General features: G+C 42.7%; 39 protein-coding genes. 18 read left to right on the forward strand and 21 right to left on the reverse strand.

Features of this window, described 5'->3' with window-relative positions; genetic code table 11:
* Positions 1–274: 274 nt before the first annotated feature.
* The 3 genes from hisA to V7K42_RS12485 all read right to left on the reverse strand — a co-directional run bounded on the left by hisA (position 275) and on the right by V7K42_RS12485 (position 1798).
* Entirely contained in the window at positions 275–1048 is a 774-nt protein-coding gene (gene hisA / locus V7K42_RS12475; RefSeq protein ID WP_334888411.1) for a 1-(5-phosphoribosyl)-5-[(5-phosphoribosylamino)methylideneamino]imidazole-4-carboxamide isomerase, read from the reverse strand.
* 121 nt (positions 1049–1169) lie between these two features.
* Positions 1170–1466, reverse strand: a complete 297-nt coding sequence (locus tag V7K42_RS12480) for a DUF3593 domain-containing protein (RefSeq protein WP_334916566.1) — start codon at positions 1464–1466, stop codon at positions 1170–1172.
* A complete protein-coding gene (locus V7K42_RS12485; RefSeq protein ID WP_334916568.1) occupies positions 1463–1798 on the reverse strand; it encodes a DUF2499 domain-containing protein in 336 nt (111 codons plus the stop codon). The genes V7K42_RS12480 and V7K42_RS12485 overlap by 4 nt, the downstream gene beginning before the upstream one ends.
* A 187-nt stretch (positions 1799–1985) precedes the next feature.
* Here V7K42_RS12485 and csaB point away from each other — a divergent pair, with 187 nt between their 5' ends.
* From csaB to V7K42_RS12500, 3 genes are read left to right on the forward strand one after another with little or no spacing between them, the layout of a single operon-like run.
* Positions 1986–3023, forward strand: coding sequence for a polysaccharide pyruvyl transferase CsaB (gene csaB / locus V7K42_RS12490; RefSeq protein ID WP_334916629.1), 1038 nt, complete (start codon positions 1986–1988; stop codon positions 3021–3023).
* Between the two features lie 30 nt (positions 3024–3053).
* Positions 3054–3371, forward strand: coding sequence for a hypothetical protein (locus V7K42_RS12495; RefSeq protein ID WP_334916570.1), 318 nt, complete (start codon positions 3054–3056; stop codon positions 3369–3371).
* The gene (locus V7K42_RS12500) at positions 3368–3763 is read left to right on the forward strand and encodes an aspartyl protease (protein ID WP_334916572.1); all 396 of its coding nucleotides are present in this window, start codon (positions 3368–3370) and stop codon (positions 3761–3763) included. Before V7K42_RS12495 ends, V7K42_RS12500 begins: the two co-directional genes overlap by 4 nt.
* A 208-nt stretch (positions 3764–3971) precedes the next feature.
* Here V7K42_RS12500 and pgeF read toward each other — a convergent pair whose 3' ends face one another.
* Positions 3972–4784 carry a peptidoglycan editing factor PgeF gene (pgeF, locus tag V7K42_RS12505; RefSeq protein ID WP_334916574.1) on the reverse strand — a complete coding sequence of 271 codons (813 nt, stop codon included), beginning with the start codon at positions 4782–4784 and terminating at the stop codon, positions 3972–3974.
* Positions 4785–4861: 77 nt separating this feature from the next.
* On the opposite strand from pgeF, the gene V7K42_RS12510 reads away from it, so the two are divergent.
* The gene (locus tag V7K42_RS12510; protein WP_334916576.1) at positions 4862–5680 is read left to right on the forward strand and encodes a biotin--[acetyl-CoA-carboxylase] ligase; all 819 of its coding nucleotides are present in this window, start codon (positions 4862–4864) and stop codon (positions 5678–5680) included.
* Between the two features lie 90 nt (positions 5681–5770).
* Positions 5771–7330, forward strand: coding sequence for a M23 family metallopeptidase (locus V7K42_RS12515; RefSeq protein WP_334916577.1), 1560 nt, complete (start codon positions 5771–5773; stop codon positions 7328–7330).
* 112 nt (positions 7331–7442) lie between these two features.
* Here the strand turns inward: V7K42_RS12515 and V7K42_RS12520 are convergent, their stop codons facing one another.
* A complete protein-coding gene (locus V7K42_RS12520; RefSeq protein ID WP_334916579.1) occupies positions 7443–8123 on the reverse strand; it encodes a riboflavin synthase in 681 nt (226 codons plus the stop codon).
* Between the two features lie 340 nt (positions 8124–8463).
* On the opposite strand from V7K42_RS12520, the gene V7K42_RS12525 reads away from it, so the two are divergent.
* Both V7K42_RS12525 and V7K42_RS12530 read left to right on the forward strand, forming a co-directional pair.
* Entirely contained in the window at positions 8464–8961 is a 498-nt protein-coding gene (locus V7K42_RS12525; protein WP_012406891.1) for a bifunctional nuclease family protein, read from the forward strand.
* 80 nt (positions 8962–9041) lie between these two features.
* The gene (locus tag V7K42_RS12530) at positions 9042–10172 is read left to right on the forward strand and encodes an aldo/keto reductase (protein ID WP_334916581.1); all 1131 of its coding nucleotides are present in this window, start codon (positions 9042–9044) and stop codon (positions 10170–10172) included.
* Between the two features lie 386 nt (positions 10173–10558).
* Here V7K42_RS12530 and V7K42_RS12535 read toward each other — a convergent pair whose 3' ends face one another.
* Positions 10559–11461, reverse strand: coding sequence for a hypothetical protein (locus V7K42_RS12535; RefSeq protein ID WP_334916583.1), 903 nt, complete (start codon positions 11459–11461; stop codon positions 10559–10561).
* Positions 11462–11925: 464 nt separating this feature from the next.
* On the opposite strand from V7K42_RS12535, the gene V7K42_RS12540 reads away from it, so the two are divergent.
* Positions 11926–13734 carry an ABC transporter ATP-binding protein gene (locus tag V7K42_RS12540; RefSeq protein ID WP_334916631.1) on the forward strand — a complete coding sequence of 603 codons (1809 nt, stop codon included), beginning with the start codon at positions 11926–11928 and terminating at the stop codon, positions 13732–13734.
* A 494-nt stretch (positions 13735–14228) separates the two neighbouring features.
* Here the strand turns inward: V7K42_RS12540 and V7K42_RS12550 are convergent, their stop codons facing one another.
* Positions 14229–14750 (reverse strand): GNAT family N-acetyltransferase, encoded by a 522-nt coding sequence (locus V7K42_RS12550; protein WP_334916587.1) that lies wholly within the window; start codon positions 14748–14750, stop codon positions 14229–14231.
* Entirely contained in the window at positions 14740–15024 is a 285-nt protein-coding gene (locus V7K42_RS12555) for a type II toxin-antitoxin system TacA family antitoxin (protein WP_334916589.1), read from the reverse strand. Before V7K42_RS12555 ends, V7K42_RS12550 begins: the two co-directional genes overlap by 11 nt.
* A gap of 214 nt (positions 15025–15238) precedes the next feature.
* On the opposite strand from V7K42_RS12555, the gene V7K42_RS12560 reads away from it, so the two are divergent.
* Complete coding sequence (locus V7K42_RS12560) at positions 15239–17839, forward strand: U32 family peptidase (RefSeq protein WP_334916591.1); 2601 nt, start codon at positions 15239–15241, stop codon at positions 17837–17839.
* A 12-nt stretch (positions 17840–17851) separates the two neighbouring features.
* Here the strand turns inward: V7K42_RS12560 and V7K42_RS12565 are convergent, their stop codons facing one another.
* On the reverse strand, positions 17852–18739 hold the full coding sequence (locus tag V7K42_RS12565) for a LysR family transcriptional regulator (RefSeq protein WP_334916593.1): 888 nt from the start codon (positions 18737–18739) through the stop codon (positions 17852–17854).
* Positions 18740–18877: 138 nt separating this feature from the next.
* Here V7K42_RS12565 and V7K42_RS12570 point away from each other — a divergent pair, with 138 nt between their 5' ends.
* Together V7K42_RS12570 and V7K42_RS12575 are read left to right on the forward strand one after the other, a co-directional pair.
* Positions 18878–19651 carry a methyltransferase domain-containing protein gene (locus V7K42_RS12570; RefSeq protein WP_334916595.1) on the forward strand — a complete coding sequence of 258 codons (774 nt, stop codon included), beginning with the start codon at positions 18878–18880 and terminating at the stop codon, positions 19649–19651.
* A 46-nt stretch (positions 19652–19697) separates the two neighbouring features.
* On the forward strand, positions 19698–20252 hold the full coding sequence (locus V7K42_RS12575; protein ID WP_334916596.1) for a hypothetical protein: 555 nt from the start codon (positions 19698–19700) through the stop codon (positions 20250–20252).
* A gap of 75 nt (positions 20253–20327) precedes the next feature.
* Here the strand turns inward: V7K42_RS12575 and V7K42_RS12580 are convergent, their stop codons facing one another.
* A complete protein-coding gene (locus V7K42_RS12580; protein ID WP_334916598.1) occupies positions 20328–21482 on the reverse strand; it encodes an extracellular solute-binding protein in 1155 nt (384 codons plus the stop codon).
* Between the two features lie 356 nt (positions 21483–21838).
* Between V7K42_RS12580 and V7K42_RS12585 the strand changes: the two genes are divergently transcribed.
* Together V7K42_RS12585 and V7K42_RS12590 are read left to right on the forward strand one after the other, a co-directional pair.
* The gene (locus V7K42_RS12585; RefSeq protein ID WP_334916600.1) at positions 21839–22207 is read left to right on the forward strand and encodes a hypothetical protein; all 369 of its coding nucleotides are present in this window, start codon (positions 21839–21841) and stop codon (positions 22205–22207) included.
* A gap of 29 nt (positions 22208–22236) precedes the next feature.
* On the forward strand, positions 22237–22431 hold the full coding sequence (locus V7K42_RS12590) for a hypothetical protein (protein ID WP_334916602.1): 195 nt from the start codon (positions 22237–22239) through the stop codon (positions 22429–22431).
* Positions 22432–22659: 228 nt separating this feature from the next.
* Here V7K42_RS12590 and cobT read toward each other — a convergent pair whose 3' ends face one another.
* Genes cobT through V7K42_RS12605 form a run of 3 tightly spaced genes read right to left on the reverse strand, consistent with a single transcriptional unit; the run spans position 22660 to position 25368 of the window.
* Positions 22660–23856, reverse strand: a complete 1197-nt coding sequence (gene cobT, locus V7K42_RS12595) for a nicotinate mononucleotide-dependent phosphoribosyltransferase CobT (protein WP_334916604.1) — start codon at positions 23854–23856, stop codon at positions 22660–22662.
* A 59-nt stretch (positions 23857–23915) separates the two neighbouring features.
* Positions 23916–24653, reverse strand: coding sequence for a DUF2232 domain-containing protein (locus V7K42_RS12600; protein WP_334916606.1), 738 nt, complete (start codon positions 24651–24653; stop codon positions 23916–23918).
* Between the two features lie 13 nt (positions 24654–24666).
* Complete coding sequence (locus tag V7K42_RS12605; RefSeq protein WP_094330155.1) at positions 24667–25368, reverse strand: Crp/Fnr family transcriptional regulator; 702 nt, start codon at positions 25366–25368, stop codon at positions 24667–24669.
* Positions 25369–26068: 700 nt separating this feature from the next.
* Here V7K42_RS12605 and V7K42_RS12610 point away from each other — a divergent pair.
* Both V7K42_RS12610 and V7K42_RS12615 read left to right on the forward strand, forming a co-directional pair.
* Entirely contained in the window at positions 26069–30316 is a 4248-nt protein-coding gene (locus V7K42_RS12610) for a hypothetical protein (RefSeq protein WP_334916608.1), read from the forward strand.
* 312 nt (positions 30317–30628) lie between these two features.
* A complete protein-coding gene (locus tag V7K42_RS12615; protein WP_334888676.1) occupies positions 30629–31282 on the forward strand; it encodes a sugar transferase in 654 nt (217 codons plus the stop codon).
* Between the two features lie 54 nt (positions 31283–31336).
* Here V7K42_RS12615 and V7K42_RS12620 read toward each other — a convergent pair whose 3' ends face one another.
* Positions 31337–32173, reverse strand: a complete 837-nt coding sequence (locus V7K42_RS12620; protein ID WP_334916610.1) for a carbohydrate ABC transporter permease — start codon at positions 32171–32173, stop codon at positions 31337–31339.
* 50 nt (positions 32174–32223) lie between these two features.
* On the opposite strand from V7K42_RS12620, the gene V7K42_RS12625 reads away from it, so the two are divergent.
* The gene (locus V7K42_RS12625) at positions 32224–32532 is read left to right on the forward strand and encodes a hypothetical protein (RefSeq protein ID WP_334916612.1); all 309 of its coding nucleotides are present in this window, start codon (positions 32224–32226) and stop codon (positions 32530–32532) included.
* A gap of 48 nt (positions 32533–32580) precedes the next feature.
* Here the strand turns inward: V7K42_RS12625 and V7K42_RS12630 are convergent, their stop codons facing one another.
* From V7K42_RS12630 to V7K42_RS12660, 7 genes are all read right to left on the reverse strand, one after another.
* The gene (locus tag V7K42_RS12630) at positions 32581–32859 is read right to left on the reverse strand and encodes a hypothetical protein (protein WP_334916614.1); all 279 of its coding nucleotides are present in this window, start codon (positions 32857–32859) and stop codon (positions 32581–32583) included.
* Positions 32860–33021: 162 nt separating this feature from the next.
* Positions 33022–34059: a catalase family protein gene (locus tag V7K42_RS12635; protein ID WP_334916616.1), complete on the reverse strand. Its 1038-nt coding sequence runs from the start codon at positions 34057–34059 to the stop codon at positions 33022–33024.
* 9 nt (positions 34060–34068) lie between these two features.
* Complete coding sequence (locus V7K42_RS12640; RefSeq protein ID WP_334916617.1) at positions 34069–34644, reverse strand: 5-formyltetrahydrofolate cyclo-ligase; 576 nt, start codon at positions 34642–34644, stop codon at positions 34069–34071.
* A gap of 77 nt (positions 34645–34721) precedes the next feature.
* Entirely contained in the window at positions 34722–35666 is a 945-nt protein-coding gene (locus V7K42_RS12645) for a GDP-L-fucose synthase family protein (RefSeq protein ID WP_334916619.1), read from the reverse strand.
* Positions 35667–35689: 23 nt separating this feature from the next.
* Positions 35690–36769, reverse strand: coding sequence for a GDP-mannose 4,6-dehydratase (gene gmd, locus V7K42_RS12650; protein ID WP_334916621.1), 1080 nt, complete (start codon positions 36767–36769; stop codon positions 35690–35692).
* Between the two features lie 364 nt (positions 36770–37133).
* Complete coding sequence (locus V7K42_RS12655) at positions 37134–37892, reverse strand: sugar transferase (RefSeq protein ID WP_094342755.1); 759 nt, start codon at positions 37890–37892, stop codon at positions 37134–37136.
* Positions 37893–37991: 99 nt separating this feature from the next.
* Positions 37992–39146 (reverse strand): glycosyltransferase, encoded by a 1155-nt coding sequence (locus V7K42_RS12660; protein WP_334916623.1) that lies wholly within the window; start codon positions 39144–39146, stop codon positions 37992–37994.
* 257 nt (positions 39147–39403) lie between these two features.
* Here V7K42_RS12660 and V7K42_RS12665 point away from each other — a divergent pair, with 257 nt between their 5' ends.
* Together V7K42_RS12665 and V7K42_RS12670 are read left to right on the forward strand one after the other, a co-directional pair.
* Positions 39404–40342, forward strand: coding sequence for an NAD-dependent epimerase/dehydratase family protein (locus tag V7K42_RS12665; protein ID WP_334916625.1), 939 nt, complete (start codon positions 39404–39406; stop codon positions 40340–40342).
* Positions 40343–40546: 204 nt separating this feature from the next.
* On the forward strand, positions 40547–41443 hold the full coding sequence (locus V7K42_RS12670) for an SMP-30/gluconolactonase/LRE family protein (protein ID WP_334916627.1): 897 nt from the start codon (positions 40547–40549) through the stop codon (positions 41441–41443).
* Positions 41444–41712: the final 269 nt, after the last annotated feature.

A 41712-nucleotide genomic window follows, 5' to 3' on the forward strand; every position in this document is an offset into this window, starting at 1 on the left:
TAGAAAATGTGCCTCGGATGCTACAGCTTAGATGTGCTTATCTCAACGGCCAGCTTGCTGCCTGATGTTTTTGCAAAGGTGAGATGCTCCCGTTTCCCTGAGCGTTAGCGATGCAAGAGCGAGCGTCACTGGCGTTGTGTTAACGTCAGCATAACGCATCAAAAACTTTGGAGTCAGGTGCATTACAGCTTACGCATAACACACCCTACATGTATTTCAAAAATCAAATATGAGTGCTATTTATGAGTAAGCGATCGCTCGGTAGATTTACATGTCAAGCAAAGCTAGAAAAACCTAAATTGGGTGGAATATCCTGAATCCGGCCAGGGCCGATCGCTCGTAATGCTTCTTTAAGTAAAATATCCCCAGTGTACAAGGCACGTCCGACAATCACACCAGTCACGCCTTGAGGTTCTAACGCTAACAAACTCAACAAATCGGTGATAGAACTTACCCCGCCAGAGGCAATTATCGGGATGGAAATTACCGATGCAAGTTCTCGCAAAGCTTCTAAATTGGGGCCGATGAGAGTACCATCACGGTGAATATCTGTATAAATGATGGCGGCTGCACCCAATTCTTGCATTTGTACAGCCAGTTGAGTTGCTAAAACTTCCGAAGTTTCTAACCACCCACGAGTAGCAACTTTGCCGTTACGGGCATCAATGCCAATAATAATCTGTTCGGGAAATTCTTCACACAGTTGTTGTACTAGCTGGGGTTGTTCTACAGCAATGGTTCCGAGAATTGCCCACTGTACGCCTAGATTGAATACTTGTTGCACGCTGGTGCGATCGCGCAATCCTCCACCAATTTCAATGGGTACTGACACCGCATGAGCGATCGCTTCAATTGCTGCCAAGTTTACTACTTTACCCGCTTTAGCACCATCTAAATCAACTATATGCAATCTGTTAGAACCTTGATCTACCCACTGTTTGGCAACATCAACAGGGTTTTCGCTAAAAACTTGCGAGCGATCGTAGTCTCCCTGATACAGTCGCACACAGCGACCCTCTAGTAAATCAATCGCTGGAATTACATCCATTTACTTCTTCCTCATAACTCAATACAATCAAAATTTAGCTGTGACGCATTTAAACTGTATATTGACTTGTTTAAAGATCGTCCTTTGCCTTTAGTCTTTGGTAATTTGTGTTTACAAAAGACTAATGACTTTTGATTTTTAATTGCCTTACAGCTTGTCCAAAACCCAGCACCAGCAAGATGTTAGAAAGGGTCAAAAATAGTTCTGCACCACCGTGCAACCAATCGACATTGGCCAAAGACGCACCGTAATGTAATTGGGCGTAAATTCCGGCTGGGATGGTGATGGCAACAAAGACGAGAGTACCGTAAAATCCATATAGCGCTAAACGCGGCATTTGCGGACTGCGGCTGAGAAACCACAAGAAACCCAAATAGGGAAACAGTGAAAGTGCAAACAGGGTTTCTTTAGAAATCATGGCTCTGATTTAATAGGTTTTGGTTCAACAGTGTCAGGAGATTTGGTAGAACGCCAAATTAAAAACGCTGCTGCCCAAAGGGTAAAATTACCAACTAAGGTCATGGTAGCTTGAAGTGTTACCAGCCATTCCAGAGATTCGGCGTTGTCGAAATAATGCCAGGTACAAGCACACATAGCGCTAACTAAAGCTGGTAACATGGCCAGGGATAATCCCCACCAATTACGATTATTAGTGAGTTCGCCGTAAGTCCAGATTAACCAAATGGCGACAATCCACTCAATAACGCTAGAAATATGAATAATCCAGGTGGGAATCGATAGGGCGTGCATAAGAAAGTTAGGAGTTAGGAGGAGAGACGCGGTTAATCGCGTCTGTACAAGAGTTAGGAGTTCTTTCTATCTTCCTTTGTTACGAAGTTTGAAAATAGAATTAATTTGTGAATGAATCTACTATCTGTAGCAATGACAGATATTCTGTATAAAAAAAGTTGTTAATCTAAAATCTAAAATGGTCAAGATGCGGGCGTTATTGTCTGGATATTACGGTAAAGGTAATGGTGGTGACGAGGCTTTGTTGGCGACGCTTTTGCAAATGTTACCATCTCACGTAACACCTGTGGTACTTTCGGGGAATCCAGAGGAAACGCGCGATCGCTATAATGTAGAAACTTGCGATCGCATGGCTCCCTTACCTGTACTGCAAGCTTTACGTTCTTGCGATGCCTTGATTTGGGGCGGTGGGAGTCTAATTCAAGATGTTACCAGTACTATCAGCCCATTTTATTATGGGGGACTGATGGCATTAGCGCAGAAAATGGGTTTGAAAACTGTTGCTTGGGCGCAGGGGATTGGCCCGTTAGTGCGTCCGCAAACTCGTTGGTTAGCGCGGCAAACCTTTGGTAATTGTACCAAAGTTAGTGTCCGCGATCGCGTCAGTGCTGCTTTATTATCTGATTGGCAAATCCCTTGTATTATAGCTCCTGACCCGGTTTGGGCGTTGGAGTCGAAACCAGTACCGGGACTTTGGGATTTCCCTGCGCCGAGAGTTGCGGTAACATTGCGATCGCATCCTCAACTTACAGAAACCCGTCTGGCAAATTTAACTCGTGCTTTGGTTGACTTTCAAAAAGCTACGCAGGCTTTTATTCTATTACTCCCGTTTCAAAAAAGTGAAGATTTAAGTATTGCCGAAGCTATTCAACCACATCTTAAAGATGTCAGCCAGATTTTGTGTCTGGAAGACCCGCAACTTTTAAAAGGTGTGTTTCGCGGTGTGGAAATGGCAATTGGAATGCGCTTACACAGTTTGATTATGGCTGCGGCTGTTGGTTGTCGCTGCTTTGCTCTCAGTTATGACCCCAAAGTAAATCGTCTCATGGAAGATTTGGAAATGCCTGGGTGGGATTTGTCAAGTTTACCCGGCGATCCCAATTTGATTGGTTTGACTTGGATGGAACATTACGCTAATGGCGATCCGTTATCATCAGAGAAAATTCAATCTTTGGTGGATGGTGCTTTACTGCACTGCGAGTTGTTGAGTGAAGCTTTGAGTTAAGTTTTTGTTTATAGATGAACAGCGAATGAAATGACACAGATATCCCAGCCACGACGCACCCGCATTCTCCCAAAATCAAATTTAGCTCCTGAAGAAGTACGCTACCTTCAGGAACACCGCGATGCTCTTGCTATAAAATGTCGTGCTGTTTTCGAGCGCTTACGTCCAACTTTAATCGAAATGCATTACAACTGGCATATTGCCATCGACCCTGAAACAGAATACTACCTCATTGACCCTACACTCTTAGGGATAATGCAAAAAATTCACGATGCTTATGGCAATACTAACGAAGTCAAACTTACCATATTCCGACTCAACGATACAGGAACCTGCGGCAGTTTATGATTGCAGGTTCGTTTGGAGATAATCGCGAACTATTATTTGAAATTCAGCTTGTTGCTGCGAATAATGACAAATTTTCTGTTGAAGCTTTACTTGATACTGGGTTTACAGATGGATGGTTAGCTATCAATACTCAAGACCTAGAAGTATTAGAATGGTCATTGATGACTGCACAAATTGAAATGCGGACAGCACAAGGGGAAGCGCAATTCGATATCTATGAAGGCAAACTCATCATTGACAGAACTGAATTTGTGATTCCCGTTCATGTTGGAGATGACATCCCTGACACTATCATCGGTTCGTTGTGGCTGGACATGATGCAGTTGGTCGTTAACAAACCACAAGAAATATTAACCCTTGAAAGAGTAGAGAGTAATGAGAATATAGACTAGTTACACTATTTATTTGTGAAACTCCGCCAAATTTTCTTTACTTCTTATTTCTTTCTTTGTGCCCTTTGCGTCCTTTGCGGTTCGTTCCTCATATAGTTTGGCGCACCTTCATACAGAACTAGTAAACTGTTGTGTTTTTAATTTGCACATTGAGACAGCAGGGGAGCAGAGGAGCAGAGGAGAGGGTTTACAGGTTTTACCTAAAAGATTATAAGGCAACTTGTAGGCGCGACGGCTTATTAGTCGTTTTCCCACTAACAATCCCTGACCACTGTACTTTTTTCTCTTTTTCGCGGCGATAAGAAAAGAAATGCTCTGGAGTTTGGAAAGTACAGTAAGGGGCGATCGCAATTTGTTCTGCACTAATCCCCATATTTTCCAGTTGTAAGGTATTCACTCGCCGCACATCTAACCTTACCTTTCCTGGATTAGGATCTGCCAGCAAGGGTGAATTTGGTAATTCATGCAATGCTTGAATGATTTTTTGTTCTTCATTCTGTGGTATGATACTAGCCCCGATTTCGGCAGCCACTTGGATAGAGACTTGGTAGACCTCACCAGCGATCGCAGGGCCCATTGCAATGCGTAAATCATCAAGTTTACTGCCTTGAGATTGTAATCGAGCGATCGCTAAAGGCACAATCTTTTTAGCAGTTCCCCGCCAGCCCGCGTGTAATGCTGCCACCTGTCCAGTTTTCACATCCCCAATTAGCACGGGTGTACAATCTGCGCTAGCTACCCAAACGGCTTGTAGAGGCTGTTCGCTGATTAAACCATCTGCTGATGCGAAATCTTCCTCAGCAGAGCTTAAGAAGCTCTCAACTTCTTGAGGGGTGAGAACAGTATTGCCATGAACCTGCTTTAAGCGATAGACTGATGCCTCTGGTTGCAATACTTCTGTGATAACTTGTGGCGATCGCGGCCAAAACTGCTGGGTAAAGAAGCCGTGATGCCAATGTTCCAGAATACTACAAGTTAAAAAAGGCAGTCCTTCCGAATTGTGCCAGTGCCAAGTGTGCATCTTCAACCAAACCTAAAGAGAAATCACTCATCAGCCAATCAATGCTAACTTGAACAACGGAATTTGGGCTAACTGCTGTGGGATTTAATCTGCAAAACTTGGAAGCGGCCTTGAAAGCAGGCCGAAAGTATACATATCTACCATTTTCCCTCCACTTTTTTGAAAGCGTCTCCTCAACAAACCAAACCCTCTGGAACTTACTCAACCAAGGGGCAATTCCTGGAACAGTAGTAATCGCAACTGTACAATCTGCTGGGCGCGGACAATGGGGACGCGAGTGGATTTCTCCAGTTGGGGGATTATATGTTTCCGTGGCGATTTCTTTTGACCAAAAAATAGAGGCTACTGACAGCTACCAGCTAACTTTCGCTACTGCTTGGGGAATTGCGTCTCAATTGCGCCAGCACGGTATAAATATTGGCATAAAATGGCCCAATGATTTAGTTTTAAGTGGTCGCAAACTAGGCGGCATTTTGACAGAAACCAAAGTAAACAAAGGACAAATCACTCAAGCAGTAATTGGTGTTGGTATTAACTGGACAAATCCAGTACCCGAAACTGGAATCAATCTGGAATCGTGGCAAGCTTTGCAAGATTTCAGACCAATTTCTTGTCTGGAAATGCTCACCTCTACCGTCTTGCTGGGAATAGAATCCGGTATGGAGTGCCTTTTCCAAGAAGGAGTAAGCATACTCTTGTCTCGCTATCTAGATTTGCTTACAAACATGGGTGATCGGGTGTATGTCAATAATCTTTCAGGTACAGTAGTTGGAGTGACTCCTCAAGGAAATTTACGAGTTGATTTAGAAACACATGATACAAAGGAACTAATTACACCGGAAATTTATATTCAACCCGGTACAATCAGTTTGGGGTACCATAAATCTTCCGTTTAAATTTGAGGTTTGTTCAAAATTTCGCTCTTTGGGCAAGACAAACCACTAGCATCATCTCTTTAGGCTAATTACACACAACTGAGAGAACAAATGACGCAGCGCAATAATTCTGCCCCTCATCGTTTGCATTACTTATGGCAGCAAGGTCTGACAAAAAAACGTTTTGCCTCAACGCTACCAGCTCAGAGCCTCTGCTGGCTGAGTAGCGTTAGCCTCCTTAGCGGCGGCTTTGTGTTTGCCCAAACGGAAACACAAGTAGATAATATCGTTCCCACTGTTGAAACTTCCAAGCCTTCAGCAGTTACAAATTCAGTTAAAAAACAGGCTGTTATACCGGAAGCGGTTCAAGCGCAACCGGAATTTTCCCAACGGCGAGCCAGACTCAAACAGAGATTGCGTCAGCCAGAGGTTGCTCAATCAAAAGAACCAGTTAGGCAGTCTACGCCCAAAATCGAAGCTGCTGAACCTGTTGTGATTATTAGACAGGCCAAACCCAAGGTAGAAGCCTCCCAGGTTACACCTGTAAGGGTGAGACAAGAAAAACCTAATACTCCCACCCGCTCTTTACCTGAAAAACTTCCAGAAGTTGCTCAACCATCAAATAACTCTAACAGCCCTGTCAGTGCAACTACAGGGAAAACCAAGGATTATAATAACGCTTATATTGATCCTAATAGTTATGACAGTGGTACCACAGGTACTTATCAAGCACCAAATTCCGTAATTCTCACAGAACGCTCCAGTGGTTGCCGAGCCATTTTACCGTCAGGGCAAAGCGTGTTAGGCGGCGTTTGCGCCAAAGCACCCCAAAGGAGTGTAGCTGATTCTAATGGTAAAGTAGCACCTACTTGGCTGAGAAGAAGTCAAAACGCCCAATTACCACCAGTAGTTCCACCCGTCCAACAAGTTGCAACTACTGGCAACACCAGTCGGTGGCGTGCTGTTCAAAATACTTCCGGTGGTGACACTAAGAGCGCATTTCGCCCGAATCGGTTTATTCTGAGTCCCAGTGAGTTCAGCCCCACAACCGTGAGTGCAACTCCCATCGCACCGAGTGGTGGTACCTTACCCCCACCAATGGCAGATGGTAACATTGCACCCCGTCCCAGCAACATAGCTTATGATTTTTCACTAGCATCAGTATTGCCGCAAATCCCCTATACAGGGAGAGTTGCCTATAGTGGTACGGGAATGATGTATCCATTGTCTATTCCTGCTCCCATTACCTCGTTGTTTGGTTGGCGAATTCATCCAATCACAGGTACTCAACGCTTCCACGCTGGTACAGACTTAGGTGCGCCTACGGGAACACCAGTTTTAGCTGCTGCTGCTGGTCAAGTAGAAACTGCTAACTGGGTTGGTGGTTATGGTTTAACCGTTATCCTGAATCACAAATCTGCTGAACAAACTCTCTACGGTCACATGTCAGAAATCCTTGTTCAACCTGGTCAGTGGGTACAACCTGGAACTGTCATTGGTCTAGTTGGTAGCACCGGAAATTCCACAGGGCCTCACCTGCACTTTGAAGTCCGCCACCTTACACCAAACGGGTGGGTTGCTACTGACCCAGGTGTGGAATTACAAAGTGCCCTCAGCCAGTTAGTGCGAGGCTTGCAAACCGCTCAGGTCAGCAAGGAACCAGGTAGCTGAGGTTAGCGACTGGCGACTGGGGACTGGGAGATGAGAGGCAAAGGACAGGAAAAGAATAACGATGCCCAATTCCCATATTCCCAACCCCATATTCCCAATCCGCAATCCCCAATTACAAATACCCGTGTTCTGCCAAGAATGCGGGTGTAATGCCATCTAAACTATTGTCATCATGGACTTTGATGTGTGGGTTGCCAGAATAAAGGAATTTTTCGACGTATTTGCCGAGAATATCCCCTTCTAGATTCACCAAGCTTCCAGAAACCAAATAACGAAGATTGGTCTCGGCATAAGTGAGGGGAATTACCGCCACCTTGAATTGGGAGAGTTCTGGCTCATAAGTGGCTACTGTGAGGCTGATGCCATTGACGGCTATGCTACCTTTGGGGACAATATACCGGGCGATCGCATCAGATGCAATAAAGGTCATTTCCCAAGAACTAGCCGTTTGTTCTGCCACTAGCAATCGACCAATGCCGTCTACATGACCCATCACAAAATGACCGCCAACCTTGCGGCCTACTTTTAGCGACGTTTCTAAATTGACATATCTTTGTTGGGTTTGTTCGCCTCCCAGCGTCGTTCGGCGTAGCGTTTCTGGTGAAGCCGTGGCGATAAACCCGTCTTTTAAAACTTTTTCTACTGTCAGGCAAACACCATCGACAGCAACACTATCACCATAAGCTAAATCTTGCATAATTACTTCACCCGACTGGCTGACACAAGTAATTTGCCAAGAATCGCCCCCCAAGGGTTCCATCGTTCCTAATGCCTGGATTAATCCTGTAAACACGGCTTTTTTGTCAAACTAACTCTATTTATTGCCTAATTTTGCCGGAAGTCAATTGGTAATTGTCACAGAAATTTAGAACATCCAAGTATATTTTCTGACTTTTTTTCGTATGGGAATATTAACACATTAGCATCCTTCACGAGGCATACTTGGGTAAGAAGGTTATTGTCTAAGAAGACCAATTTGACTTACTCTGGTTTTCACCACAAGTTCGGAGTTTAATAGAAGCAATTATAGAGAACGAATGCTTATGTTTATTACTGTCACCAAGCCGCCGAAAAAGGTGTACTATTTGTTACACAACATCCAAGACTCTCAAAGCATTGTAGAGGCTTAGGCAATGATTGAAATGAAAGTTGCTGGCATCGCATTAGATGCCATAACCCGCAGCCCGATCGTCCTTTTGAAAGATTCTTCAGATCGGCGGGCTTTGCCAATTTACATCGGTCAGGAACAGGCTAGGGCAATTATGGGTGCGCTGGAGAATCAGAAGCCTCCCAGACCCTTAACCCACGACCTGATTGTGAATCTTCTAGAGACTTGGAATATGACTCTAGAAAAGGTGATCATTCATTCCCTACAAAAAGACACATTTTATGCAGCTTTAATTGTCCAGCAAGGCGAAGTCAAAAAAGAAATTGACGCGCGTCCTAGCGATGCGATCGCCATTGCCCTCCGTACAAATACCCCCATTTGGGTAATGGAAGAAGTAATTGCTGATGCTTCTATCCCTGTTGACCGCGATGCAGATGAAGCCGAACAGCAAGCCTTCCGTGAATTTATTTCCAATCTCCGTCCCGAAGATTTGATCAAGCGCTTTGGTAATGGCGACAGCTAAAAGAGTTATGAGTTAGGAGTTATGAATTACTTACTTCAACTCCTAACTCCTAACTTCTAACTCCTAACTCTTTGTTCAAGATGCAATACCGACGCTTTGGAAAAACGGATCTGTACCTCTCGGTTTTTTCCTTGGGAACAATGCGCTACCTGGCTTCTTTTGAAAATGCCCACCAGACCATCCAACAAGCCTTAGCGTTAGGAATTAATCATCTAGAAACCGCTAGAGGTTACGGCAAAAGCGAGGAGTTTCTTGGTAGGATGCTAAAAGCTGGGTTGTCAACACCCCGAACGAAGTTTTATATCACTACCAAAATTCCAGCCACAGCAGATGCTGACACCATGCGTCGGTGCATCAACGAATCCCTAGAACGATTACAACTAGATTATTTAGATTGTTTAGGTATTCATGGCTTGAACACTTGGCAACATTTGGAATGGGTGCAAGCCAAAAATGGCTGTATGCAGGCTGTAGACGAAGCTGTTGCTGATGGACGAGTCCGACATGTTGGTTTTTCCAGCCACGGGTCATTAGAGTTAATTCAAGCAGCAATCAACACAGATTTTTTTGAATTTGTCTATCTGCATTATTACTATTTTTTTCAACGGCACGCACCAGCGATTCAACTAGCAGCCGAAAAGGATATGGGCATTTTCATCATCTCCCCTGCTGACAAGGGAGGACTTCTTTACACGCCATCCCAAACTCTAAAAGACCTGTGCTATCCGTATTCACCCTTAGAGACAAGCCAGCGTTTTTTACTTTCTGATGACCGTATTACTACTTTGAGTATCGGGCCAGCTAACCCAGATGAATTAAGGGAACCTTTGCGAATTGCTGATAATGATGGAGAGTTAACATCAGCAGAAATATCTGCTTTCCAAAGATTAGAAAATCAGCAAAAAGTTGCTTTAAAAACTGATAAATGTAGTCAGTGTTATGCCTGTTTGCCCTGTCCAGAAAATATCAATATTCCAGAGGTATTGCGGTTACGAAACCTTGCAATAGCATACGATATGAAAGATTATGGACAGTATCGTTACGGTATGTTTGAAAATGCTGGTCACTGGTTCCCTGGCATGAAAGGCAACCGATGTACAGAATGCGGTGATTGTTTACCTCGGTGTCCAGAAAAGTTAGATATTCCAGCTTTGTTGGAAGATACTCACGAAAGATTAAATGGAAAAGTAGGTAGGAGATTGTGGGGTTGACACTCTCCGGTCTAAAGACTTACTGTGTACACACAAGTCGGAAAACCTCATCCACATTGGCTTGAATTTGGTAGAGTGCGTTATGAAAATTAGTCCTAATGCACCGAAAATTTGAGATGGTGCGTTAGTAGGATGTTGACTTTGTAGAAAAATTGCGCCCTCTGTAGCTATATGTATAACGACTTATAACTGTGCCCATCACCGGCCACAGATAACCTTTGAATTCCAACAGATACCTTCTCGACGGTCAGTGTGCATGGGCGTTGTTAGACTGCGATCGCACTTAAAGTCCACAATCCTGGTGCGTTCCCTGGAATTTATCATTGCAGTAATTAGAAGTTGTCGTGGGTAACTCACCCTACAAGATCGACGATTGCACTAAATTTTCAAGTATTTTTACTACAATCAACCCTGACTAAACCACGGGCTTTGGTGGGGTTGTCCTTGTCCATTGGCGAAGATGGAGCTCCCTTCCGTTGCACTCTGCCCTCGATCATATCTTCATCGACCTTTGTTTGCATAATCTCAAAGCTCTTGAGCAGCCAGTAGAAGGAGAATGCCCAGATGCCTATCCACTCCAACCACAAGACTGTGTAATCTGTCTTTGTAAGAAGACACACTAATAAACCAAGCAGGAGCGAGAGCGGCATAACCCACCTAGCATAGGAAAAGATGTTTCTCCAAAACGTCTGTTTCTTTGGATCTTCTATGACATCAACGCTATCCATCGCTGTGAAGATGCTGGCCGAGATCAGCATCAGGAAGAAAATAAAAGCTGCTATGAAATGGAGCCTAATATCCTGCCCCCACAACTTAATCTCAAGGTTCAGTAATTTACTACCGACGAAAACCTCGTTTCCGCACTTTGACAGCATCTGCTCTTCGGGCCACCCCATCGGGAAGAAGGCAACACAAGCAAGACTTATGCCGGAAACGTTGAGCAACCAGTCTTCCAATTTGCCGAAACCCTTGTAGATAACCAGGCAAAGGCTGAGCGCGACAAGAATACCCACAAAGAGATTTCGGTAGACTCCAGCAAACGCTGTACACATGGTCTCGGCATTAACTCCGGCATGATAATAAGCGCTAAGGGAGTGCTGCATTTCTAGCGGAGATGAAAGCCAAAATAACTTGACAAGCCCACCGACGACGAGCAGCAATGGAAATATAAGGCTAAGAATACCCATAGACCAGCGGAGCATAGAGTAAGAGCTTAGGATATGCTTATCCAGTTGTGGGGGATCAGTGATTTGTTTGACGATTTTTTTGACAGTTTGTTTTTTTACCATAAATTCTTAAAAGACCTCATAATTCTGGATGTGTACCAGGAAATTACTTTATGCCCGTCATTTCAGGAGGATCTTGATAATCCTCAGTGCATCTTTGCTTGATTGAACTATCTACAACATTTGTCTAAGTAGGTAGGCACAATTAAACCGAACTGTGTAAACTAACCACGATGATTTACACCCATGTACTTAATAGGGGTGGTAAAGCTGTTCGTAGTCCGCTTGATTAGAACTACTGGCAGTATATATTTTGCATGAATTTTGAACACCTAAAATGGTAAAAAGTTAACACCCTAGTGCGTTAGCCTACGGAATAACAACTAGTTTTTAGGTTTCAACTTCGGGGTTTTCAGCCAACATTCTGATAAAAATGTAAAATTTATAAAGATTAAATAGAGTTAGGAAGATCCGCCCAAGCTGGTGTATCTCGCGGCAATAAAGATGAAGATTAAAAAAAAAGAAATATCCTCCGGCAATCGCTGACGGTTTTCCGCTACAGTGGACGGGCTGTAAGCTTGGTATGGACTACTAGTAGATCGCTTACTATTCTCCTGGCAAGTTTAACAATAGTTGCTGGTCTTTTACCGGCGGCGATATCTTACATCAGTAAGTTAATTGTTGATGCAGTGGTATTTGCATCTCAAGTTAATTCACAAAACAATGGTTTTGTCAATATTTATCCGTCTCTATTTTATGTAGGATTAGAAGCGATCGCTGTAATTTTACTAGCAGGCGGTCAACGAGGAATTATCATTTGTCAATCGTTATTGCGGGCGCTAATGGGTCAGCGAGTGAATGTACTCATCTTAGAAAAGGCGCTGACACTGGATCTTAGGCAGTTTGAAGACTCAGAATTTTATGACAAGTTGACCAATGCCCGACGAGAAGCATCAGTTCGTCCCCTTTCCTTAGTAAATCGCACCTTTGGGTTAGTACAAAGTGCCCTTTCCCTGATTACCTACGGGATTTTGCTAGTAAATTTCTCAGTTTGGGCGGTGGTGGTACTGGTTTTGGCAGCTATGCCTGTATTTATTGCAGAAACTAAGTTTGCTGGAGAAGGCTTTCGCTTGTTTAGTTGGCGTGCGCCAGAAACTCGTCAACAAAACTACTTAGAAAATCTGCTAGCAAGAGAAGATTTTGTCACAGAAGTCAAACTCTACCAGTTGGGAGAAATGCTGCTAGGGCGTTACCGCAACCTGTTCGATCAACTCTATGGCGAAGACCGCGATTTGACTCTGCGGCGAGGATTTTGGGGCTATCTCCTAGGTTTAGTTAGTACTGCTGCTTTTTACCTAGCTTATGCTTGGATTGTGCTGGAAACAGTGCGAGGTAAGATTTCCTTGGGAGATATGACAATGTATCTCACCGTTTTTCGCCAAGGACAATCTACTTTTTCCAATGCCCTCACATCTATTGGAGGGATGTATGAAGATAACCTATATTTATCAAATCTCTACGATTTCCTCGAAGAGGAAGTACCAAAGTCTTGGGGTAACGCAACCATTGGTTTAAATCCTCAAGAGGGTATTCGTTTTGAGAACGTATCATTTACTTATCCAGGAAGTTCTAAGCCAGCGTTGACAAACATTTCGCTGCATTTGAAACCCAGAGAGAAGCTGGCAATTGTCGGTGAAAACGGTTCTGGTAAGACAACCTTAATTAAACTACTTACCCGACTATACACCCCCGACTCTGGGCGAATTTTCTTAGATGGCTTGGACTTGCAGGAATGGGATGTGGATGTGCTGCGCCGTCGCATTGGTGTGATTTTTCAAAACTTTGTCCGCTACCAGTTCACTGTGGGGGAGAATATTGGTGTGGGTGATGTAGAACATCTCGAAAATAAAACCTATTGGCAAACTGCTGCTGAAAAAGGCATGGCCCAATCTTTTATTGACCAATTACCCCAAAGTTTCCAGACTCAGCTTGGTCGTTGGTTTAAAGGAGGACAAGAACTTTCTGGGGGACAGTGGCAGAAAATTGCCTTGTCTCGTGCTTTTATGCGATCGCAAGCAGATATCTTGGTGTTAGATGAACCAACATCAGCAATCGATGCTCAAGCTGAGTTTGAGATTTTCAATCATTTTCGCGCTATTACTCAAAATCAAATGGTACTTTTGATTTCCCATCGCTTCTCAACAGTACGGATGGCGGACAAAATTCTAGTAATAGAAAACGGGGAAGTTATAGAAAAAGGAACTCACGAAGAACTGTTACAGATAGGAGGACGTTATGCCAAATTATTTATGTTGCAAGCTGCCGGTTATCAATAGGAAATAGGGCTAGAAGGTACTTTTGAATTGAGATAGCGATCGCTCATCTTGTCAAAGCACCTAGCCCCTCATCTAAGTACGTTAGACTGTTCGATATAAATTGCTGAAATCCCTTGAGTGCAGTTGTTATTTAATAAAATTATGCAAGTTACACAACAACGATACTACGTCTCCATCTTTTCCAGCAATGCTAACTGGTTCATCAGGTATCAATGGGTGATTCCAGAAGGTATGACTACCCTTTGCAGGACGATAGACAAATGCGACCTTTAACAAAATTGCTTTTAACTCTCTAATTTTCTTGGGCATCTACCTTAAATTTAAATCGCCATACTGATTATTGTCTACTAAACTGAGGAAGCGATCGCTTCATTTATCTCATTTGGCAAAGGCGATCGCTATTCCCTATGCAGCGAGTACAGGTTGAACAATTACTTAAACCCCTATTTTAAAGGTTAAGTTAATTTGCTCAGGACAGTGATTTAAGAATTAAGTTAATCAAACTCTCTAACTATCGTTGCCATCGGCAGAAATAGTGAGAGTTCATTTTCTTGAAAAGGAATAAACTCATACTTGAGATAAAATTCCTTTGCTTGCAAATCGATAGCATCAACTCTCACCGCGTATATACCAATTTCTTGAGAAGCACGAACAGCACGATAGAGAGCATCAGCTAACAATTCACCTCCCAAACCTTGTCCTTTAATCGAGTTATCTACAGCTAATCTCCCAATCAGCATTGCTGGAATCGGATAGGCAGGCATTCCACGATGATAAGATTCCGGTAAGGATTCATATTCAATAACGCTGGCACTGACAGTATAATAGCCATCAATCTTCAAGCTTCCTGATGCTGGAATTGCTACAAATGTTTTAGCAATTCCTTTATTATGATTTTGCCGTGCATATTTCTTAAGATAATCATTCAAAATTGCATAACCGCAATCAAAAGAATCTCTTTGATGCTTGTTATCTATTGGTACAAAATTCCATCTTGCCTCGCTATCAATTGTCATACTTCTGTCTATATTTGTGAATAGCAGATTTGAGTTTTCCCTTCAGTTCTGGCGGATTTTCCATTACTGACATAAACAAATCTCTATCAAAATTTGACAGCACAAGCCTTTCATTTGCATCTATATCTTGCTTGGCGACTGGTAAAACATGAAAAAGTGTATAAGCACTCAAAGAAATTCCTTTGAGACTTGCAGCCCGTTCTAATAGTTCTTTTTGCTCTTGGGTAACTCGTAAATCGATACGGCAATCTTTTGCAGATGATGTTTCTGACATGGCTAATTTCCACCTTTAGCTGAGTCTCTATCTACAGCATAGCTAATCTTAGTGGACAATGTACACACAATATTTTGAACCAGGATCATTTTTTCATCGCCTCTAGGTGAATTAAAACACTAGCGTGGCGATCGCAATGCTTGCGGCAAAACGCACCATCCCTCAATAACTTCGATAAAATCACTATGGTGCTAGTTAACCTTCCCTAAATTTGATGAAAAGCGATATCTCCGATGGGCTACGCCTACGCCCTTTTTCCCAACTCTCCCTTCAACGTCCTGAACTACTCGCGCCGGCAGGTAATTGGGACTGTGCTAAAGCTGCTGTGGAAAATGGGGCAGATGCGATTTACTTCGGTTTGGATCGGTTTAACGCCAGAATGCGGGCGGAAAATTTTACTGAGGCAGACTTACCCCAATTGATGACATTTCTGCACCGTCGCGGCGTAAAGGGTTATGTCACTGTCAACACACTGATATTTACCAAAGAACTAGCAGAAGCGCAGCAATATCTCCGCACAATTATTGCCGCAGGTGTGGATGCAGTGATTGTCCAAGATGTAGGAATTTGTCGTCTCATCCGTCACCTCTCGCCCGATTTCCCCATCCATGCTTCCACCCAAATGACCATCACCAGTGCGGCTGGAGTGGAATTTGCCAAATCCCTCGGCTGTCAATTGGTAGTGCTGGCGCGTGAATGTTCTCTTCAGGAAATCAATAAAATTCAGCAGCAGATTGCCCTACAAGAAACTTCGCTACCCTTGGAAGTATTTGTTCACGGTGCTTTGTGCGTAGCGTATTCCGGTCAGTGTTTGACTAGCGAGGCTTTAGGCGGACGTTCTGCTAACCGAGGCGAATGTGCCCAAGCTTGCCGGATGCCCTACGATTTAATTGCTGATGGGGAAATTGTGAATTTAAAAGATCGCAAATATTTACTCAGTCCTCAAGACTTAGCAGGGTTAGATGTTTTGCCCGATTTGGTGAAATCAGGAGTGACTTGTCTCAAGATTGAAGGTCGCCTGAAAGCCCCAGAGTATGTTGCTAATGTCACCCGTGTTTATCGGCAAGCTTTGGATAGTGTGATGACGGAATTGGAAAGACCTCTCTTCCCTAGCGAGGAAGGGGGAAAAAAAGCTCCCGTTTCGGAGAAGGTGAGAGGTCAAACAGACCAAGAACACTACGACTTAGAAATGGCATTTTCTCGCGGACTCTATACGGGTTGGTTTGGCGGGATTAATAATCAGGAACTAGTTCACGCCCGCTTTGGTAAAAAACGTGGGGTTTATTTGGGTGAAGTTAGCCGTATTCACAACGAACAGGTAACAGTCAAACTGGAAGCGCCTGTAAAACCAGGAGATGGAATAGTATTTGACTGCGGTCATCCAGAAGCGAAGGAAGAAGGCGGACGGATCTATGCTGTGGTGTGCAAGGGTAAAGAAGCCATCTTGTCCTTTGGGCGAAATGACTTGAATCTGCGGCGAGTGCATATAGGCGATCGCATTTGGAAAACCAATGATCCAGAATTAGATAAGCAACTACGTCAAAGTTTTGCTGGCGAGAATCCCCAATTTCAGCGTCCGATTGATGTAGAGGTTTATGGAGAAGTTGGTCAGGCGTTAATTGCGATCGCCCGCGATCGACTCGGTAATATTGTGCAGGTAGAGTCTGCAATTTCTCTGGTGGAGGCGCACACCAAACCCTTAGATACAGACCGTTTACAAGAACAATTCGGTCGTCTCGGTAACACACCTTTCGTTTTGGAAAAACTAACCAACCACCTTAGCACTTCCCTTATGCTGCCCGTCAGCGAGTTAAATCGGATGCGGCGGGAAATTGTTGTGCAGTTGGAAGAATTGCGAAGTCAACCCAAACGCTGGCAGTTACGTTCTGATGTCTCTTTCCAAGACTTACTCCCTTCCTCATCTACTTCATCCCCCTTATCTCCTTCACTCATCGTCTTAGTACGAAACCTCAAGCAACTCCAAGCCGCCCTCAGAGCCGGAGTTGAAACACTGTACTGTGAATTTGAAGACCCCCGCGCCTACCGAGAAGCGGTGCAAATGGTACGCCAACAACAGCAAAAAAACAAAGCAGAAAAATCTTCACTCCCCACAATCTGGGTTGCACCACCCCGAATTACTAAACCGGGGGAAAACTGGATTTTGCAGCAGGTACGCGCCTGTGAAGCAGATGGCTATCTGGTGCGGAACTATGACCAATTGCAATTCTTTGCTCAAGACCGTTGTGTTGGAGATTTTTCGCTCAACGTTGCTAATCCCTTAACAGCAGACTACTTTCAGCAACGCTTTGGGTTAGAACGGCTGACGGCATCTTATGACCTGAATATTACCCAACTGCAAGACCTGCTTACCAGTTGTTCACCCCAGTGGTTTGAGGTTACAATCCATCAACATATACCGATGTTTCACATGGAACATTGTGTTTTTTGCGCCTTTTTATCGACAGGTACAGACCATACCAACTGTGGGCGACCTTGTGAAAAGCAGGAAGTAAAATTAAAAGACCGTGTAGGTAGCGAACACGTGCTCAAGGCAGATGTAGGCTGTCGAAATACTGTATTTAATGGCACTGCTCAAACTGGAGCAGAGTACGTACAGCGTCTCATAGAACTGGGATTACGTCACTTTCGCATTGAGTTTGTGAATGAAAGTCCAGATCAAGTGACTAAAATAATACATCGCTATCGTCAATTATTGCAGGGTGAAATTACAGGTTCCCAACTCTGGCGTGAGTTGAAATTGCAAAATCAATTGGGCGTAACTCGTGGGCCGATGGGAGTGTCAGTACTTAAGTGATCGCTGTTACACTTACCACTGCTGGGCAGCTTGTCTAACTATTTCCAGAAACCTCTGTACTGTTAAAGATGTCTCGTTTTTTCGCCAAATCATTGCAATACTAACTTTTGGGGTAGGTTCTTCTACATTTTTATAAACTACCCCGATCCGTTGGAGGTTTTGCAAAGATGCTGGCACGATCGCAACACCCATCTCGGCTGCTACTAGGCTGACAATCGTTTGCATCTGGATAGCTTCTTGAGCAACCTTGGGACTAAAGCCTGCTTGCTGGCAAACACTAATGATTAAGTCGTAAAGTCCTGGTGCTAATATCCTGGGAAATAAAATAAACAGTTCATTGGCAAGGGATGCCAAACACACATTAGATTGACTCGCTAGCAAATGTGCTTCAGGTAGTGCCACCATCAGCGATTCTTGAAAAATTGTTTCGCAACTAAATCTATTTTCTTCAACAGGTGGACGCAGGAATCCTACATCCATTCGACCTTCTCGTAACCACTCTAACTGTTGATCTGTAGTCAGTTCATGCAACTCGATGCTCACACTAGGAACGTAACTACGAAAAGTTCGCAAAATAGTAGGCAGAATATTATACGCCGCAGAACTCACAAAGCCGACCACCAACTGTCCAATTTCGCCCCGACTAGTTTGCTGCCCAACTTGGATTGCCTGTTGTAATTGCTTCATAATTTGCTGAACTTCACGCAAAAACACTTGCCCCGCTTCTGTTAACTGCACATTTCGTTTCGTGCGGTGAAACAGTTCAAAACCCAATTCCTTCTCTAGCTGTCGAATTTGTTGGCTTAGGGGAGGTTGGGCAATGTGCAATCGTTCCGCCGCTCGTCCAAAGTGCAATTCCTCTGCCAAGGTGACAAAGTAGCGCAAGTGTCGTAATTCCATCTATATAAGACCTCAACTCATATCTTTAAAATATTAGTTAAGGTGAAAATATATATTGGACATAATTAAAAATCTTTTTTATTGTGATGATCGGGCGGTCATCAATCGGCAAATCAACACACTGTAATTTCACTACTTATGAATAATCTTTCAATAGCTAAAAATTATTGGGACGCTACTCTTTACGAAGATAAACACGCTTTTGTCTGGCAGTATGGCGAGGACTTACTAAAATTCCTCAATCCTCAGCCAGGAGAATCCATTTTGGATCTTGGCTGTGGTACTGGACAACTCACAGAAAAAATTGCCCAAGCCGGGGCTGAAGTAATGGGAGTTGATTATGCATCCGCGATGATAGAAAAGGCAAGACAAAACTATCCTCATATCCGCTTTGATGTTGCTGATGCTAGTAACTTTCAAGTAGATAAACCATTGGATGCTGTGTTTTCTAACGCTGTATTGCATTGGGTGAAACAAGCAGATAGCGCGATCGCTTCCATCCATCAATCCCTAAAACCAGGGGGACGTTTTGTGGCAGAATTTGGGGGTAAGGGAAATGTTCAGGCGATCGCCACAGCTTTGGAAAGCGCCTTAGAAGCAATTAATATCCCTGCACAAGCCTTAAATCCTTGGTATTTCCCTAGTATTGGCGAGTACGCCAGCCTACTGGAACAGCAAGGCTTTGATGTCATTCATGCCATGCTTTTTGCTCGTCCAACTCCTTTAGCAGAAGAAGCAGGTATGGCAAACTGGATTCAGATGTTCGCTAGTCCTTTTTTAGCAGGACTTTCTGATGAGCAACAAATACAAGTAATTCGCGTCGTAGAGGAATATCTCAAGCCGACGCTGTATCAACAAGGAGTTTGGACAGCAGACTATCGAAGAATTCGCATCGTTGCCATTAAACTTTAAATAGTGCGAATTTTTACTAGTACTTAATTACGAATTAGTATCAGCTATGCATACATCTAAATTATTGTGCGATCGCCCTTGGCGTTGGCGCAGCTATCGCCAAACATCGTTTTCATTACTACTAACCATTAGCCTTACAAGCATACTAGTCCCGCCCTCACTAGCGCAACCCCGCACAATACCCTCGCCTTCTAGTGCGCCTCTAGAACTAGACTTATTGAGCAAGCCAAAAGATTATGTCATCACAGCTAACACCATAAACCCAACGCGATTAACCGTTCCCAGTTTATGGTGGGCACAACAAAACTCTGAGAAAAAGTTATTGGATAATTGGATAGCATATCCAGCTTCTGACAAAGAACCTGCACGAGTAGACTTGATTGTTAATCAGCAAATTTGGAGTTTACTAGAATATGTAGAGCGCTATGATTTTGTAAATCGCTTGGGTAGCGCTGCACGGAACTTTGGTTACAATGTCCGAGTATTTAATTATCAAAAAGAACCCTTGGCAACCTACACTTGTAACTTTAATACAAGTCCAGCTTTATGCAGCATCCAAACGACTGTTAAGAACAAGATAGGGTTACAGCGTTTACTCTAGGAAATAGTTAGGAGTTAGGAATTCAAGGAGATGAGGGAGATGGAAAAATTTCAATTCCCAATCCCCAATCCCCAATTAAACCTTAATTTTGGCGAACAAAGACTCGTACTGTTTTATTGCTGATGGCGACAAGGGAAGCAAAAATTCACTCTTATCAAAAACTTCGCGATCGCTCTTTAACAGGCTCCACAATGGTTCTTGGATATCGGAAGCGTCAATATTTGTAGCAATTGGCGAATTAGTTTTGGTTAGCACCGAAATTTGTTTAGCTGTATTTGGTTGCCAACAAAAATCAATCCACCGATCTGAGAAACTACTCTTAGTAATACCTGCGGGACGTACCCACAAATCTGCCCAGATTGCTGTTCCTGACTTGGGTATAACTGCGCCAAGTTGCGGATAACGTCCCAGAACTTGCAGTACATCGCTTGACCAACCAACTGCTAGCCAAGTATCTTCCATAATTAAAGGTTCTAAGTAGTTATTGGAACTATAGAACTTCACCTGTTGGTTTAATGTCTTTAATTCCTTTTCCAAGTCTAGTACTTGGTCAAGATTTTCTGTATTGTAAGATTTTCCTAGCTTCTTTAAGACCAGACCAATAACTTCTCGTGGTTGATTTAGTAGGGAAATGCGCTGCTGCATTCCATCTCGCCACAAATCACTCCAATCTTTGGGTGTCCAACCCAACTCTCGCAACTTATCACGGTTATAAACAATTACCGTGCTACCCCACCGATAAGGCGCACCCCACACCTTCCCTTGAGTATCCAAGTTACCTTGGTCGTTGCGCGTTACTAATTTTTTCCAATTTTCATCTAAAGTAGGCCACTGCTTTAATTCGTTTCCCTGTAACTCTTGGAGCGGTTGAATCAGTTTCTGCTCAATAGCTGCTTTTAGCCAGTAATCTCCCAATGTCACTAGGTCTGCATCAGCCGTTTTTTGACCTTGCCTAAAAGGTATAAAGCGACTCCATCCCTGCTCATCGGTAGCTTTTGGTTTTTGCTGCCAATTTTGTAATTGCTGAAATAAATCCTCTATCTGCTCAACTAGGGCGAATTTTAACTGCACCTGTTGTTGCACGTTGTGGAACTGATTCACCACCTGACCAGGTATAGAACCTTTTAATAACTGTACTTTTAGTTGCGTCTGGTTGTTTCCACCACAGCCAAAAAGCAGTTGTGAAAGCGCCAGTGTACTTGTACTTAGTAAAAAAGACCGTCGATCCATTGATTTTGGATTTGAGAGTTTTGATTATACCTAATATTAAGCAGAGATTCACCAGAGCCTGACTAGGTGAAAAACTGTGGTTGGAAAATTATCGGTATTTTTTCTTGGGAATGCTGATAAATTTAAATATTTGACTCAAATTAGCGAATTTTGCAGCAAATTAGTACCTAAAGATTGATTTTATGCCATAAATTTCCTTACTGGTACTGATAGTAGAACTTTACTTATATTTAGAAATAATAATTTAAATGTCATATTTCCAGCAAAAATTATCAATACTTAAATAATTCATAAGTAAAGTTAAGATTTGGAGTAAATTGAATAACATAGAGAAAATGTACGGATAAAGGTATTAAATGGAGCTATTACAGCAGCAGATTCTGACTTTAAGCAAAAAGCTGGATGCCCTGTGCCAAGTAATTGAGCAGCTTGATGGTAGGGTAGCTCAAGCTTTCTCAGAGTGTTCTCTAGCGAATACACAAGCAAAGGATAATCATCATGAAAATGGCGCGGCTGGAAGCTACCAGTTCAGACGTACCAATTTAAATCCAGAAATGGAACATAAGGATGTATTAACAGATGGTATTTATCTAGACATGCATCGTCAAAGTGGAGATAACATAACACCAGAAATTCAAATACAACGACTGACAGCACAATTAACAGCAGCATACAATCGCATTGCTGCCTTGGAAGAACAATTACTCAGAGAGAGAATTCATTAAATTTAACCTTAGTTAAACGAATCAAAAAAATGCCTAGAGGTAGTGAAGGCAAGTCTTTAGGTTCAGTTTTTAGTGATGGCTTCGTGGGTATACATAGTAAAGTGCTGTTAGCGGTAGCAGGGCGTTTAGCCCGATATGAATATAAACCTAGTTGCTTTATTGCTCTGAGCAATCAACCTGTCCTGACCTATGCGACTAGGGCTATATTAAGTATAATCAACTAATCCAGCTATCAAAGTGATAAAAATTTAAACACGTTATTGCGTATATTATGACCCCATTTTTTATCAACGGGTAGGGGCAGTTAAAATTACAAAGGAATTAGCTTATTAAATCTTGATTTGGCTAAGTATAGCTTTGGGTAAAATTGTAGCGTTTCTCAAGGCACAGGAAACTTCCACTTATAATTTTGGTGCGAGTGCAAAGTCCTGCTAAATTTAATTCGCTACGAATTAATGAAATCCTATACTCAACCGCTCAAGTTGAGATTCAATGGCTGCTAAAAGTTGGTGTTGTTGCCAATTTTGGCTAAGATAAGCAGCGATGCAAGCTGCTCCAGCACCCATACCTTCTTTCACAAAGCCCTGCTCATAAGCTCTCAGTTGGGGATAACAAGAATCAGCAAAGCTGAGATCGGTTGCTAATAGAGGAGGAATTTTTCCACTCTGAGTTAAGCTGCCTTCCCCTAAGCTGAGGGCTAAGTCAACTGTAGCGCCAGTAGGATCTTCTGCCACCCAACGGGTTGTGCCTACAACTACTGCTTCTGGTTGCCATGATAAGGCGTAAACTTGAGCGATCGCACTTATCAGAGCATAAACCGCCAGCATTTGCGTTCCACCAGCCAACATTACACCACAACTACGACTAGCTGCGATCGCCATCCCAGCTACTACCACTTGCATCGGATCGCCCACAGAGGCAACGAGTTTTAGAGGATCTACGGAAGTTAGAATTTGAGATTGATATCTGTCATCCTGCTCTTTGCTTCCAGCTAAGAGTCCCCTGCTCCCCATTATCTTCTCCAGCCCAGCTTGCACTAATGCCCACTTTTGTCCGTGGTTACAAACAGGGTGGCTACTGTTAACTTTTCCGGCAGCATCTATACCCAAACCAGTTAAGATTGCCAGGGCAGTTGTAGTGCCTCCAACGACGCACTCACCGAGAATTACATACCCCTGTTGAATATTGGTAGCAAGGCGTTCTCCCCAAAGTAGCCCTTGTTTAAACAAGTGCTTTACCGTTGTTACTTCCATAGCAGCACCTCCACTTAAACACTTAGCAGCCGTGCCCCCCAAATCAATTACTGGCACAGCAGGAGGCTGCGGTAAACCAGCATTAAATAAATGAACTGGTATATTTAGAGACTCAAATACAGCGCGAGAAATCAGCACAGGTGAAGCCCCAGCCGCTAATGGTGGTAGGGGATATTGGGCTTTATGTTCTGGGCCGTAATACAAAAACTCGGCATCGGCACAAGCGGTATATTTCCGATCCTCTGGAGTGCGACCGGCAGCTGAAATCCCTGAAATTAAACCAGTTTCAGTAAATCCTAAAACACAGGCAAATACGGGTAGACAACTACGATACCGTTGTAGCCATTCTTCACCTTGTTCTTTTTGAGTATAAATACGAATTTGGGAATTGGGCATTAGGAATTGGGCATTGGGAATTAGTTAAAACTTATTATTTAACCAAGGACAAATGACTATTATTCATAATCCATAAGGACTTGTACCCAGTGTGGTGGACGAGGAATAGGGTTTCCCAGGCGGTCAAAAAGAAACCATGCTGCGAGGTGTACCACAAAAAGGTAGATAAAGTTGTTGAGTAAAATCAGAGCGATCGCTCCCACTTGAATTAAAAACACGCTGGGACTCGCCAATAAACTCAGCTTTAAAAATACCCACTCAATGAACTCAGTCACTTGGGTAATTACATAAATCCATAGGTCTTCACCCGACAAAACGGACAGCAACCACAGCCGAAAAAAAACTCCTAAAGTACCCAACAGCGTACCCAAGGTGATAGAAACAATCCAGGGAACACGACGACGATGCCATGTCGCTCCCAAAAGCACGCCCATGAACCCATAGGGCATAACAAACAGCAAACTGCGGGCTGGGCCCATCAGTACTGTTAGCAGTAAACCAGAAGTGAGTGCTGCCATCCATGCCGCACGCTTGCCCCAACGGAGATAAACTAGAGCGATCGGCACTGGAAAAAATATCCGCAAAACTGGCCCCAAGGGGAAGTAGAAATTAATAAACCAAATTAAACTAGCAGTACTGGCTAAAAATGCCGTTTCTACCATCCTTAATGGCGCATCAGCCTTGATTTTAGGAGGCATTAACTGCTGTTCTTTGTCTAACCAATGATTGTGGGGAGTTGGAGATTCAGGCGATGGATCTTCCTCCGGCTCATCTGGCAGAGAATTTAAAATACTCATATTTGACAAGTTCTTAAACGATCATTCTTTCTAAGGCTGACAAGTCGGGAATACAAATAGTGTCTTGATCCCGTTTAATCAAGCCTTTTTTTTCTAGCCTTGTCAACACTCGTGTCACAGTCTCCCGCGCCAGTCCACTCAAACTACTCAATTCCCGATGAGGTAAATTGGGGATTTCTGTTCCTGTTTGGCCTTTTTTACCCTGTCCTTCTGCCAAAAATAGCAATGTATCTGCCACCCGTGATTGGCTATCAGATTCCCGCAACCGCAATCGGCGATTTACTTGCCGCAAACGTCGTGCCATTAGTTGCGCCAATCGAACTCCCGCCAAGGGTTCTATATGAAGTAACTTGACAAAATCTTGAGCAGGCATACTGCCAATTACTGTCGGAGCTAAGGTAATCACATCTGTGGAGCGAGGGACTTCATCTAGCGCCGCCATTTCACCAAACAATTCCCCTTTGCCAAGAATATTCAGTGTTACCTCTTTTCCTTCTAGATTATATGTACGAATTTTTACCCATCCGTCTAGAATAAAATACACAGAACCACCCCAGTCATTTTCCAGCAGAATTACCTGATTAGCTGGGTGAGTGCGGGTGACAAGATGGATGAGAGCTGATTCTACAGCAGTTTCTGGCAACCCTTGAAAAAAGGGAGCCGAGGCGATCATCCAGGGATTAGCCTGTGCTTGCAAGCTATATCGGTCTTCCATTACCACATTTTTATTCAAGCTGCTATATAAACACAACAAAAAAAAGCGCCATTCTTAGCCTAAGCTATCATTGCACAGCTCCCTTTCAAAGAGAAAACTAAACTATGCTACATAAGAAAGCGACAAGAACGTTTTTCTGAACAATCTTTACCTATAAGTAAAAACGGGGTAAAAGTTTTGCAAAAAGTAGTTTATAGCCGACGGTTGTATTGTTTAGGGGCTAGCTGCACTGCAAACTTGATTAGTTAAAAATATAGGCAAACAACATCAATGATACTAAAGCCAGTAAATTATTGCTCAGGTATTTTACCGATTTTCAAAAATAGGCAACCAAGAGCTGCAAAACTCGTGAAACAGGAGGCAGGATAGCGCAGCCTAAAGCCTGGGGCATAGCAACTCTTAGATATACTACGCGTAGCTTGCTTCTTTGCAGGAGTAGGCTGAGAGCGAGTCCGCAAGCGGCGGGTAGTATTCCTTTCTCTTGAACTACTTCTTTTGTTGAACAAAAGCTGACTGAAGATTGCCAGTACTCCCAGTAATCCATAACATAATGACAGTCATAAGTCCAAGCAGCGGCTTTTGCCACTCAAAACTTCTCCTATGGTCGATGCTGCGCGTAGCTTGCTTTTCCACAGGGGTACAGTAATTGTAAAGTAATTGCCACATTAGTTGACATACGTTTTTAGGTAAGGTGATAAAAGTGACTTCCAGTGCAGATGAAATTCAAAAGCTGATCGCAGACATTGACAACTTACTTGCCAGTGGTGGCAAGCGCTTGTCTAGATTTCTGCCTGGTCAGGCGCAGGAGCCTAAAGAAGTTTTAGAACGAATTCGCAACTTCTTGGTAAGGCTCCAAGAAAAAGAAGCGTTAGAAAACAGCATCCCAAATCAATCTTCTGAAGAACCGCCATCGCCTTTATTAACAAAATTGATCGATCGAGGTTATAACCAGTATCCATTACCGCCGCTCGAATCCAATCAGGAACAGAGTCCCGTTGGAGCCGGACAATTAAAAAGTGAATTTTCGAGCTTGCTCCAGCCATTGCGATCGGAATTAGAAGGGCTATTGCAAGAGCGAGCTACTCTCCTACAGGAAATTCGGCAACTAGAGCAAAGGCGATTACAAAACTACTCCTTGGCGCAGCAGTTGACAAACCAGGATCAAATGATTACCGAGTTTTTACAGGTACTCATGAGTCGCCTTGTGCCAACTTTAACGCCACTGATAACACAAACTTTGGCAAATTCCTCCAGTTCATCAGAAGTCATTAATTATGCCAACTCAGAATCATCAACCTCTACAACTCAACCTTTATTAGAATCAGCAGACCGTGTAGAGCAGTTAACCCAGCTAGCCAGGGAGTTGGATCAACGCCTATTATCACTAGATGGGACTGTGAATGTAGTCTTTGAGGCACTACAGCGCAACATTAATACTTATTACGAATCTCTGTCGCAAGCACTGGCAAGGATGCATAGCAAGGGAATGCAAGGCGAACAGATGATGGCCAGCTTCCTCAACAATTTGACCCAGCATTTACAGCAAGAATCCCCTAGCTCCCCGTCATCTTTCCCAGAAACACAATCTGATACACCACGATCGCCATCATTGGCCGATCCAGCCGAGATTGCTGCTGAACTTAACCTCCAACCCTCGGATCTGATCCAGCCAGAAACTTCATCTCAACTCACAATGAATTCTGAGCAACAGGATACTTCCCTCACAGAGGATTTAGATGCAGTGCTGTTGCAGCTTGGCTTAGACTCGTCTCAATCTTCTGAAAACCAAACCGAACTACCGCAAGATATTTCTGCATTAGTTGGTGATGAAGTAGACCAACTTTATGCCAGTTTGTTTGGTACTGGTGATGTCAATAATCTAAGTCTCGATCTAGCCACAAATGACTTATCTGCTTCCACAGCCTCCCAATCAACGTTGAACATCGCGGAGAGTCCATCTGTCTCTCAAAACGTTGATTCTACGGTTTTGACACAAAATACAGGTATTTCAGCCCAAGAGACTTTAGTAGAAACTAGAGATTCATTATCAGAGCCACAAGAAAAACTATTTTTTGAAGAGGATACTGACCTAAATTCGCCTCTAAGCTGTTCTACACCACTCGATACTCAGCCAGCTAGTTTTTTTGAAGAGGATACTGACCTAGATTCGTCTCTGAGCTTTTCTACACCACTCGATATTCAGCCAGCTAGTTTTTTTGAAGAGGATACTGACCTAAATTCGCCTCTAAGCTTTTCTACACCACTCGATACTCAGCCAGCTAGTTTTTTTGAAGAGGATACTGACTTAGATTCGTCTCTGAGCTTTTCTACACCACAAACAGATTCCCCTACACAACTCGATACTCAGCCAGCTAGCGTTGATACAATTAATACCCTAACTGAGCTATTGCCTGATGCAGGCAGTGAACAGCAATTGCTGGACGTATCATCCTTTATGGATAATGCCACAACTACAGCACTAGTTACTCCAGAAATTGCGTTGGCAAAGCCTACCGTTAATATAGCGTCTCGCACAGAAAGGATCGCCAAACCGGAAGTATCGATCGACAACGATCGGCCAGAACCGTTTGTAGATAACTATATTGCTGCTTCGCCACAAGAAAACTTGCTTTGTGTTGAGTCAAACCAGGCTACAGTCGTACCTGATATTTCTTTAGATGAAGAACAGTTGCAGCAATTAGATCGGGATTTGGCTAATTTTGATCGGCAGCTAAATTTTGAGTCGGAGCCAACTACCAACTTAGATACTTTATCGGAACTGATTGATAAAACTCAAGACACAATTCCCACAACTCTCCCTGAACCGCAAACAGAAAATACCTCAACTGCTGCTTTATCAAGTTTGGCAGTTACCCCAGTAGAAATTGAAGAACAAAAGGAAGTTCCAACTCCTGTTCAAGACAGTTCTTTATCTTCAATTTCTAACTCCATTAACAATCCAGAAGTCTCGCTCAATGTTCTAGAACCAGTCTGGTATTTAGGAATTGATTTAGGGACAACAGGAATTTCTGCCGCATTGTTAAATCGCTCAACTTTTGTTGTGCATCCTATTTATTGGTCAGCAGAAAATCCGCCGGGAACAAGTTCTTTCCAGCAATCGTTTCGTTTACCAACAGAGGTTTATCTTCCTACAGCTTCTGTACCCCAAGGAGAAAATGAAAGTATTGAAGTCCACGATCGGACAGCATCTGCGGCTGTTGCTCCAGATAAAGTGCCTGACCAATCATCCACTCCTGCAACACATAAATCTACAGTAGATTCGACAACAAATAATCTCTACTCAGCGCAGTTGAAGCCCTATTTACAAGTAGCCATTCCCTACAAAAATGAACGGCAAAAATGGGAACCTGTTTTGCAATTAAATGAATTTTCGGCAGGGCCTTTAATTTGGGTTGTGCGATCGCTCTCTAAACTACTATTAACCCTCAAATCTGAAAAAACAAGTACTACCCCTAGCTTAATAGCTGCTGCGCTTGGGATCGGCGAATCAGATTTTCCACAGATTATCAATAATATTGCTGGTGTAATTTGCACCTGTCCATCTAGTTGGTCGGAACAATACCGCTTTAACGTCCGGGAAGCTTTACTTACCAGCAAACTTATCCAACATCCGCAGCAAGTCTTTTTTGTAGAAGAAGCGATCGCTAGTCTACTCCCGGAACTCGATGCTGTTAGTGGTGAGCAAGTAAAATTAAGCGAACATCAAGGTTCTCATCCGGTAAAAACCAGCGAACATCCGATTGTTGGTAACACCCTGGTAATTAACATTGGGACAACTGCCACAGAAATGTTGCTGGTCGATGTCCCAGAAAGCTTGGTGCAATTGACATACAATGATTTCATGCTCCACAGTTTTGCTTATGCTGGCAAGGGAATTGAACAAGATATTATTTGCCAGTTGTTATTGCCACCGAAATCTCGGCAATCACGCAGAGGAACACAAAGCGATGCCTGTGGCGGGCTACGCCTAAGCAAAACTAGTAGCAGTAATCCTTGGCAATGGCAACCGTCAATTCCCGGTTTAGACCAAATGCGTTGGCAAAGTTTAGGTTTGGAAGACTTAGGACTACCCAGAGTTGGAGAACCAGATATCACCGCCCGAATTCGCCTCCAGCAGCGTCTAGAAAGTTCTCTACTGGGACAGGCGGTATTAGATGCAGCGCTAGCCCTGAAGCTGATTTTGCAACACCAAGAATCTTTTACCCTGGAATTGGCCGATCATCAGTGGATTTTGCAGCGACGAGATTTAGAAAGCCAGGTATTTATCCCCTTTGTGCGCCGCCTGAACCGAGAACTCAATAAATTATTGGTAGCTCGTGGTATCCCCACAGAAGCAATTAATCAAGCAATCCTAACTGGTGGGGTGGCTTGTATAGGGACAGTGAACCGTTGGTTAAGGCAAAAACTCCCCAACGCTAAGATTATTCAAGATTCATATCTCGGCGAAAATGGCGCTCCTAATTGCAGTCGGGTTGCTTATGGTTTGGCAATGCTGCCTTTACATCCCCAAATATTAGATATACCCAAGCAACAATACACTGATTATTTCCTATTTACCGAATTGCTGCGCCTGCTACCAGATCGTCCCTTATCTTTCGGTGAAGTTATCCAGTTATTTGAGAGTCGTGGGATCAATACTCGCACTTGTCAGCAACGCTTGCTGGCTTTTTTGGAAGGTGAACTACCTTCGGGATTGATCCCTTCAGTTACAGATTCGACTTGGCTAACCCAGAATTCACAAGAAAATCCTGACTATCAGGCGATCGCTACAGCACCACTTTTTGAAAAACAAGGGAGTCTTACCTATCGTCCCAATTCCCAACAACTGTTATCTTTGCGTCGCTATCTAGATGCGATCAAGGCTAGTAATCAGCAATCACTAGAAGAACCATATACAGTGAATTTCACCTTAGAGGTTCATCATTGAGACTAGTGCATCACGCTAGAAAGAAGAATACTACTCAAAATTCAAAATGCTTATTGTGTAAGCATTTTGAGTTTTTGGAAGTGTACCCTAAAACTATCTTTTTTATCTGATGTCAAAAATACTGTAAATTTACAATATGTTAATTTAATTGAAAGATTCTGTAAACTTTGGGTTTCCAGTATTTTTTTATTTTTATTTTGTGTACATTACTACTCAGTAGTAGCAACAAAAGCAGTAAAAACCGCCTAAAAACTATCTCCATGTCTATACTACAGAATGCAAAAATCCTTGTTATAAAATAAGTTAGCCCTTGTGAATAATCTTTCTCTTTATTCAATTAATTGTTCGCAACAGCCTTTACATCCGTCAACTTTAAGCGTGAGAAAACGGTTAATTGACATTGTTGGAGCCATTGTGGGGCTGATTATTACATTTATGGTAGCAATCCCTGTGGCGATCGCTACCTTTATTGATGAGCCAAGTCCAATATTTTATTCCCAAATTCGCTGTGGTTTGAACGGAAAAACTTTTCGCATCTGGAAATTCCGTTCCATGATTGTCGATGCTGATAAACTCAAGCATTTGGTTAAGAACCAAGCCAAAGGTCACATCTTTAAATCTGTTGACGATCCTCGCGTTACCCCTGTGGGTAAGTTTTTGCGGCGCACCAGTTTAGATGAATTTCCTCAATTTTGGAATGTCCTGGTAGGAGACATGAGTTTAGTTGGTACTCGTCCACCCACTCCTGATGAAGTCAGCAATTACGATCCACACCATTGGGATAGATTACGAGTTAAACCAGGTATGACCGGAGAATGGCAGGCTAATGGTCGTTCGAGCATTTCAGACTTTGAAACCATTGTCAAGATGGATATAGATTATCAACGCAAGTGGTCTGTAACTTATGACCTGAGTCTAATTGTTAAAACTATCTGGGTGGTATTGAAAAAGACTGGTGCTTATTGAATTTGTCATTTGTCATTGGTCATTATCTGCCTTTTCGCATCTCCACTTTTTGATTCAACCTTTGACACCGCTACCAGTTTCCGTGGGAACAATGTAACGTTGTAGAAATAAAAATAATAATAATACTGGAGCGATCGCAATTACTGAACCAGCAGCTACTAAACGCCAGTCAAGAGAAAAAGTCCCTGCTAGCTTTGCGACTCCCAAGGGAAGAGTGTATAAATTTTCGTCTTGGATGACAATTAAAGGCCACAAAAAGTCACTCCAAGCACCAATAAATACAAAAATAGCTAAAGTTACCAATGCTGGGCGAACTGCTGGCAACATTATATGCCACCACAATCCTAACTCTGAACTGCCATCCATTCGGGCGGCTTCTTCTATCTCTTTCGGGACACTCATGAAAGCTTGGCGTAACAGAAAAATGCCAAAGGCAGAAGCTAAACTCGGAAAAATCATCCCTAAATAACTATTTCTCAAACCCAACTGGACTGTCAAAATATAGAGGGGAATCATCACGATTTGGAAGGGAATCATAATCGTGGAAACAATCGCTACAAAAATCCAGTCTCGCCCTACAAATGACAATCTTGCCAAGGGATAGGCAGCTAAAGCGCAAAACAGTAGATTTAAGCCAACCGTCAGCACTGACACCAAAGTACTGTTATACAGGTATTGCCCAAAGGGTAGAGAGTTCCACACACTAACAAAGTTATTTAGTGTCGGTTGACTAGGTAATAACTGTGGCGGCGACTGCAAGATATTTTCCGTAGGCGATTTCAAGGCTGTGCTAACTAGCCATAGTAAAGGAAAGAGCATCAGCAGTGCGATCGCGCCCAACAGCACATACATTAGCAGATTTTGCGATCGTGATTTTTTCCAGTTCAGCATTTGATTAATAACCTAAATACTCTAAACCTACTATTTTGCGATATTGAAACATGAATTTAGAACTTGAAGAGAAGCTTTGGAAAGCAGGAAAACAAGAACAAGCATACTGCAAAAAAATATGGTATGAAATTATCGATTCTTTGTCAGATGATTTTCATCAGTTTGTTGGGCAATATTTTCACCGCGATCCTGAAATTCAATTAAATATTGAAAACCCGAATTGCCCATCATTTGGTCGTTGGATATGGACTGATGAAAAAGGAGAATTCCCTCTATCTGTAACTTGGTCAGCCTTAATTGGTGGCGATATCATAGGAACTGAAGAGTCGGGTGATACTTTTGATCAAAAATCTGGTTAAAGCAATTCACCTAATTCTGTTATGGGATTTATTCATGTATAAGTCTAATTAAGTTTCTTCACTTTCCGAACTCCCTAATTCTTCCACTACATCAAAGAAGTCGTTCATTATTTTTGCATCAATTTCTTTTACATCACTCCATGTTTGACTATTATGAATAATATCTTGTGCCTCATAATAAGAAATACTTAAAGCCTTTTTTAAAATTTCAATTGATTCGGCTTTTGAATAATTACTCAATCTCAAGAATTTAATAACAGATTCTTTATCTGCGGATTCAATCAACATATTATTCAGCTTTTCAGTTAGTTCACTATCTTCATTCATGGTTTGTCTCCAATTGTTAAAAACAAGATTCCTGACTTCTTAGAGAAGTCGGGAATCTGGGGCTTTCAAATTTCAATAATCAGATATAATTGCTAGAAACTGAGATACTGCACACACAGATGTAAAAGATTTATCTTGCAGTCTGAAGCTAATTTACAGAGGTTAATCTTCAATCGCCACATAAGGTTGTGGTTCCCGCAAGCGTTGGGCAATTTGTTCTCGTCGATACTTTGCAAGTTCGCTATAAAGCCTCTTGCGAGAGAGATTCACACTTCCAACAGGCTCATGGTCTAGTAGTGTATGCCAAGGAGAAAACAGCAAACCCTCGTCTAAACGTTTGCGTTCTTCAAAGTCAAATTTCTGACTGAAAATGCGGATAGTTGCAACTTTAATAAATGGGGAATCTGCTTCTTGCCATTCTTTAACATGGTCTTCAATTGGCGTTTTTTCGTCATCTACATAAAACTGAATGAAGAAGTCAAAAGATGCTTCTTTACCTTCTTCAGTCAAATATTTGACTATTGTTTCCCGAAGGTAATTTTCTGATTCGGGAAGTGTTTCGGGTGGTTGTTCAGGTTGTTGAGATTTGACGGATAATTTTACAATTCGATTCCCAAACTTAAAGGGAGCCATACTCCAATATTGAATTAAAAGCGGATTTCCTACTTTTTGCCCGCCAATTTTTTGCAAAATTGCAAAGGCATAACCAAGTTCCTGCAACCGCTCTGGGCTAAGTTGTCCACTCCCGGCTCTGGAAAGATCGGCGTAATCACGAACATCTTTGGCCAAGAAAATCGGATAATTGTTGAGGATAAAATCTTGAGTTTTTTCTTCATCATCGAGTACTTTTTGCCCGTCCACATTCATCACCTTGATGGCGATACCGCGAACATCCGGCTGGCTATCGGAGGTGAATTCACCACGCTTTTTAGGCGAACCACCACTAGAGAAACGAATCCATGCAGGATAGGTTTGTGGTGCTTTAAACAAACCTACTCTCAAATCTCTAGGAAGATTCGGTTCAATAATAAACTCTCCTCCAAGGAGTCCATGACTTTTGCTATGAATTTGGCGGAGGTCTGGGCCTGTTTTTTGTTGAGCTTGGAGGCTAGTTGCAATAATCTCGTCAATTATTGCTTCCTGCTCAGTGGTAGATGATGTTGGGTTAGTCATAAATATTTGATAATGTGTCTTCATCATCCTGAATCCTTAGCCTTTCCCAGTCAATCCGGTTTCCGTAGAAACAGCTTGTAGTGATTTATCCCAAGATTCGATAGGTATTTGGGACAAATAGGCGAAATCAAAGACAATTCCGATAGTCGGTTTTGTCTGCCACTGCGGTAAACTAAGCAAGCGATCGTAATATCCGCCGCCATAACCCAAGCGATATCCTTGATAGTCGCAAGCTACACTAGGGACGAGAATCAAATCCACTTCGGCAGCATCTAAGATTGGAGCGTCGGGGTGTGGTTCAGTAATGCCATAAGCGCCACTTTGAAGAGAATCGCCAGGTGTCCAAATATGCCAACACAAGGATTTATCAACGCAGCGAGGAAATCCCCAACGATATTTGGTGTTTGCAAACAGTGGACTGAGGTCAGGTTCTTGGCGAAAGCTAAAATACGCAAGTATTGTTTTTGCTTGGGTGAATAAAGTAGAGTTTTGTAAATGAGAGCATAAGCGATCGCTTTTGTCTCTCCATTCTCCAACGGACATTGATTGACGTGTTTTGAGCAGAGTGCGGCGTAGTTCTGTTTTATTTAGTTGACAATCAACTTTGTCCATGAAAATTTATCGCGTCAAACAAATAAGCTGGGCATTGCCCAGCTTATAACATCCCACATTAATTAACTAATACATCGTTATGCAGCGTTTTGACGATACCACTCAATGGTATTCTTTAACCCTTCCTCAAAGCCCACCTGAGCCGTGAAGTTAAAGGCAAGATTCGCCCGTTCAGTATCCAAACAACGGCGGGGTTGACCATTAGGCTTGTCAGTTTGCCAAACAATTTCACCCTTAAACTCCATCAATTTGCAAATTATAGTTATTAAATCAAGGATAGAGATTTCGTAACCCGTTCCCAAGTTAACTGGTTCCAAGTCGTTATAGAATTGAGTCCCCATAACAATCCCCCTCGCTGCATCTTCTGAATACAGAAACTCGCGGGTAGGACTGCCATCACCCCAAACTGGGAGTTGCTTTTCTCCCTTAATTTGGGCTTCGTGAACTTTGCGAATTAACGCTGGAATCACGTGGGAACTTCCAGGGTCAAAGTTGTCTTCTGGACCATATAAATTAACTGGCAGTAGGTAAATTCCATTAAAACCGTACTGCTGGCGGTAAGATTGCAATTGGACTAAAAGCGCTTTTTTTGCAATTCCGTAGGGGGCGTTGGTTTCTTCTGGATAGCCATTCCAAAGATCGTCTTCTTTAAATGGCACTGGGGTAAATTTAGGATAGGCGCAGATAGTGCCAACACATACGAATTTTTCTACTCCAGCTTGATAGGCAGCGTGAATGAGGTGCGTACCCATGATCAAGTTATCGTAAAATAATTCTGCGGGTTTTTCGCGGTTTAGACCGATGCCACCCACATGAGCCGCTAAGTGAATAATTATGTCTTGTTGGTCAACTGCCCGTTGGCTATTTTCCCAAACACGTAGATCGCAATCGCGCGATCGCACTATTGTAATCTTCTCACGAGCAGCCCCTGCTTTACACAGTTGATCTATCACCTGACGACCTAGAAACCCCGACCCACCAGTGACGAGAATTCGTTGATTTTTTAGTTCTAAGGCGGTCATATTTTTATCCTCTGTGGTGCAAATCAGAAGTGCAAAGCGCCGAGTTGTTGACGAATAGTCGCAATATCTAATGGAAATTGCGAGCCATTTCCATTGGGTGAAGTGTGACCCAATGCTTGTAAGTCTGCTTCTACCATTAAGGAAACTAGTTCTTCAAAGGTTACTGATGTTTTCCAGCCCAACTTCTGGCGTGCTTTTGTAGAATCGCCAATCAGTAAATCTACCTCAGATGGACGGAGGTAACGCTCATCAAACTCTACATAATCTTGCCAATTGAGATTTACATAACTAAATGCCAGTTCCAAAAACTCTCGTACCGAGTGGGTTTCACCAGTAGCAATTACATAATCGTCAGGTTGGTCTTCCTGCAACATCAACCACATTGCTTTCACGTAATCTTTTGCATAGCCCCAATCTCGCTTGGAATCTAGATTACCCATGTAGATTTTTTTCTGCTTACCAGCAACGATACCAGCCACGGCTCTAGTAATTTTGCGGGTTACAAAGGTTTCACCCCGTCTTGGTGACTCGTGGTTAAAAAGTATCCCGTTGCAAGCAAATAAATCATAAGACTCACGATAATTTACAGTTTGCCAATGGGCGTAAACTTTCGCACAGGCATAAGGACTACGAGGATAAAAGGGCGTTGTCTCAGTTTGAGGTACTGCTTGTACTAAACCGTACATTTCTGAAGAACCCGCCTGGTAAAATCGTACCTGAATTCCGGTTCGGTGTTGGTAATCTCGAATTGCTTCCAAGAGACGCAGCGTCCCCATTCCTACAGCATCCACCGTATATTCTGGTGAATCAAAGCTTACTCTGACATGGGATTGAGCGCCGAGGTTGTAAATCTCTACTGGTTTAACTTCTTCTAAAATACGCCGCAACGTTGTACCATCTGTCAAGTCACCGTAGTGAAGAAACAACCGCACCCCGTCTTTGTGGGGGTCTTCATAAATGTGATCGATGCGGTCTGTGTTGAAGGTAGAAGTTCGGCGAATAATTCCATGAACCTCATAACCTTTTTCTAGTAAAAACTCACTCAAATATGAACCGTCTTGACCAGTGATACCAGTAATCAACGCTCGCTTCTGTTGCGTCATGCTCAATTATCCCTTATTATCTTTGATTAAAAAGTTACAGGCAATCTGATACAACCTAGCAGCTAATTACTGAATTGCCTAATGGGAAACCTACGAGTTCTTGTTGTTATGAGACTTTTTTCGTAAATAAATATACTTAGCAAAAAGTATTTTAATCCGTAAGCTCAACCTTAAAATAAACCAGGATTGTTTAAGTATGTATATTTTTCTTTTATCAGATATATGAACATTGTTTTTATATCCGTCGTTTTTTTTGCCAAAATTTCATATATATCTGGTTTTGTGAAGACTAAGTAAAATAGGTATTTGAAATTAGGTTTTTAGGGGCATTAACTGCCCCAGATCGTCGAACCTAAGTATTTACTCAGTATGCCCCGTTATTTTTTGGTAGAATTACCACATCAACAGTTTTCAAGATGATCCATAAATCAAGCCAGAAATTCCTAAATTTGACATAATGCAGGTCTATTTGGACTCGCCGAGGATAGGGAATATCATTACGCCCAGATACCTGCCACAAACCAGTAATTCCTGGACGGATTGTTAAAATCTCATCAATGTGACAACCGTATTTTGGCAGTTCTTCTGCTACCAAGGGTCGGGGGCCGACTACACTCATATCCCCTTTTAAAACGTTCCAGAACTGGGGAAATTCGTCTAAGCTAGTAATTCGCAAAAATCGACCAATTTTGGTAATCCGGGGGTCTTGTTTCAGCTTAAAACTGCTCTCAAATTCTTGTCGTAATTCGGGCGATGTTTCCATCATTTGCATGAGGATTTCGTCCGCATTACTTACCATTGTTCGGAATTTAATACAATTAAACGCTTTGTAATTTTTCCCTACCCGTTCTTGGACATAAAAAATTGGTCCTTCTGAGCTAAAGGCAATCAGCAAGGTCAAAATTAAGTAGACGGGAAAGAACAAAATTAATACCGACAGCGAAAACACTATATCGAACAGTCGTTTGGCAAACTCTCCGTTTAAACCCTGAAAAGATAAACCTTTGGGCTTAACTTTCGGCGTCTTTGTTTTTTGACCGCGTTTTAAGAAAGTACGCGTAGACGCTCTAGTGTCTTGCCGTACGCCTCGCTTGCCGGAGAGGAGTGAGCTCTGGGCAGTCATCATACTCCTTAATAATCCACACCACACATAGTCCCAATATTAAAGCCAAAATGATGTGCTTCTGGGGGAAAATTGCCAAAAGCCTAAAAAAATAAGACGTTAACCAAGACCATCATTCCGAAAACGGTCTTTTTCGTTGCATTTGTTTACAAAATTTAGATAACGATCTGCAAAGATTTGCGGTGAAAACTGCGCGGCGTGCGATCGCATATACTCGGAACTGAACAAACCCTCATATACTTCAAACTTTTCTACTGCCTCCACTAAAGCCGCCTCGGTTTGCGTCTGGAAAAATATACCTGTCCCTGTATCCACACAAGAGCGGATATCTCGCACTGTTTCGAGTGCCCCCCCTGCACCGTAGGCAATTACTGGCGTGCCGCAGGCTTGTGCTTCCACTAGGGCAATCCCAAAATCTTCACAAGCTGCATACACAAATGCCTTAGCCCTAGACATATATTTTTTTACCACATTATCGGGTTGCCATCCGAGTATTTGGATATTAGAGTTTGCCATTTCGCGAATCTTGTTCATTTCATCTCCTGTACCAATGACTACTAATGGTCGTTTTAGTTGATTAAAAGCCTTGACAATCAACGATATTTGCTTGTAACTCACCAACCGGGAAACTGTCAGGTAAAAGTCCTCTTTCTCAGACAGAAACGGAAATTCTGCAATATTCACTGGTGGGTAAATGACTGTTGCTTCTCGTCGATAGCAACGCCAAATCCGCCGAGCTGTATGTTGCGAGTTAGCAATGAAGTAATCAACGCGATTGGCACTCAATACATCCCACTGGCGCAAACGATGTAATAAATATCGCGTCACCCACCCAGGTAAGCCACTACCCAGTTTGCTGTAGCGCAGATAATCAAAAGTCAAGTCCCAGGCGTAGCGCATAGGGCTGTGACAGTAGCAAATATGTATCTGTTCGGGAGTGGTCAGGATTCCTTTGGCAACAGCGTGAGATGAAGACAGAATTACGTCATAATGCCGCAAATCAAGTTGTTCGATTGCCAAGGGCCACAAAGGCAAGTATTTTTGTATACCGTTGCGGGCATAAGGAAAGTTCTGGAGAAACGTCTTGCCAATCTGACGGTTATATAAATAACTGTCTCTATTGCTGGATTCAAAATCGATCAGAGCATACAAATCAGCATCAATGTGATTCAAAATTTCTCGGACAACGAGTTCTGAACCACCGGTGGCTTTGGGTGTCAGCCACTCATGAACCAGAGCATATTTCAAGGGCACAGCTAACTTGAATAAATGGAAGATACAAAGACCAACTTGATGACGTTAACTGAAAAATTTCCCCTTCTGATTAATTAACGGGAAGCGCACCAGATTAACACATAGGACGCAATCTTTCCTTCAGATGTTCCAGATGGATGCTGCAACCTGATAACCTCAGATTGGAGTATTAAGGATTGGGAATGGTTATTTCTCCTTGTCTCCCCAGTCCCCAATCCCTAGTCCTTGACGACAACTGATATGGAAAAGGTGAATTTATGCGAATTCTAATTATGGGTGGTACTCGGTTCATTGGTGTCTATTTGACTCAATTACTAATGGAGCAAGGACATGAGGTGGTGCTGTTCAATCGGGGAAATCGGACAGTACCTTCTTTACAGAGAGTAGGACAAATTATAGGCGATCGCACTGACGCTAACCAATTAAAGGCAAAGTTATCACAAGAAAGCTTTGATGTCATTTTTGACAATAACGGACGAGAACTTACTGATACTCAACCACTTGCAGAGATTTTTCAAGGGCGAGTGCAACATTTTATATATATGAGTTCTGCGGGAGTGTATCTCAAATCCGATCAACTCCCCCACATAGAAGGCGATCCGGTAGATCCCAAAAGTCGCCATAAGGGTAAGCATGAAACAGAAGCTTATCTGACTGAATTGGGATTACCTTTTACTTCCATTCGTCCTACTTATATTTACGGGCCTCGTAATTATAATGAGTTGGAAGGCTGGTTTTTTGATAGGATTGTGCGCGATCGCCCCATTCCTATCCCTGGAAATGGGTTGCACATTACGCAGCTAGGGCATGTAAAAGACTTGGCAAAAGCTTTGACTCAGGTTTTGGGTAATCAACAGGCCATAGGACAGATTTATAATATATCTGGCGATCGCTTTGTCACTTTTGATGGTTTAGCGCGTGCTAGTGCTGTAGCGGCTGGAAAATCACCCGATGCTGTTAAAATCGTCCATTACGACCCGAAAAAGTTTGATTTCGGCAAACGCAAAGCTTTTCCGATGCGGGTACAGCATTTCTTTGCTTCGGTAAATAAAGCGCAAACAGAATTAAACTGGCATCCCGAATATGATTTGATTTCTGGGTTACAAGACTCCTTGAAAAATGATTATTTGGCTAATGCAAAAGACAAAGCCGAAGTAGATTTTTCTGTAGATGAGGAGATTTTGCAAGCTGTTTAGCAACAAGATTCCCGATTTTGTAGCGAAGTCGGGAATTTCAGCCTTAGCCAAAAGGAAGAGTTTTTTCTTTTACCTGGGGAAGATGCAATCCATCGCGTCTTAAGCTTTTACTTGAATTTGAATAAAATTTTTTCCTGTTGTCTTTTGGTAAGACGGACGTTTTTTAACGTATTGCGTCAATGCCACTGAAATTACCTTCCGTAAATGGTGTTGTTGATTGATAAAATGGACGAGTTGCAATATCCGCTCCACAATGTACTAAAAGCTCGTGCCCGCTTGGGTGAAGGGCCTACCTGGGATTCTACTCGTAAACTACTGTACTGGGTCGATATCTATAATCATCGGGTGCATCATTTCAATCCTGCTACGGGGGAAAACGGCTTTTTTGATGTGGGAGACGTGGTAGGTGCGATCGCAACAGCAGGTGCAGATAGATTAATTATGTTGCTGCGTCATCACCTGGCATTCCTCAATACCCAGACAGGTGCAGTTACCCCCATTTTAGAAATTGAAGCCAATCTTCCAGATAACCGTCTCAATGATGGTAAATGTGACCCTCAAGGACGTTTCTGGTTTGGTTCAATGTGTTCTCTGGAAAAACCTCAAGCTAGCCTCTATCGCTATGACACTGATGGTTCACTGCGTTTAATGGAAACGGGATTGACCATTTCTAATGGTTTGGGGTGGAGTCCCGATCAAAAGACATTTTATTTAACAGATTCTCCTCAGCAAAAAATATATGTTTACGACTTTGATTCAGTAATAGGAAATCTTAGTAATCGTCGGATTTTTGTTGATTTAACTTATGAATCCTTCTACCCAGATGGATTGACAATAGATAGTGAAGGACATATTTGGTCAGCTATGTGGGGTGGATGGTGTGTGATTCGTTTCAACCCCAAAGGGAAAGAGATATTGCGGATAAAGCTACCTGTACAATTGCCAACTAGCTGTACTTTTGGAGGCGAAGATTTGCGAACACTTTACATTACCACTGCTTCAGTTGGACTCAGCCAAGCAGAAATCGATAAAAGTTTATACTCTGGTGATTTATTTGCTATCCAAACTGATTTTACTGGATTACCTTCTTACTCTTTTTAAGAGTGGTAATAACAGTTATCAATTATTCGTATTAACCTCTTTTAATTCCCTTCTCTGTGCCCTCTGCGTCTCTGCGGTTCGTTAAAAAAATAATTTATATTGACAGCATATCATAACAACACAACTCATTTAAGATTGCCATAGAAATTTTAATATAATTAAAATACTGTATTATTGTCTATTCTCTCCACAGTGCCACTTGCTGTTTTAGTTCTCTTATATCTAAATAATCGCTAGCAAAAGCTTTTCGTAAAAGTGGATGAGGAATA

Origin of the sequence: Nostoc sp. (assembly GCF_036917455.1) — a bacterium.
Lineage (GTDB): Bacteria > Cyanobacteriota > Cyanobacteriia > Cyanobacteriales > Nostocaceae > Nostoc.

Bases quoted from the DNA above. Each gene is read 5' to 3' on its own strand.
- V7K42_RS12535 (WP_334916583.1), bottom strand. From the start codon at position 11,461: ATGGTAAAAAAACAAACTGTCAAAAAAATCGTCAAACAAATCACTGAT.
- V7K42_RS12655 (WP_094342755.1), bottom strand. From the start codon at position 37,892: ATGACTGCCCAGAGCTCACTCCTCTCCGGCAAGCGAGGCGTACGGCAA.
- V7K42_RS12530 (WP_334916581.1), top strand. From the start codon at position 9,042: ATGCAATACCGACGCTTTGGAAAAACGGATCTGTACCTCTCGGTTTTT.
- V7K42_RS12580 (WP_334916598.1), bottom strand. From the start codon at position 21,482: ATGGATCGACGGTCTTTTTTACTAAGTACAAGTACACTGGCGCTTTCA.
- V7K42_RS12480 (WP_334916566.1), bottom strand. From the start codon at position 1,466: ATGATTTCTAAAGAAACCCTGTTTGCACTTTCACTGTTTCCCTATTTG.
- V7K42_RS12625 (WP_334916612.1), top strand. From the start codon at position 32,224: ATGAATTTAGAACTTGAAGAGAAGCTTTGGAAAGCAGGAAAACAAGAA.
- V7K42_RS12565 (WP_334916593.1), bottom strand. From the start codon at position 18,739: ATGGAATTACGACACTTGCGCTACTTTGTCACCTTGGCAGAGGAATTG.
- V7K42_RS12670 (WP_334916627.1), top strand. From the start codon at position 40,547: ATGGTGTTGTTGATTGATAAAATGGACGAGTTGCAATATCCGCTCCAC.
- V7K42_RS12495 (WP_334916570.1), top strand. From the start codon at position 3,054: ATGACACAGATATCCCAGCCACGACGCACCCGCATTCTCCCAAAATCA.
- V7K42_RS12590 (WP_334916602.1), top strand. From the start codon at position 22,237: ATGCCTAGAGGTAGTGAAGGCAAGTCTTTAGGTTCAGTTTTTAGTGAT.
- V7K42_RS12600 (WP_334916606.1), bottom strand. From the start codon at position 24,653: ATGAGTATTTTAAATTCTCTGCCAGATGAGCCGGAGGAAGATCCATCG.
- V7K42_RS12585 (WP_334916600.1), top strand. From the start codon at position 21,839: ATGGAGCTATTACAGCAGCAGATTCTGACTTTAAGCAAAAAGCTGGAT.
- V7K42_RS12560 (WP_334916591.1), top strand. From the start codon at position 15,239: ATGAAAAGCGATATCTCCGATGGGCTACGCCTACGCCCTTTTTCCCAA.
- V7K42_RS12570 (WP_334916595.1), top strand. From the start codon at position 18,878: ATGAATAATCTTTCAATAGCTAAAAATTATTGGGACGCTACTCTTTAC.
- V7K42_RS12635 (WP_334916616.1), bottom strand. From the start codon at position 34,059: ATGATGAAGACACATTATCAAATATTTATGACTAACCCAACATCATCT.
- V7K42_RS12605 (WP_094330155.1), bottom strand. From the start codon at position 25,368: ATGGAAGACCGATATAGCTTGCAAGCACAGGCTAATCCCTGGATGATC.
- hisA (WP_334888411.1), bottom strand. From the start codon at position 1,048: ATGGATGTAATTCCAGCGATTGATTTACTAGAGGGTCGCTGTGTGCGA.
- V7K42_RS12620 (WP_334916610.1), bottom strand. From the start codon at position 32,173: ATGCTGAACTGGAAAAAATCACGATCGCAAAATCTGCTAATGTATGTG.
- V7K42_RS12630 (WP_334916614.1), bottom strand. From the start codon at position 32,859: ATGAATGAAGATAGTGAACTAACTGAAAAGCTGAATAATATGTTGATT.
- pgeF (WP_334916574.1), bottom strand. From the start codon at position 4,784: ATGCACACTTGGCACTGGCACAATTCGGAAGGACTGCCTTTTTTAACT.
- V7K42_RS12575 (WP_334916596.1), top strand. From the start codon at position 19,698: ATGCATACATCTAAATTATTGTGCGATCGCCCTTGGCGTTGGCGCAGC.
- cobT (WP_334916604.1), bottom strand. From the start codon at position 23,856: ATGCCCAATTCCCAAATTCGTATTTATACTCAAAAAGAACAAGGTGAA.
- V7K42_RS12515 (WP_334916577.1), top strand. From the start codon at position 5,771: ATGACGCAGCGCAATAATTCTGCCCCTCATCGTTTGCATTACTTATGG.
- V7K42_RS12640 (WP_334916617.1), bottom strand. From the start codon at position 34,644: ATGGACAAAGTTGATTGTCAACTAAATAAAACAGAACTACGCCGCACT.
- V7K42_RS12645 (WP_334916619.1), bottom strand. From the start codon at position 35,666: ATGACCGCCTTAGAACTAAAAAATCAACGAATTCTCGTCACTGGTGGG.
- V7K42_RS12665 (WP_334916625.1), top strand. From the start codon at position 39,404: ATGCGAATTCTAATTATGGGTGGTACTCGGTTCATTGGTGTCTATTTG.
- V7K42_RS12525 (WP_012406891.1), top strand. From the start codon at position 8,464: ATGATTGAAATGAAAGTTGCTGGCATCGCATTAGATGCCATAACCCGC.
- csaB (WP_334916629.1), top strand. From the start codon at position 1,986: ATGCGGGCGTTATTGTCTGGATATTACGGTAAAGGTAATGGTGGTGAC.
- V7K42_RS12550 (WP_334916587.1), bottom strand. From the start codon at position 14,750: ATGACAATTGATAGCGAGGCAAGATGGAATTTTGTACCAATAGATAAC.
- V7K42_RS12485 (WP_334916568.1), bottom strand. From the start codon at position 1,798: ATGCACGCCCTATCGATTCCCACCTGGATTATTCATATTTCTAGCGTT.
- gmd (WP_334916621.1), bottom strand. From the start codon at position 36,769: ATGACGCAACAGAAGCGAGCGTTGATTACTGGTATCACTGGTCAAGAC.
- V7K42_RS12500 (WP_334916572.1), top strand. From the start codon at position 3,368: ATGATTGCAGGTTCGTTTGGAGATAATCGCGAACTATTATTTGAAATT.
- V7K42_RS12555 (WP_334916589.1), bottom strand. From the start codon at position 15,024: ATGTCAGAAACATCATCTGCAAAAGATTGCCGTATCGATTTACGAGTT.